This window comes from Burkholderia sp. Bp8986, assembly GCF_003854225.1.
Lineage (GTDB): Bacteria > Pseudomonadota > Gammaproteobacteria > Burkholderiales > Burkholderiaceae > Burkholderia.
On record NZ_QTQM01000048.1, the window covers coordinates 1 to 56335 of the forward strand.

At 64.5% G+C, this 56335-nt stretch carries 53 protein-coding genes and 3 pseudogenes (1 of these 56 cut by a window edge); 28 read left to right on the plus strand and 28 right to left on the minus strand.

Translation table 11 applies throughout. The features are described from left to right. The 3 genes and pseudogenes from DID99_RS30445 to DID99_RS30455 form a co-directional block, all read right to left on the minus strand. Nucleotides 1-659, minus strand: a pseudogene (locus DID99_RS30445) (hypothetical protein); the annotation flags it as partial. 18 nt (nucleotides 660-677) lie between these two features. Then, complete coding sequence (locus DID99_RS30450) at nucleotides 678-3446, minus strand: type VI secretion system Vgr family protein (protein WP_124489247.1); 2769 nt, start codon at nucleotides 3444-3446, stop codon at nucleotides 678-680. A 21-nt stretch (nucleotides 3447-3467) separates the two neighbouring features. Then, nucleotides 3468-4004 carry a hypothetical protein gene (locus DID99_RS30455; protein ID WP_124492241.1) on the minus strand — a complete coding sequence of 179 codons (537 nt, stop codon included), beginning with the start codon at nucleotides 4002-4004 and terminating at the stop codon, nucleotides 3468-3470. A 291-nt stretch (nucleotides 4005-4295) separates the two neighbouring features. On the opposite strand from DID99_RS30455, the gene DID99_RS30460 reads away from it, so the two are divergent. From DID99_RS30460 to DID99_RS30505, 10 genes are all read left to right on the plus strand, one after another. Further along, a complete protein-coding gene (locus DID99_RS30460; RefSeq protein ID WP_124489249.1) occupies nucleotides 4296-5546 on the plus strand; it encodes an MFS transporter in 1251 nt (416 codons plus the stop codon). A 131-nt stretch (nucleotides 5547-5677) separates the two neighbouring features. Continuing rightward, nucleotides 5678-6607: a LysR family transcriptional regulator gene (locus DID99_RS30465; protein WP_044848336.1), complete on the plus strand. Its 930-nt coding sequence runs from the start codon at nucleotides 5678-5680 to the stop codon at nucleotides 6605-6607. A 114-nt stretch (nucleotides 6608-6721) separates the two neighbouring features. After that, nucleotides 6722-7216 (plus strand): hydroxyquinol 1,2-dioxygenase, encoded by a 495-nt coding sequence (locus tag DID99_RS30470; protein WP_124523322.1) that lies wholly within the window; start codon nucleotides 6722-6724, stop codon nucleotides 7214-7216. Nucleotides 7217-7258: 42 nt separating this feature from the next. Then, complete coding sequence (locus DID99_RS30475) at nucleotides 7259-8278, plus strand: hydroxyquinol 1,2-dioxygenase (protein ID WP_124489251.1); 1020 nt, start codon at nucleotides 7259-7261, stop codon at nucleotides 8276-8278. A 40-nt stretch (nucleotides 8279-8318) separates the two neighbouring features. Then, nucleotides 8319-9785, plus strand: coding sequence for an aldehyde dehydrogenase family protein (locus DID99_RS30480; RefSeq protein WP_124489252.1), 1467 nt, complete (start codon nucleotides 8319-8321; stop codon nucleotides 9783-9785). Between the two features lie 7 nt (nucleotides 9786-9792). Then, complete coding sequence (locus DID99_RS30485) at nucleotides 9793-10860, plus strand: maleylacetate reductase (protein WP_044848340.1); 1068 nt, start codon at nucleotides 9793-9795, stop codon at nucleotides 10858-10860. A 29-nt stretch (nucleotides 10861-10889) separates the two neighbouring features. After that, the gene (locus DID99_RS30490) at nucleotides 10890-11765 is read left to right on the plus strand and encodes an intradiol ring-cleavage dioxygenase (protein ID WP_124489254.1); all 876 of its coding nucleotides are present in this window, start codon (nucleotides 10890-10892) and stop codon (nucleotides 11763-11765) included. Between the two features lie 5 nt (nucleotides 11766-11770). Continuing rightward, nucleotides 11771-12082, plus strand: coding sequence for a YciI family protein (locus tag DID99_RS30495; protein ID WP_044848341.1), 312 nt, complete (start codon nucleotides 11771-11773; stop codon nucleotides 12080-12082). A gap of 3 nt (nucleotides 12083-12085) precedes the next feature. After that, on the plus strand, nucleotides 12086-12421 hold the full coding sequence (locus DID99_RS30500) for a Rieske 2Fe-2S domain-containing protein (RefSeq protein WP_124571446.1): 336 nt from the start codon (nucleotides 12086-12088) through the stop codon (nucleotides 12419-12421). Between the two features lie 214 nt (nucleotides 12422-12635). Then, nucleotides 12636-13724: a porin gene (locus tag DID99_RS30505; RefSeq protein ID WP_124668176.1), complete on the plus strand. Its 1089-nt coding sequence runs from the start codon at nucleotides 12636-12638 to the stop codon at nucleotides 13722-13724. Between the two features lie 45 nt (nucleotides 13725-13769). Here DID99_RS30505 and DID99_RS30510 read toward each other — a convergent pair whose 3' ends face one another. After that, nucleotides 13770-14429, minus strand: coding sequence for a glutathione S-transferase family protein (locus DID99_RS30510; protein ID WP_124668177.1), 660 nt, complete (start codon nucleotides 14427-14429; stop codon nucleotides 13770-13772). 120 nt (nucleotides 14430-14549) lie between these two features. Here DID99_RS30510 and DID99_RS30515 point away from each other — a divergent pair, with 120 nt between their 5' ends. Next, nucleotides 14550-15365, plus strand: coding sequence for a helix-turn-helix domain-containing protein (locus DID99_RS30515; RefSeq protein ID WP_124523328.1), 816 nt, complete (start codon nucleotides 14550-14552; stop codon nucleotides 15363-15365). A gap of 158 nt (nucleotides 15366-15523) precedes the next feature. Then, a complete protein-coding gene (locus tag DID99_RS30520) occupies nucleotides 15524-16336 on the plus strand; it encodes a hypothetical protein (protein ID WP_124523329.1) in 813 nt (270 codons plus the stop codon). Between the two features lie 54 nt (nucleotides 16337-16390). On the opposite strand, the gene DID99_RS30525 is transcribed toward DID99_RS30520, so the two are convergent. The 4 genes from DID99_RS30525 to DID99_RS38035 all read right to left on the minus strand — a co-directional run bounded on the left by DID99_RS30525 (nucleotide 16391) and on the right by DID99_RS38035 (nucleotide 20533). Next, entirely contained in the window at nucleotides 16391-18838 is a 2448-nt protein-coding gene (locus DID99_RS30525) for a heavy metal translocating P-type ATPase (protein WP_260439283.1), read from the minus strand. A gap of 350 nt (nucleotides 18839-19188) precedes the next feature. Continuing rightward, nucleotides 19189-19845, minus strand: coding sequence for an isoprenylcysteine carboxylmethyltransferase family protein (locus DID99_RS30530; RefSeq protein WP_124523331.1), 657 nt, complete (start codon nucleotides 19843-19845; stop codon nucleotides 19189-19191). Then, on the minus strand, nucleotides 19829-20083 hold the full coding sequence (locus DID99_RS30535; RefSeq protein WP_124668178.1) for a DUF2933 domain-containing protein: 255 nt from the start codon (nucleotides 20081-20083) through the stop codon (nucleotides 19829-19831). The genes DID99_RS30530 and DID99_RS30535 overlap by 17 nt, the downstream gene beginning before the upstream one ends. A gap of 24 nt (nucleotides 20084-20107) precedes the next feature. Then, a complete protein-coding gene (locus DID99_RS38035; RefSeq protein WP_124668179.1) occupies nucleotides 20108-20533 on the minus strand; it encodes a hypothetical protein in 426 nt (141 codons plus the stop codon). A 297-nt stretch (nucleotides 20534-20830) separates the two neighbouring features. Between DID99_RS38035 and DID99_RS30545 the strand changes: the two genes are divergently transcribed. Genes DID99_RS30545 through DID99_RS30555 form a run of 3 tightly spaced genes read left to right on the plus strand, consistent with a single transcriptional unit; the run spans nucleotide 20831 to nucleotide 22829 of the window. After that, entirely contained in the window at nucleotides 20831-21478 is a 648-nt protein-coding gene (locus DID99_RS30545; RefSeq protein WP_409362715.1) for a LemA family protein, read from the plus strand. After that, nucleotides 21475-22329: a YgcG family protein gene (locus DID99_RS30550; protein WP_124668181.1), complete on the plus strand. Its 855-nt coding sequence runs from the start codon at nucleotides 21475-21477 to the stop codon at nucleotides 22327-22329. Before DID99_RS30545 ends, DID99_RS30550 begins: the two co-directional genes overlap by 4 nt. 2 nt (nucleotides 22330-22331) lie before the next feature. Then, the gene (locus DID99_RS30555; protein ID WP_124523338.1) at nucleotides 22332-22829 is read left to right on the plus strand and encodes a TPM domain-containing protein; all 498 of its coding nucleotides are present in this window, start codon (nucleotides 22332-22334) and stop codon (nucleotides 22827-22829) included. A 265-nt stretch (nucleotides 22830-23094) separates the two neighbouring features. Here DID99_RS30555 and glmS read toward each other — a convergent pair whose 3' ends face one another. Continuing rightward, nucleotides 23095-24924 carry a glutamine--fructose-6-phosphate transaminase (isomerizing) gene (glmS, locus tag DID99_RS30560; protein ID WP_124668182.1) on the minus strand — a complete coding sequence of 610 codons (1830 nt, stop codon included), beginning with the start codon at nucleotides 24922-24924 and terminating at the stop codon, nucleotides 23095-23097. Nucleotides 24925-25080: 156 nt separating this feature from the next. Here glmS and DID99_RS30565 point away from each other — a divergent pair, with 156 nt between their 5' ends. Further along, on the plus strand, nucleotides 25081-25572 hold the full coding sequence (locus DID99_RS30565) for an Lrp/AsnC family transcriptional regulator (protein WP_124668183.1): 492 nt from the start codon (nucleotides 25081-25083) through the stop codon (nucleotides 25570-25572). A 19-nt stretch (nucleotides 25573-25591) separates the two neighbouring features. On the opposite strand, the gene panB is transcribed toward DID99_RS30565, so the two are convergent. After that, nucleotides 25592-26443 (minus strand): 3-methyl-2-oxobutanoate hydroxymethyltransferase, encoded by an 852-nt coding sequence (gene panB, locus DID99_RS30570; protein WP_044848348.1) that lies wholly within the window; start codon nucleotides 26441-26443, stop codon nucleotides 25592-25594. A 77-nt stretch (nucleotides 26444-26520) separates the two neighbouring features. Between panB and DID99_RS30575 the strand changes: the two genes are divergently transcribed. Then, nucleotides 26521-27339 carry a helix-turn-helix domain-containing protein gene (locus DID99_RS30575; RefSeq protein WP_124668184.1) on the plus strand — a complete coding sequence of 273 codons (819 nt, stop codon included), beginning with the start codon at nucleotides 26521-26523 and terminating at the stop codon, nucleotides 27337-27339. A 28-nt stretch (nucleotides 27340-27367) separates the two neighbouring features. On the opposite strand, the gene DID99_RS30580 is transcribed toward DID99_RS30575, so the two are convergent. Beyond that, nucleotides 27368-27901, minus strand: coding sequence for a methylated-DNA--[protein]-cysteine S-methyltransferase (locus DID99_RS30580; RefSeq protein ID WP_124668185.1), 534 nt, complete (start codon nucleotides 27899-27901; stop codon nucleotides 27368-27370). Further along, a complete protein-coding gene (locus tag DID99_RS30585) occupies nucleotides 27898-29370 on the minus strand; it encodes a DNA-3-methyladenine glycosylase 2 family protein (protein WP_124668186.1) in 1473 nt (490 codons plus the stop codon). Before DID99_RS30585 ends, DID99_RS30580 begins: the two co-directional genes overlap by 4 nt. 342 nt (nucleotides 29371-29712) lie before the next feature. Here DID99_RS30585 and DID99_RS30590 point away from each other — a divergent pair, with 342 nt between their 5' ends. Continuing rightward, nucleotides 29713-31005 carry an MFS transporter gene (locus DID99_RS30590; protein WP_124668187.1) on the plus strand — a complete coding sequence of 431 codons (1293 nt, stop codon included), beginning with the start codon at nucleotides 29713-29715 and terminating at the stop codon, nucleotides 31003-31005. A 243-nt stretch (nucleotides 31006-31248) separates the two neighbouring features. On the opposite strand, the gene DID99_RS30600 is transcribed toward DID99_RS30590, so the two are convergent. Further along, a complete protein-coding gene (locus DID99_RS30600) occupies nucleotides 31249-32352 on the minus strand; it encodes a LacI family DNA-binding transcriptional regulator (protein ID WP_124668189.1) in 1104 nt (367 codons plus the stop codon). Nucleotides 32353-32465: 113 nt separating this feature from the next. On the opposite strand from DID99_RS30600, the gene DID99_RS30605 reads away from it, so the two are divergent. Further along, nucleotides 32466-33302, plus strand: a complete 837-nt coding sequence (locus tag DID99_RS30605; protein WP_124668190.1) for an NAD(P)-dependent oxidoreductase — start codon at nucleotides 32466-32468, stop codon at nucleotides 33300-33302. Nucleotides 33303-33326: 24 nt separating this feature from the next. Here DID99_RS30605 and DID99_RS30610 read toward each other — a convergent pair whose 3' ends face one another. Then, the gene (locus DID99_RS30610; RefSeq protein WP_124489268.1) at nucleotides 33327-33647 is read right to left on the minus strand and encodes a DUF1330 domain-containing protein; all 321 of its coding nucleotides are present in this window, start codon (nucleotides 33645-33647) and stop codon (nucleotides 33327-33329) included. 190 nt (nucleotides 33648-33837) lie between these two features. Then, a complete protein-coding gene (locus DID99_RS30615) occupies nucleotides 33838-34305 on the minus strand; it encodes a MerR family transcriptional regulator (RefSeq protein ID WP_124571429.1) in 468 nt (155 codons plus the stop codon). A 78-nt stretch (nucleotides 34306-34383) separates the two neighbouring features. Here DID99_RS30615 and DID99_RS30620 point away from each other — a divergent pair, with 78 nt between their 5' ends. Beyond that, nucleotides 34384-35619, plus strand: a complete 1236-nt coding sequence (locus DID99_RS30620) for an NADH:flavin oxidoreductase/NADH oxidase family protein (protein ID WP_124668191.1) — start codon at nucleotides 34384-34386, stop codon at nucleotides 35617-35619. A 36-nt stretch (nucleotides 35620-35655) separates the two neighbouring features. On the opposite strand, the gene DID99_RS30625 is transcribed toward DID99_RS30620, so the two are convergent. The 3 genes from DID99_RS30625 to DID99_RS30635 form a co-directional block, all read right to left on the minus strand. After that, entirely contained in the window at nucleotides 35656-35979 is a 324-nt protein-coding gene (locus DID99_RS30625; protein WP_124489271.1) for a DNA-binding protein, read from the minus strand. Nucleotides 35980-36493: 514 nt separating this feature from the next. Further along, nucleotides 36494-38122, minus strand: coding sequence for an NADP-dependent glyceraldehyde-3-phosphate dehydrogenase (locus DID99_RS30630; RefSeq protein ID WP_124489272.1), 1629 nt, complete (start codon nucleotides 38120-38122; stop codon nucleotides 36494-36496). A 463-nt stretch (nucleotides 38123-38585) separates the two neighbouring features. Beyond that, nucleotides 38586-39539 (minus strand): LysR family transcriptional regulator, encoded by a 954-nt coding sequence (locus DID99_RS30635; RefSeq protein WP_044848360.1) that lies wholly within the window; start codon nucleotides 39537-39539, stop codon nucleotides 38586-38588. Between the two features lie 227 nt (nucleotides 39540-39766). Between DID99_RS30635 and DID99_RS30640 the strand changes: the two genes are divergently transcribed. Beyond that, complete coding sequence (locus DID99_RS30640) at nucleotides 39767-40795, plus strand: DUF1338 domain-containing protein (RefSeq protein ID WP_124489273.1); 1029 nt, start codon at nucleotides 39767-39769, stop codon at nucleotides 40793-40795. 227 nt (nucleotides 40796-41022) lie between these two features. On the opposite strand, the gene DID99_RS30645 is transcribed toward DID99_RS30640, so the two are convergent. The 3 genes from DID99_RS30645 to DID99_RS37445 are packed head-to-tail and all read right to left on the minus strand — an operon-like array spanning nucleotide 41023 to nucleotide 41844. After that, on the minus strand, nucleotides 41023-41220 hold the full coding sequence (locus DID99_RS30645) for a CsbD family protein (protein ID WP_044849025.1): 198 nt from the start codon (nucleotides 41218-41220) through the stop codon (nucleotides 41023-41025). 55 nt (nucleotides 41221-41275) lie between these two features. Beyond that, nucleotides 41276-41620, minus strand: coding sequence for a BON domain-containing protein (locus DID99_RS30650; protein WP_124668192.1), 345 nt, complete (start codon nucleotides 41618-41620; stop codon nucleotides 41276-41278). Nucleotides 41621-41679: 59 nt separating this feature from the next. Further along, nucleotides 41680-41844, minus strand: coding sequence for a hypothetical protein (locus tag DID99_RS37445; protein WP_167357956.1), 165 nt, complete (start codon nucleotides 41842-41844; stop codon nucleotides 41680-41682). A 403-nt stretch (nucleotides 41845-42247) separates the two neighbouring features. Between DID99_RS37445 and DID99_RS30655 the strand changes: the two genes are divergently transcribed. The 4 genes from DID99_RS30655 (at nucleotide 42248) to DID99_RS30670 (ending at nucleotide 47092) form a co-directional block, all read left to right on the plus strand. After that, nucleotides 42248-43783: a helix-turn-helix transcriptional regulator gene (locus DID99_RS30655; RefSeq protein ID WP_124668193.1), complete on the plus strand. Its 1536-nt coding sequence runs from the start codon at nucleotides 42248-42250 to the stop codon at nucleotides 43781-43783. Nucleotides 43784-43938: 155 nt separating this feature from the next. Then, nucleotides 43939-44130: a CsbD family protein gene (locus DID99_RS30660; protein ID WP_124530190.1), complete on the plus strand. Its 192-nt coding sequence runs from the start codon at nucleotides 43939-43941 to the stop codon at nucleotides 44128-44130. A 429-nt stretch (nucleotides 44131-44559) separates the two neighbouring features. After that, on the plus strand, nucleotides 44560-45711 hold the full coding sequence (locus DID99_RS30665) for a branched-chain amino acid ABC transporter substrate-binding protein (protein WP_124668194.1): 1152 nt from the start codon (nucleotides 44560-44562) through the stop codon (nucleotides 45709-45711). Between the two features lie 208 nt (nucleotides 45712-45919). Then, nucleotides 45920-47092, plus strand: a complete 1173-nt coding sequence (locus tag DID99_RS30670; RefSeq protein ID WP_124668195.1) for an FAD-binding oxidoreductase — start codon at nucleotides 45920-45922, stop codon at nucleotides 47090-47092. A 116-nt stretch (nucleotides 47093-47208) separates the two neighbouring features. On the opposite strand, the pseudogene DID99_RS30675 reads toward DID99_RS30670, so the two are convergent. After that, nucleotides 47209-47518: pseudogene (locus DID99_RS30675) on the minus strand (transposase family protein); the annotation flags it as partial. A 926-nt stretch (nucleotides 47519-48444) separates the two neighbouring features. Here DID99_RS30675 and DID99_RS30680 point away from each other — a divergent pair. Then, entirely contained in the window at nucleotides 48445-48675 is a 231-nt protein-coding gene (locus tag DID99_RS30680; RefSeq protein ID WP_124668196.1) for a hypothetical protein, read from the plus strand. Between the two features lie 384 nt (nucleotides 48676-49059). Here DID99_RS30680 and DID99_RS30685 read toward each other — a convergent pair whose 3' ends face one another. The 6 genes and pseudogenes from DID99_RS30685 to DID99_RS30710 form a co-directional block, all read right to left on the minus strand. Continuing rightward, nucleotides 49060-49557, minus strand: a complete 498-nt coding sequence (locus DID99_RS30685) for a hypothetical protein (RefSeq protein WP_124668197.1) — start codon at nucleotides 49555-49557, stop codon at nucleotides 49060-49062. Nucleotides 49558-50215: 658 nt separating this feature from the next. Continuing rightward, nucleotides 50216-50512 carry a hypothetical protein gene (locus DID99_RS30690; protein WP_124668198.1) on the minus strand — a complete coding sequence of 99 codons (297 nt, stop codon included), beginning with the start codon at nucleotides 50510-50512 and terminating at the stop codon, nucleotides 50216-50218. A gap of 279 nt (nucleotides 50513-50791) precedes the next feature. Continuing rightward, on the minus strand, nucleotides 50792-51364 hold the full coding sequence (locus tag DID99_RS30695; protein WP_124668199.1) for a LuxR C-terminal-related transcriptional regulator: 573 nt from the start codon (nucleotides 51362-51364) through the stop codon (nucleotides 50792-50794). Between the two features lie 388 nt (nucleotides 51365-51752). Next, nucleotides 51753-51977 (minus strand): annotated as a pseudogene (locus tag DID99_RS38520) (DUF5943 domain-containing protein); the annotation flags it as partial. Nucleotides 51978-52009: 32 nt separating this feature from the next. Then, the gene (locus tag DID99_RS30705) at nucleotides 52010-52981 is read right to left on the minus strand and encodes a dipeptidase (protein WP_124489282.1); all 972 of its coding nucleotides are present in this window, start codon (nucleotides 52979-52981) and stop codon (nucleotides 52010-52012) included. A gap of 56 nt (nucleotides 52982-53037) precedes the next feature. Next, a complete protein-coding gene (locus DID99_RS30710) occupies nucleotides 53038-54384 on the minus strand; it encodes an MFS transporter (protein ID WP_044849019.1) in 1347 nt (448 codons plus the stop codon). Nucleotides 54385-54583: 199 nt separating this feature from the next. On the opposite strand from DID99_RS30710, the gene DID99_RS30715 reads away from it, so the two are divergent. Both DID99_RS30715 and DID99_RS30720 read left to right on the plus strand, forming a co-directional pair. After that, nucleotides 54584-54772: a hypothetical protein gene (locus DID99_RS30715; protein ID WP_059819600.1), complete on the plus strand. Its 189-nt coding sequence runs from the start codon at nucleotides 54584-54586 to the stop codon at nucleotides 54770-54772. A 701-nt stretch (nucleotides 54773-55473) separates the two neighbouring features. After that, nucleotides 55474-56335 carry the 5' portion of a PLP-dependent aminotransferase family protein gene (locus DID99_RS30720; protein WP_124489285.1) on the plus strand. Its footprint extends 338 nt past the window's final position, so only the first 862 of its 1200 coding nucleotides appear in the window; its start codon is at nucleotides 55474-55476; the stop codon falls past the right edge of the window.

Consider the following 56335-nt stretch of genomic DNA (forward strand, 5'->3'; position numbering starts at 1 on the left):
GGCGGCGCGCGGTACAGCGGCCGATTGGTCGGATTGATGCCTTGCACGGTCATCCAGCCCATCGTTCGATCATCCAGCCCGCCGTGCCAAAGATCGGGCAGACTGGCACAGCCGTTCGTGAACGGGCCGCCGCCCCAATAGTCTTTTTCGTTGAGAAAGATCTTGTCGCCGTACTCCTTCAATTCCGCAGCTGTCGCGCGATAGCCCCAGCGGAAATGAATGACGGGCGAGAACGACGGCTCGGGCTTGATGTAGTTTCCGGACCAGAGCTTCGGATTGAGAAACCCATCCGGCGTCACACTCTCCGTGTACTTCGCGGGCGTCAGTTGTCCGGCATCGATACCGTGATACATCATCTGATCGTCCAGACGTCCGAGCCTGCGATTCAGGCCTTTGCACAGCCCTTCCTCCGACGCCTCGAACCATTCGCCTTCGGAATTCACCCCATGCACGAAGATCACGATACCGGGCAAGGGCAATTGCTTGATGCAGATGAGCGGCGTGTTCTTCGCAAACATCGTCACGCCTTCGCCCCGGCCGACGACGATCGGCGGCGGTGCCGGCCGCGACACAGCTACGTCGTCAGCATTAACTTTCGCCGCAGGTTGGTCGCGATGAGCAGTCGCCATCAGCGGCGGGTCAAGAAATGAATCAGTCATGCAGTTTCCTTCGCGATCCTATGTATTGTTTTTGATGAACTGCACCGCCAGTCTCTCGAACTGGTCAGCATCGACAGCCGGAAGTTGGCCGGCCGCATCGCTCGACAAGTTCGATAGCGGTCCGGACGGCCTTTTGATCTCGCCCTCGAATCCCGCAGCCGCGTTGCCGTCGGTGGATCGGACCAGCTTCGGTACTCGGCCAAGCGTGTCCTGACCAAACTTCGGCATATCCGCACTCATGCTCGCAGGCCCGTCCCACACATGCCCCGCCGACTTCACCGTGAATGTCCCCGGACATCCCAGTTCGATATCCCCGCCGCGCAGCTTGAGATACGCGCCACCGGACGTGACGAACACGACTTCATCGCTCGCCGTGCCGACGAGGTTTCCGCCACTGGCCGTCAACTGAAGGTTCTTCGCCGAATCGACTTGCGTATCGTCGTGCTGCGATTGAATCGTGACCTTCCCTCGATTCGCGATCGCCGACACGCCGTCGCTGTGCGCGAACATCGCGACGCCACGACCGGCATGCAGCTTGATGCGCTCGCCGCTGCTGACCTGAACGTGTTGCTGCGCGATCTGATCGATGTTCTCGCCCGCATACATGACGTGCGTTCTGGGCGTGACGTTGAGCGACCCCGACTGCGCGCCGAACGCGATCAACGCGGGCGCATCGCCGGTCGCACCGGGCCGCGCACCGTCAGGCGTCCAGTTGCGGAACGCATCGGCGACGTTGCCCTGACCGGCGGTATCGGCCGACTGTCCGCCATGCTCGCCGGCATAGTCGCCGAGCGATTTGAACAGCGCCGTGCATTCGTCGAGCAGCCGAATCAGTTCGTCTCGATCGAGCTGACCGCCGGTGGCCCGTGTGCGCGCATAGGTCGACAACAGGATGCCCTGCGCCGCGCGCAGAGCCGCGGCGGCGTCGGTGCGCAGCTCGGCACCTTCGCCGCGATCTTTCCCGTGTCCGCTTTCGCGCGGCTGCGTCAGATAGCCGAGATTCAGTTGGGTATGCGCATGTTCGCTCGCCAGCTGCGCCGAGATTTGCGACGGCGTATCGTCGAGACGAAGCTGGTTGTATCGCCGGCCGTTGATTTCCTTGGTCTTGATGCCCGACAGGAAGCGGTTGCCGGGGAGCGCGCCCGTATGGGTGAACGTCACGGGCGGGTTCGCGCCGTTGCTCAGCACGCCGATGATGACGAGCCGGTCCGGATCGCCGGACAGACATCCCAGCAGCACTTCCATGCCGACGCGCGGCAGGAAGAGCGCGCCGAAGTTGCCGCCGGCGAGGCTTGTACCGACGCGAATCGGCGCACTGTCGCCGGCCCGGCCGTTCGTTCCGGCGCCTTGCGCGTGCGCGTGATCGGCCGGATCGTGCCCGTGGATCAGCACGCGCACGCGGCCGGCCCCGTCGCAAAACACTTCCTCGCCCTGCGCGCCGACGATCGTGCCGGTCAGCAGGTGCACCGGCGGTACGTCGACCTTCGGATCATAGGCGGGCTTGAGCGGCACGCCGCGGCGCACGCACGTGAAACGGTTTTCATAGCGCGTGTCGGTTTGCTCCGGCAGATCGACAGGTGCCGGCGCAGCCGTTTGCGCGAGGTTCCGGCTCGCCGCGAACAATGTGTGCGCGCGGCCCGCGAGCGGCTTCGGCAGGTTGTTCCAGATATCGTGCCGAACCGACGTGACGACGAACTGGCGACGATCGGCCGGCCGCATGTCCAGCTCCGGGTCGCCCGTCAGCGTGAACCAGTGGCCGACGGGCAGGTCGCGTACGCTGCTGATTCCGTCGTAACGCTCGGCTTCGAACTGATGCGCCAGTATCCGGTCGCGCGTGATGCGATCGTGATCGCGCCATGAGTCGCCGACGTGCGGGATGTCGATCGCGACGTCCGTCAGCAGGCGCGCAAGGTCGTTCCCGGCTTCGCCCTGGTCAAGGTCCGTGACAGCGGTGGAGTCATCTGCACGGGCTGGCTTGTAGTCCCAGGACGCGCGGCGGACCTGGCCGGGAGACACGCTCTGGCAGTGCGCAAAAAGCGTCACCGTGTCGCGTTGTTCGGTTCCGGCGTCGCGCGGGTGAAGCCGCAGCGTACCGGCCGGCGCTTCCTTCAGGCGATGCGGGTCGTCGCAGAACACGAGCGTATGAATCGGCCACGCGTCGTTCATGCCGCGCGCGCCTCCGGCCGGCTCGGCCTTCGCGAAGACCGTGATGCCTTCCCGGCGCAGCAGACGCCGGATGAAACGAGCGTCCGACTCGTTGACCTGCCGCGTGAGTTCGCGCACCGGATAGCGATCGGCCTGCAAGCCGGACAGGTCGAAATCGAATGCGCGCGCGAGTGCGTGGCTGCGCAGTTTCCACTCGTTCATCAGCGTCGCGAGAATCTCCGTCACGTGGCGCGATCGGAATACGCGGGCGTTGGTGCGACGGTCCATCAACGACAGCGCGTCACACACGTGCAATTGATAGACGGTCAGTTCGCCGTCGGATTGACCGGTTCGCACTTCACGCACGATCGCATTGATCGCGCGCGTACTGCCGCGGTCCGTCGTCAGCCGGACCGATACGGGCAGGCCGAGAAACAGCGTCGGCGACAGATGATCGTGGCTCGACACGCAGGTCAGCTCGCCGTCGATGCCGGACATCAGGCCTTCGCGGATATCGGCGTGATGGAGCGCAAGCAAGTGGCCGACCGCGCGCTGCGCCCGGCCGAAATGGAGATCGACGGGTCGCGAGTTCCCGTCGGTCAGACTGGACGCAAATTCCCGAAATGTTCTTGCTATCGACATCGCCATAATCTCATTGCTTTTTTATTGATTAGGATTTGTTTGAAATGTGGTCCTGTTTGAATTGAAAAAATCGGATCGAAAATTCGCGTCGAGAATATCAAGCTTGTCGGTCTCGATAAATGTATTTTTGTTTTTGTCTGGCTGGATGATTGGTTTGAAACGGTATTTTTCTTTTTCGGCGATTCGGATGATTTTGAAAGGTCTCTTATTGATCGGTAAAAAGGGCGGGCGCAAGGTGGTTCTGTCAGATTGTGTGGTTGTCGTGCAGGTCTTTTTATTTAAATAAAATCGATTTATGGATTTCGAAGATAGGATCCGTCTGATATCGAAGAAAATGGCGGCGTATTGCGCTGACGAAAAACGTGTGGACGGATTGCTTCGTGCCTGCTCGGAGCGCATCTGCCGGTTGCCGGTCTCGTCATTCGCCGCATCCTGATCGGCGCGCGGCCGGGCGGCGCGCCGAACCGCGTTCATCGGCCGCGCAAGCGGCGTCGCGTGCGGGCCTCGCTGATGTCTATGAGGGATTCCCCCGTAACCGAGGAAGGAGCGCTGCTTCAACGCTGCCGCCGTTCGCACAGCGCTTCTCCATCGACCTTTCCCGCCTGCCGCACCCGATTATTTGCGTTTCGCGAATGGCGCGTTCGCCGGTTGTTCCATACCCGATCCGCCTGCGCGCACCTATCGTTCGGGCGTCGGCTGATTGAATTCGACGCCTGCAACCGGAACGAAGCCGGACAGGCGGCCGCCACTTCCTCGCGACTCACGTCGCGTCGCACACCCAAGACAACGGACCTGGCCGATGCGCGGACGCCCCGGCGCGCGCAAGCGGACCAATCCACGGAGACAGACATGAAAGCAAACGAGTGGGATACCTCCTATGAGTGGAAGGCGGTGACGCTGCTGGCGCTCGGCTTCGGCCTGGTCGGCCTCGACCGCTGGCTCATCGCGCCGCTGTTCCCTTCGATCATGAAGGACCTGCACCTGAGCGCGCAGGACGTCGGCAACTGCATCGGCGTGCTCGGCCTGTCGTGGGGCATCTTCGCGGCGCTGATGGGCGGCATCTCCGACAAGGTCGGCCGCCGCAAGGTCCTGATCCCCGCCATCATCGCGTTCTCGCTGCTGTCCGGCTTCTCGGGCCTCGCGGGCGGCTTGCTCGGCCTGATCGCGATCCGCGGGCTGATGGGCGTCGCCGAAGGCTCGTTCTGCCCGACCAGCTTCGCGGCCACCGCCGACGCGTCGCACCCGCGGCGGCGCGGCCTGAACCTCGGGCTGCAGCAAAGCGGCTTCGCGCTATTCGGGCTGGCGCTGTCGCCGATCATCGCGACCCAACTGCTCAACGTCGTGTCGTGGCGCTGGGTGTTCGCGCTCGTGGCCATTCCCGGGCTGATCCTCGGCGCGATCATGTTCTTCGTGATCCGCGAACCGAAGCGCGCGAAGGAGGTCGTGTCGGAGCACGCGCCGGCGTCGCTCGGCCATGTGCTCAAGAGCCGCAACATCCTCGTCGCGATGGCCGCCCTGTGTTGCGCGATGACCGGCGTGTTCGTGCTCGGCGCGCTGCTGCCGCTGTACCTGACGGATTACCTTGCGCTCGGCACGCAGAAGATGGGCCTCGTGGTGTCGGCGATCGGCTTCGGCGGCTTTCTCGGGCAGTTCGGGCTGCCGGGGCTGTCCGACGTGGTGGGCCGCCGCCTCGCGAGCATCGCGGGCTTCGCCGGCACGGCGGTGATGCTCTACATCTTCCGCGGCCTCGGCCCGCAACCGGTCGTGCTGTTCGTTGTCCTGTTCGTCGCGTCGTTCTTCACGCTCGGGCTGGTGTCGCTGCTGTCGGGCCCCGTCGCGACCGAAGCCGCGCCCGTCGGCCTCGTGTCGACGTCGATCGGCGTGGTGGTCGGTTGCGGCGAGATCTTCGGCGGCGGCATCGCGCCGGCGATGGGCGGCTACGTCGCCGCGCACTTCGGGATCCAGAACATTCTGTGGCTGCCGATGGGGGCGGTGCTGCTCGGCATCGTGGTCAGCATGCTGCTGCGGGAGACGGCCCCGGCCGTGTTGCAGCGCCGCGTAGGCGTGCAGCCGGAGCTGTCGGCGGGCAAGCAGCCGTAACGTGCCCCGCGGTCATGCGCGCAGCCGGCGGGATTGACACCCGTCAGGTGACAGTGTGACGCGTTCGGCGTGACCCACCCGGCCGGCAGGTGCGGTTAGACTGCCGGTTTGGCTTTCGGGAAAGGTGCGGCATGGACCGGTTTCTGAGCATCGAGGCGTTCGTCAGGGTCGCGGAGGCGAGCAGCTTCGCGGAAGCGGCGCGGCAGCTTGGGGTCACCAGTTCGGTCGTGACGAACCGCATCCAGCAACTGGAGAAGTTCGTCAACGCGCCGCTGTTCCATCGCAGCACGCGCCACGTGCGGCTGTCCGAAGTGGGCGAGACCTTCTACCGCGAATGCGCGGAAGTCGTGGGGCGCGTCAACGAGCTGACCGACCAGATGCGCGAGCTGCGCGCGACGCCGACCGGGCGGCTGCGCATCCAGATGCTGCCCGGCTTCGCGCTCGATCACTTCGGCGTGCCGCTCGCCGAATTCAATCGCCGCTATCCGGGCATCCAGCTCGACATCATCGTCAATGACCGTGTCGTGGACCCTGTCGAAGAAGGGTTCGACATCGCGTTCCAGATCTTTCCGCCGATATCCGAGTCGCTGATCGAGCGGCGCCTGTTCGTGGTCCGACGCCTGTTCTGCGCGTCGCCGGCCTACCTCGACGCGCATGGTGCGCCACAACATCCGCGCGAATTGCTGCAGCACACCACGGCGCTGTATTCGGGTTATCCATCACGCAACCGCTGGACGCTGACACGCGGCGACGAGGTCGTCGAAATGGAGCTGCCGGGCATGATCCGGTCGAACTCCGTGCACCTGCTGCGCGAGTACGCGCTGACGGGCGGCGGCGTCGTGTGCCTGCCCACGCTGGTCGCGAGCGACGCGCTCGTCGCGGGCCGGCTGGTGCCCATCCTCACCGACTTCCAGATCGCGCCGCTGAGCTTCGCCGCCGTTTATCCCGCAACGCAGCGACAGGCGTTGAAGGTGAAGGCGCTGGTCGAATTCCTCGTCGAATACATCGGCGACGAGTCGCCGTGGGATCGCCCGCTGCTGGAGCGCGGCTGGGTTCGTTGAGCGAAGCGATTATTCGCGAAACGCAAATGCCGTAGTCGCGCTCCGTTACCTTGTTGACGGGCGTCGTCGCCCCTAAAGTTGAATCCAACAAGCGGTTCAACTCAGGAGACAGCAATGACCGACACGGCATTCCACACCGTCTTTGGCTCGCTCGACGGCTACACGAAGGGCGAGATCGAAATCACCAGCGGCAGCGCAAAACACTACGCGTTCTCGAACGTCTTCGAGATCGCATCGAAGTCGGCCCCCTACGAAAAGGTCGTCGCCGGCAAGAACCTCGAATACGTGATCGAAGTGCTGCGCACCGAAGGCCAGTCGCCGTGGTTCGCGTGCGCGCACGACGAGTTCGCGATCCAGATGGACGGCGAAGTCCGCATCGACTTCATCAAGCTCGACAACCCGCCCGCCACCGGCCGCGGCACCGTGAACGCCGGCACGCAGCCGGCGGGCCGCGAGATGGGCTACGTCGTGCTGCGCAAGGGCCACCAGGCACTGCTGCCGGCCGGCTGCGCGTATCGCTTCACCGCCAGCAAGCCGGGCGTCGCGCTCGTGCAGACCGTGCTCGGCGAGCTGTCCGTCGAGAAGTGGGCCGACATCTGCCTGCACTGATCGATTCGATCGCGAAGATTCAACTATTCCAGGAGACACGTTATGGCCACCCTCGAGACCCTCGATCTTTCCGCAGGCTTCGGCGCCGATCTGGTGCAGGCCACGCAAGCCGATGCCGTCACCGGTTACCGCCGCTTCCACCTCGGTGAATTCGCGTTCCAGCGCGACGAGTATTTCGTGAAAATCAGCTGGCCGGCGAAAGGCCAGACCCGCACGCACGCGATCCCCGCGGACGCATTCCTGCGCGCGATGATGCGCGACGTCGCGTGGGGCTTCTTCTACGGCTGGGTGAATTTCGATCACGTGTTCGGCACGCGCAATCACTACGGCAAGGTCGACGTCTATGCGGGCACGTTCAACGGTATCCTGAAGGAAGCCGGCGTCGACTACACCGAGACGTTCGAAACGCCGACGATCATGGCGACCTTCAAGGCGATGCTGCACGACTGGACCAACGAAGGCTTCGATCCGTTCGCGGCGCCGGAGGAAACCGGCACGGCGTTCGGGCGCAAGCACGGCGAGAACGGCTCCGCGATCGAACGCACGCGGATCGCGACGCGCCGCATGCCGGGCCTCGAAGGCGACTCGCCGCTGCGCGACGATCTGCCGGTCAACCGCGCGTTTCTCGACGTCGCTCAGGACGAGCCGGAAGTGCACGTGAAACCGGGCTTCGAAGGCGAGCTGCACGCGTTCAACCTGTTCAAGTATCTGTCGCGTTCGGACGTGACGTGGAATCCGTCGGTGACCTCCGTGTGCGGGCGCAGCCTGTTCTGCCCGACCACCGAGGAATTCATCCTGCCGGTATTCCACGGCAACGACCGCGTCGAATGGTTCCTGCAACTGTCCGACGAAATCGTGTGGGACATCGGCGACAAGAACACCGGCGCACCGCGCGCGCGCGTCACGATGCGGGCCGGCGACATCTGCGCGATGCCTGCCGACATCCGGCACCAGGGCTACTCGACGAAGCGCTCGATGCTGCTGGTCTGGGAAAACGCGACGCCGAACCTTCCGCAGCGATACGAGAGCGGCGAGCTGGCGCCGTATCCGATCGAGTTCTGAGCCGCGCCGGCTCGCACAAGCACACCATCGAGGACGATTCATGCAAACCCAACTCTTCATCGACGGCCGTTTCGTCGACGCCGTCGAGCGCGGCACGATCGACGTGCTCAATCCGCACGACGGCTCGCTGATCGCGAAGATCGCCGCCGCCACCGCGGCGGACGTGGACCTCGCGGTCGAAGCCGCGACCCGCGCATTCCCGAAGTGGTCGGCGATGCCGGCGGCCGAGCGCGGCCGGCTGCTGCTGCGCCTCGCCGACGCGATCGAAGCCAACGCGGAGGAACTCGCGCAGCTCGAATCGCTGGACACCGGCCACCCGATCCGCGATTCGCGCGCGCTCGACGTGCCGCGCACGGCCGGCTGCTTCCGCTACTTCGGCGGCATGGCCGACAAGCTGCAGGGCTCGGTGATTCCGGTCGAAACCGGCTTCCTGAACTATGTGCAGCGCGCGCCGATCGGCGTCGTCGGCCAGATCGTGCCGTGGAATTTCCCGCTGATGTTCACGAGCTGGAAGATGGGCCCGGCGCTGGCGGCAGGCAACACCGTCGTGCTCAAGCCGTCGGAGATCACGCCGCTGTCGACGCTGCGCATCGTCGAACTGATGGCCGAAGTCGGGTTTCCCGAAGGCGTCGTCAATATCGTTCCCGGCTACGGTCATACGGCCGGCCAGCGTCTCGCCGAACACCCCGGTGTCGGGAAGATCGCGTTCACCGGTTCGACGGCGACGGGCCGCCGGATCGTCGAGGCGTCGCAGGGCAACCTGAAGCGCGTGCAGCTGGAACTCGGCGGCAAGGGCGCGAACATCGTGTTCGACGACGCCAACCTCGACGCCGCCATCAACGGCGCCGCGTGGGCGATCTTCCACAACCAGGGGCAGGCGTGCATCGCCGGTTCGCGGCTCGTGCTGCATGAGCGCATCGCCGACGAATTCCTCGAGCGCTTCGTGTCGCTGGCGTCGTCGATCCGCGTCGGCAACCCGCTGGACCCGGACACCGAGATGGGCCCGCTGACGTCGAAGCAGCACCTCGACCGCGTGCTGTCGTTCGTCGACGTCGCGCGCGAGCAGGGCGGCCGCGTGCTCGCAGGCGGCAGCGTGCCGCAGGACGCGGCACTCGCGAACGGCTACTACGTGCGCCCGACCGTCATCGAGGCGAAGAGCGCCGCCGACCGCGTCGCGCAGGAGGAAGTGTTCGGCCCGTTCGTCACCGTGCTGCGCTTCGGCAGCGACGAGGAAGCGCTGGCGATCGCCAACGCGACCGAATACGGGCTCGGCAGCGGCCTCTGGACCAACGATCTCTCCCGCGCGCACAGGATGGCGTCGCGGATCGACGCGGGCATGTGCTGGATCAACTGCTACAAGCGCGTCAATCCGGGCAGCCCGTTCGGCGGCATCGGCAAGTCGGGCTACGGCCGCGAGATGGGTTTCGAGGCGATGCACGACTACACGGAGGCGCGCTCGGTGTGGGTCAACGTCGACGGCAAGGTGCCGCCGCACTTCAAGCGCTGAGGCCGAGATGGAGCGCTTCGTCTATCAGGGAACGCCGTCCCGCGTCGTGTTCGAATGGGGCGCGCTCGAACGGCTGCCGGACGAGTTGTCCGCGCTCGGCGCGCAGCGGGCGCTGATTCTGTCGACGCCCGAGCAGCAGCCGCTCGCCGAACGCGTCCGGGCCGTGCTCGGCGAGCGCGCGGCTGGCGTGTGCGCGCAGGCCGTGATGCACGTGCCGGTCGAGGTGGCGCGGGCCGCGCGCGAGATGGCCGCCGAGCTGGGCGCGGACTGCTGCATCGCGATCGGCGGCGGCTCGACGATCGGCCTTGGCAAGGCGATCGCGCTCGAGTCGTCGCTGCCGATCCTCGCCGTGCCGACGACTTACGCGGGCTCGGAGATGACGCCGATTTTCGGGCTCACGGAAGGCCGGCTCAAGCGCACCGGACGCGATGCGCGCGTGTTGCCGCGTACGGTGCTGTATGACCCGTCCCTGACGCTGTCGCTGCCGCCGGGGATTTCCGCGGCGTCGGGCGTCAATGCGATGGCGCATGCGGTCGAGGCGCTCTACGCTGAAGATGCGAACCCGGTGATCAGCCTGATGGCCGAGGAGTCGATTCGTGCGCTCGGCGAAGCGCTGCCGGCGATCGTGCGCGCGCCTGACGATCGCGAGATGCGCAGCCGCGCGCTGTACGGCGCATGGCTCGCCGGAACGTGCCTGGGTGCGGTCGGCATGGCGCTGCATCACAAGCTCTGTCATACGCTCGGCGGCACCTTCAACCTGCCGCACGCACAGACGCACGCCGCGATGCTGCCGCATACCGCGCACTACAACCATGCGGCGGCGCCCGACGCGCTGCGCCGCGTCGCGCGGGCGCTGGGCGGCACCGACGCGGCCGACGCCGGCCCGTTGCTGTTCCGGTTGAACCGGCAACTGGGCTTGTCGGCGGCGCTGGCCGACATCGGAATGCCGGAAGCGGGCCTCGACGAAGCCGCCGACCTCGCGTGCCGGAACCCGTACGCGAATCCGCGGCCGATCGAGCGCGCGCCGATCCGCGAGTTGCTTCAGCATGCGTGGGAAGGGCGCGAGCCGCAGTGAGCGGCCGGCTGCATACAAAGGAGACGAACGTGACGAATGATCATCATGATGACGGCGACACGCGGTTGACCGAGCAGGTCGTCGCCAGCTTCGACGGTACGCCGAACCCGCGCTTGCGCGTGCTGATGCAGAGCCTCGTGCGGCACCTGCATGCGTTCGTCCGCGAAACGGAGCTGACCGAGGCCGAGTGGATGGCCGCGATTCGCTTCCTGACCGAAACCGGGCAGATGTGCGACGACGTGGTGCGCCAGGAATTCATCCTGCTGTCGGACACGCTCGGCGTGTCGATGCTGGTCGATGCGATCAACCATCGCTTCGCCACCGGCGCGACGGAAACGACCGTGTTCGGCCCGTTCTACATCGAGGGCATGCCCGAGCGCGCGTATGGCGAGAACATGGCGTTCACGCCCGGCACGCCGGTCGTCGTGCATGGCCGCGTGCTCACTACCGACGGCGCGCCGGTTCAGGGCGCCGTGCTCGACGTCTGGCAGACCGCCGAGAACGGCATGTATTCCGGGCAGGATACGGCGCAGCCGCACGGCAACCTGCGCGGCCGCTACCGGACCGATGCCGAAGGTCGTTACGCGATCACGACGATCCTGCCGGTCAGCTATCCGATTCCGACCGACGGCCCGGTCGGGAAGATGCTCGATGCGACCGGCCGCCATCCGTGGCGGCCCGCGCACCTGCATTTCATGATCGACGCGCCGGGTTATCGCAAGCTCGTCACGCATCTGTTCGACGAGAATGACGCGTATCTGCAGTCGGATGCCGTCTTCGGCGTGAAGCCGTCGCTGATGGTCGCCTATCGCCCGCGTGCGGCGGGTGACGAGCTCGCGCGCCGGGTCGGCTTGAGCGGCCCGTATCGCGAGGCGACGTACGACTTCGTGCTCGACCGGAGCTGACCGACATGGCGCGATTCTTTGCGGTGTTTGCGACGGACCAGCCCGGGATGCGCGAGGTGCGCGACCGCGTGCGGGCGACGCATCGGACCTACCTACGTTCCGCCGCGCAGCACGGCGTGTATGTGCGGCTCGGCGGGCCGACGCTCGATCCGCAGGGCGATGCGATGAACGGCACGCTGCTCGTCGTCGAGGCGGACGACATCGATGCGGTGATGCAGTTCGTCGGAAACGATCCGTATGTGAAGGAAGGGCTGTTCTCGCGGGTCGAGGTGCGTCCGTGGGACTGGAGCCTCGGCAATCCCGAGCGGAGAGCGTGAGTCATGGGTGCCACGCAACTCTGTCGCTTCGCCGATGTGCCGGATGGTGGCGCGCGGGTCGTCGATGAGGCGCGCATCGGACGTCCCGTCATCGTCGTGCGGCGCGGGGAGCAGGTGTGGGCTTACGTGAATCGTTGCCCGCATTTCTCGGTTCCGCTCGATTTCGTGCCGGGCAGCGTTTCCTGTTATCGATCCCAGGTGCTGATGTGCGCGCATCACAGTGCGCTGTTCCGGTTCGACGACGGTGTGTGTATCGACGGGCCGTGCTCGGGTGCCGGGCTGGAAGCCGTGGCCGTCGAGGTGGATGCGGCGGCGTGGGTGATTTGCCGGAGCGCCTGAATCGGCGGACGGGCCGATTGCACCAGGCTGGATGAAATCGGAAGTGCGCGGGATTTCATTCGTTTCAGTCAATAAGTAAAGCTAAGTAAATCTCATTATGCCGGACCGGATGCAAGCCTGATCCGGCGGGAAGGTGTTGTTTCACGAAGCATGAGCGGATCGTTCGCGACGTGGCGGGCGACCGGCTCGAATTTCAAAAAAAGACGGAGACGCAATGAAGCTCAGGTTTGGAGTATTCGCGATGCTGGCCATCGCGCAGGGTGCGTACGCACAGAGCAGCGTGACCATGTTCGGTTTGATCGACAGCGGCATCTCGTACGTCAGCAACGAGGGCGGCGGGAAGAACGTCAAGTTCGACGACGGCATCTTCACGCCGAACCTGTTCGGCTTTCGCGGCACGGAAGATCTCAGCGGTGGATATCACGCGACGTTCGCGCTCGTGAACCAGTTCTCGATGGCGAACGGGAGCATCATCGGGACCGGGATCTTCGGACGTAATGCATACGTGGGCATCGAGAGCGACCGGTTCGGCAGCGTCAGGCTCGGGAATCAGTACGACTTCATGGTCGATTCGCTGTTTGCGAAGGGGAATGCGATCTCGATGGACATCTCGGGGCTGTACGGATTCAGGAATGGCCCGTTCCAGCGTCTCGCGCTACCCGGTAACCCGACCGGCGCGTTCGACTGGGATCGCACGGCAGGCAGCAAGCCAGTCGCGAACTCGGTCAAATACAGTTCGCCGACGATTGCAGGGTTGTCGGGCGGCGTGATGTATGCGTTCGGCGGCGTGGCCGGTTCCATCGGCGCGGACAATGCCGTGAGCGCGGGCTTGAACTACGAAGTCGGCGCGCTCGGCATCGGTGCCGCATATACGAACGAGAAGTACGGCCCGGCGCCCGGCACGCCGTCGACCAGCGTGCGCAACTGGGGTGTCGGGATGCACTACGACTTCGGTGCGGTGAGCGCGAAGGCACTCCTGACCACCGTGCACAATTCGTTCAACGACGCCGGCGTGTGGATGGCCGAGGCCGGCGGCGTGTGGCGCATCAGGCCGGACGTGTTTCTCGGCGCGAAGTACATGTACATGAAGGGCAACGAAGCCGTGAACGACAACCATGCGCATCAGGTCAGCGTCGCGCTTCAATACCTGTTCACGAAGCGGACGATGGTCTACGTGTCCGCCGATTATCAACGCGCGAACAGCGGCGCGAACGCGCAGATCAACGGCGTGCTCGATCCGAACGGGGCGTCGAGTTCAGCGAGTCAGGCGGTGGCGCGCGTCGGCCTGCATACGATGTTCTGATGGCGCGGCGGGCGGGACCGGCGTCGCGGTTCGCCCGCCAACCGGCTACCGCGCCGCTGCGGCCGCCTCCTTGGCCTTGTCCTGTTCCGCCGCCAGCGCCGCATCCGCCGCCTGCGCGCGCTGGATCGCCGGGCGCGCCAGCACGCAATCGATGTACGCGCGAATGCGCGGCGTTTCGGGTACCAGCTTGAACATCGTCGTCCAGTTCAGTGCCGAGCCCCACAGCACGTCGACCGCCGTAAAGCGCTCGCCCAGCAGGTAGGGCCCTTTCGCCAGTTGCGCATCGATCCGCATCATCACGGTATCGAAGTCGCCGTACGGCGACGTCGAGTAGGCCGCGGGCGGGCGATTCATCGAGCGGTCGACGATGGCCGGCTCGAGGCACGAACCATAGAACGTCATCCAGGTCAGATACGGCCCGCGCAGCGCATCGCCCGGCGCCGGCGACAGGCCGGCTTCCGGATACAACTCGGCCGCGTACATGTAGACGGCGGCCTGCTCGCTGACGATCACGTCGCCATGACGCAGTGCGGGAACCTTGCCCAGCGGGTTGATGCCGAGGTAGTCGGCTTCGTGATGTTTGCCGGTGGAGAGGTCGAACGCGTGCAGTTCATAGTCGGCGCTCAGTTCTTCCAGCAGCATCCGCGCGCCGGCCGAGCGGCTGCGCGGGGAGTGGAACAGGGTCAGGTGACGGTCTTGCTGCATCGCGGGCTCCGGTGTGCATTCGGGACAGGTCGACCAATATAGGACGGCCGCGCGGCTTCGTCTTGGAAAAATCCGCTGCGGCGGTGCATCATCACGCAGTCACCTCAACGGTTCGTCACCATGGCCGACTTGCGTCACGTGACCGACACGCCCAAAGGTGTCGTCGGCCCGAAAGCCTTCAATCAGCGCTTCCGCCTGAATCGCTATTACCCCTGTGCCGACCTGGCCGGGGTGCTGGATCACCACTGGATCGTCGAATGGGATCTGCGCGACCAGCCGGCGTATGTGCAGCGCACGCTGCCGTATCCGTGCGTGAATCTGGTGTTCGACCGGCGGCGGACGGGGATCTTCGGCGTGGTGTCGGGGGCGTTCGAGACGACGTTGGCCGGGGCCGGGCGGGTGATCGGCTTGCGGTTCCGGCCGGGCGCGTTTCGGGCGTTCTTCGGCAAGCCGGTGCATTTGTCGACCGACAAGGTGCTGCCGGTGTCGACGCTGCTCGATTGCGGCGACGCGCAAGCCGAAGACGCCGTGCTCGGTGCCGAGGATGACGCCGGGATGGTGGCGGTTGCCGAGGCGCTGCTGTTGCGGGTGCTGCCGCCGGCCGATCCGCAGGTCGAACGTATTCATGGCATCTTGCAGATGCTGCAGCAGGATATCGGGCTCACGCAGGTGCGCGATCTGGCTGAGCGCGCGGGGTTGAGCGAGCGCACGCTGCAGCAACTCTTTTCCGACTATGTGGGCGTGACGCCGAAGTGGGTGATCTGTCGTTATCGCCTGCATGAGGCGGCCGACAAACTCGCCGGCGGCGAGCCGGTCGATCTCGCGGAACTGGCGCAGGCGTTGGGGTATTTCGACCAGGCGCATTTCACGCGCGATTTTCGCAAGCTGGTCGGGAAGGCGCCGGCGGAGTATCGGCGGGAGGATCGGCAGGGTTGAGGTTGCGGATGAGGGGGCGTCGGCCTGCTTTCGGCTGACAATGAACCGGCGAAGGGGCGCTCAGGGCATCGGTGAATTTCAAACAATGGATGCGTTGCCTATCATTCCACCCTATAGTGCTCGTCGTTGACCGATCCGCAAGAAAATCAGGAGCCTTCGTGTTTCATCGGAAATCCAAGTTGGGGCGTTCGAGCTTCGCGTGCGTCGTCGCTTTGACGATGATCCTGGCGCCCGTCGCGGCGCATGCAGAGGCGGAGGCCGTCGACGGCACGACGCACGTCGCGCCTGCTGCCGATCACGACGCGTCGCCCGCACGACCGATCGTCGGCGACGACCCGGTTGCCATTCGGGATGCCCTGAAGAAGCTGCACATCAGCCCCGCGCCGCCTTCCTTGAGCGACCGGGTTCGCGGCCTGGTCTCCGACGCAACCGACCGGTATGCCCCGAATCCCGACCTGGCGGCCGTCGGCCTGGATCGCGACGTGACGTTCGTGGTGCCGGTGCAGTACGGGCTGAGGTACCGGTCGCAGCGGCACCTGTTGACGCTGGACATCGACCTGTTCGACGCGGAGCACGGCGACCGGACGGGCGTCCTGCTCCGGAAGGTCACGAAGGGGCCACGAGGGCGAGGGCTCGTGATCGCCCCCGAAGCGAAAGCGAAAGGGTACATCCAGCAGATCGACATCATCGAACTCGATTCCGGGCATGGGAAAAAGACCACGGTTCGCAGCCGGATGCGGATTTCGCCTGCCGTGTACGCTCAAGCGCATGGCGACTTCGCGCTCGTCTTTTCCGGGCGGCTGGTTCGGCCTTATCTGACCGAGCAAGTCGAGCATGCCGATCCGAGTATCGACGAGCCGACGGACATTACGACCCGGATCTCCAGGTTGCATATGGATATCAATGCGATCTCGCTGGTGAGTCCGTCGAGCGGGGTTGTGTTGGCGAAAAAGCTGAAGTTGTCGAAGTAGGGGTTTTCGTGCGCGGGGCGGGGATACTGACCGGCTTGCGGGGCGCACGCATGCTCAAATTTTGGCGTTGCGCAATCTCAGCGCGTTCGAGATGACCGAGGCTGAGCTCAGGCTCATCGCCAACGCCGCGATCATCGGCGACAGCAGCAGCCCCGTGAACGGGTAAAGTGCCCCGGCCGCCAACGGGACCCCGAGCGCGTTGTAAACGAACGCGAAGCCAAGATTCTGCTTCATGTTCGCGACGGTTGCCTCGGACAGCGCTCGAGCACGCGCGATACCGCGCAAGTCGCCCTTGACGAGCGTCACCTGAGCGCTGCTCATTGCCACATCCGTGCCTGTTCCCATGGCCACGCCAACATCGGCCTTGGCCAGCGCGGGGGCGTCGTTTATGCCGTCGCCAGCCATCGCGACGACATGCCGGGCTTGCTGAAGCCGTGTCACCAGATCGAGCTTGTCGGCAGGCTTCACCTCGCCATGGAATTCGTCGACGCCGAGCTTCCCGGCCACGGCCTTGGCAGTGACCACCCCGTCACCGGTCGCCATCACGACTCGGATACCGTTCTCCTTCAACGTCGAAAGCGCCTCTGGCGTGGTCGCCTTTATCGGGTCAGCGACCGCCAGCAGTCCGGCCAAACTGCCATCGACTGCCAAGTACATGACGCTCGCGCCTTGCGCACGCAGGCTATCCGCCTCCCTGGACAGCGATTCGACGGATACGGCGTCAGTCCGCATCAGCGCGGTGTTGCCAAGTGAAAGTCGCCTGCCAGCGACGACTCCTCTCACGCCGATACCCGTTGCGGATTCGAAATTTTCCGTGCGGTCCAAAGTCAGCTTCTTCTCGCGGGCTGCCGCAACGATGGCTGCAGCAAGCGGATGCTCGCTGCCTTGGTCGAGACTCGCCGCCAGACGAAGCACGTCGTCGGTCGTGTATCCGCTTGTGCCTACGGCCTGCTCGAACGCAGGACGCCCCTCGGTCAGCGTCCCCGTCTTGTCGACAATGAGCACGTCGACCTTGCGCAAATTTTCAATCGCAGCGGCATCGCGAAAGAGAATCCCGGTCGTGGCTCCTTTGCCGCTCGCGACCATGATGGACATGGGCGTCGCAAGGCCCAGCGCGCAGGGGCACGCAATGATGAGCACCGCCACCGCATTGATGAGACCGAATACCCAACTGGGCTCAGGCCCAAAGATGCCCCACACGAGGAAGGTCAGGAGAGCGATGCTGACGACCCCGACGACAAACACCCCGGCCACCTTGTCGGCCATGCGCTGCATGGGCGCACGGGAGCGCTGCGCCTGCGCGACCATCTGCACGATTTGCGACAGGACGGTCTGGGCGCCGACCTTTTCCGAGCGGATGACGAGACTGCCTGTCGCGTTCATCGTTGCGCCGATGACGTGGTCGCCAACGCGCTTCGTGACCGGAATGGGCTCGCCGGTAATCATGGACTCGTCGAGCGAACTCGTGCCGTCCGTCACCACGCCGTCCGCGGGGACTTTCTCGCCCGGCCGCACGCGAAGCAGGTCTCCCACATGAACATGGGACAACGGAATGTCTGCTTCGGAACCGTCCGGGTTGATGCGCCGCGCGGTCTTGGGTGCGAGCCCGAGGAGTGCCTTGATGGCGGCGGACGTTTGCGAGCGGGCCTTCAGTTCGAGCAACTGCCCGAGAAGCGTCAGCGAAATGATGACTGCCGCCGCCTCGAAATACACGCTGACCCGGCCGTGCGCGCTGTACGTTTCGGGAAACACGCCGGGGAAGAGGGTCGCGATGACACTGTAGATATAGGCCGCGCCTGTCCCGAGCCCGATGAGCGTCCACATGTTGGGGCTGCGGTTCATGAATGAGCGCACGCACCGCTCGAAAAACGGCAGGCCTGCCCACAGGACGACCGGCGTAGAGAGGATGAACTCAACCCAGCTTTCGGTGCCGGCGCCCATCAATCGTAGGCGATGGCCAAACATCGCCAGCACGAAAACGATGGCGGTCAGTGGCAACGTCCACCAGAAGCGGCGTCGGAAATCGACCAGTTCCGGATTCTCGCCTTCGTCGACGCTGGGCAGAATCGGTTCCAGCGTCATGCCGCACTTCGGGCATTGCCCGGGATGGTCCTGTCGAATTTCCGGGTGCATCGGGCACGTGTAAATGGTGCCCTCGGGTAGTGCTTGCGGCTGCTCGATGGTCGAAGGCTCAACGTACCTGGACGGCGCTGCCTCGAATTTCGTCAAGCAAGCCTGGCTGCAGAACGCGTACCACTTGCCATTGTGTTCGCGGCGCAAGCGTGACTCATCGGTCACCGTCATTCCGCAGACGGGGTCGCGAAGCGGATCCGTGGAGCGTACGTGTTTGTCCTGGCCATCATGGTGATGAGCAAGCTTGTCGTGTCCATGCCCGGCGAAAGGGGCGTGCTCGTCCGTCTCACGACCGTGACGTTCGTCCGATGACAAGTGCCCGGACATCCTTTGGTGATGAAGCTCGTCTTCGCCGGGTTGGCCGCTCATTTGACGCTCCTTTGCTCACCCGTTCCGTTTCCATTGAGGCTCGTCGCTCTGCGCGTTCGATATTGACGTGACGACCGTGCTGCGACGTGAGTTACCTGTATCGAGGCTAGCTGTTGCCTCGATCTTCTGATTCCCGAGACCGACACTGGCAACATGCAGTTCGGGAGAGAGGTATGGGCGTACGGAATTGCATTAGTTCGGTCCACTCAGGCGGTTGTATAACCACGCAAAGAACAGCACAACCGTGGCTGAAAGCGTCGCGCCAGTCTTGAAGGGTTTCATGGCAGCCCCTCATCCCGGAAGATTGCGATCGAGTTCGGGAGTGCCAGCTACGGGTGAGCCGCCTGAAATCAATGCACTTGAGCCGGGCGTTTCCCAAACAAGCTGGGTACGAAGCGCGGCGTGTGTGCCGCGTATTCACGCCACGCAGTGCCGAACCGCGCCTCCGAATCATGCTCCTCTTGTATGGCTAGTCGAACGTACATGAAAACGAGAATGGGGAACATGGCCAAAGTCACGAGCGTGGGCCATTGGAGCAGGAAACCCAGCATGATCACGACGAACCCGACGTACTGAGGATGCCTGATTTTCGCGTAGGGTCCGGTGGTGGCCAACGCCTTGCCACGCTGAGCTTCATACAGTACGTGCCACGCCGTGGACAGCAAGTAGAAGCCGCCCAGTATGAAGAAGAAGCTGAGGAGATGCGGAAGTCCGCCATGCGGGTCGCCGTGCCTGCCGGTCAAGGTCCACCACAGGTGCCCTGCATCGTGAGATAGCAAATTCGTGTGCGGAAATCGCGTCTGCAACCAGCCCGATAGCAAGTAGACGGTGAGCGGAAACCCGTACATTTCTGCGAATAGCGCGACGATGAAGGCCGAGAATCCACCGAACGTTCGCCAGTCCCGCTTTGTCGCTGGCTTGAAGAAGCTGAACGCGAAGATGATGAAGACGAGAGAATTGATGGCTACGAGGCTCCACAGGCCGTAACCGTCACCGATGCTGGTCATGACCGTCTCCCGAATGAGGGCGCCTGCCGGTCGTTTTCATTCCGTCGTGCCTGTGCCCGTGGTGCATGAACAGATGCATCAGCGGGCACGAGAGCAACAGCAGATATGGCAAGACGCCAAGGAAGTGGGCGCGGTGTTCGGAAAGCAGGAGGAATAGCGCTATTGCAGTGAATGCTACGAGTGCAATGGCTGACCGTGATTTCCAGAACGGCCGGGCACCATGCGAGCTGTCATCCATGGTTGTCTCCCGTTTCGCATCGTCTCACTTCTCGGCCGGATGCTCTTGCGCAGCCTGACGGTCCATCATTGCCTGCATCATCATTTGCATCATATCCATCCGCATTTCCATACTCTCGTGCCGCGACGACATCGGCATACCGGACGAGCGAGCACCCATCATCTCCATCATGCTCATGCCGTTTTGCATGACTTTCATTTGCTCGTCCATCAGGGCGGCGTGTTCTTGAGGCGTCTTCGTGTTCATCATCTTTACATGCATGGCGCGCATGGCCTGCATCTGGTCGTCCGCCTCGCGGTTTGACTTGTTCGGCGCTTTTGCGGCTGCCTTATTCGGATGATGGGCATCGTGAGCTGCATTGTCGGCAGCCACCGGCGTGCCGGCGATTGCAACGGCACTGATCATGCCGAGCGTCGCAATTGCGATTGCGAGTTTGTGCAGGAATGCCATCTTGTTCTCCAGGAGCATGGTTCTTCAGAGCCGGTCGAACCCTGAAACCACTCTATGCTGACGCTCCTTCGATGGCTTGACGTGGCTCAACGAATCACGCGCCGAATTCTTCATATGTAGCGCGGCCGTGGAGCCGACACGCGCCCGAGACGGTGCATCGCTCCGGGCGCGCTCGACAATGCAGCATTGACGTGCATCAACCCTGCGACCGCCGAGCTACTTACGATAGGCAGTGCACCGGTGAGCGGCGGAATGCCGGGAATACAAGGCAGAGGCGCGTCCATGTCGAAAAGTTCTATGGCAATGTCCGCACGGCGCCGTCTGGCCCGCGCACTTCTGACAGGCGCATTGGCGCTGAGCTTGCTGTCTCTCCCAGGGTGCGGCTATAACGCCATCCAGAGCCAGGACGAGCAGGTGAGGGCCAGCTGGTCGGAAGTTCTCAATCAGTATCAACGGCGTGCCGACCTGGTTCCCAACCTCGTCAACACAGTGAAGGGGTACGCGGACCAGGAAAAGGAAGTGCTGGTCCGTGTGACGGAGGCGCGGGCGAAAGTGGGTGAGATTCGCGCCACACCGGAACTCATTGCTGACCCGCAGGCGCTCGCAAAATTCGAAGCCGCGCAAGGACAGCTCACGTCGTCTCTATCACGGCTGCTCGTGGTTTCGGAAAACTATCCGCAATTGAAGTCGGACGCGAATTTCCGGGACCTGCAGGCGCAGCTCGAGGGTACGGAAAATCGTATCGCGGTAGCCCGAAACCGATACATTCGCTCCGTTCAGACGTACAACACGACGATACGTTCGTTCCCGAACAATTTGACTGCAAAGGCCTTCGGCTATCTGGAGCGCCCCAACTTCTCCGTAAGCAACGAAGCTGAAATTTCCAGACCGCCGCGGGTCGACTTCGGCTCGCCGCCGGCCTCTGCAGGCGGGACATCCAATTGAACGTGCTCCGACTGGCGCTGGCCGTCGTTCTAACCTCGTTTCTCCTGGGCGGAGCCGGTGCGCTCGCGGACGTCCCCGTCCCGCCGTTGACGTCGAGAGTCACCGATGAAACTGGAACCCTGACCAGCGACCAGTCGGCCAGCCTCGAGCAGACGTTGAGAGAGTTTGAGGCGAAACGAGGAACGCAGTTTTCAGTTCTCATCGTTCCGACCACGGAGCCCGAAACCATCGAACAGTATTCGATGCGAGTCGTCGAGCAATGGAAGCTCGGCCGCAAGAATGTGGACGACGGCGCGCTCCTGATTGTCGCGAAAAACGACCGAGCGCTTCGAATCGAGGTCGGGTACGGCCTCGAAGGCGTGCTCACCGATGCAGCGAGCAATCGCATCATCAACGAGGCGATCGTTCCGCGGTTCCGAAACGGGGACTTCTACGGTGGCATCACCGCCGGCGTCGACGGCATGATACGCGTCGCCAGCGGCGAGGCGTTGCCGCCACCGCGGCGATTACCTCGGGCAAGCGACGGCGCCGGACGGTTGCTTCCCGTTCTCTTCCTCCTGACGGTCATGGCCGGTGGCCTGCTGCGCGCCATGTTCGGGCGACTGCCCGGCGCCGTCGTGACCGGCGGTGTCGTCGGGGCAATCGCGTGGATCTTATCGCAGGCGCTTTTTGTCGCCATCGCGGCGGGAATGATGGCGCTGCTCTTCACGTTGCTGGGGGGCGGTATGAGAGCCGCTGACGGGCGCTTCATCGATGGTCGCGGCGGGCGTTTCGGCCGTGATTCGAATCGCGACATCTTTCGCGGCGGCGGTGGGGGCTTCGGCGGCGGTGGCGCATCGGGACGGTGGTGAGCATGGACCTGAAACGTCTCTTCCGACATCTTTTCGCGACCCGCTGGCGGGTCGACAAGGCATTTTCACGGCGGACGCTGATCTCGATCGAAGAGGCTGTACGTGCCAGTCATCGCGTGCACGTGGGTCAGGTCAGGTTTGCTGTGGAAGGGGCGCTGCATATCGGCGCGTTGCTGAAGGGCACCTCTGCGAGGGACCGTGCCATCGAGGTTTTCTCGGACCTCCGGGTTTGGGACACGGAGCACAACAACGGCATTCTCATCTATCTGCTCCTTGCGGACCGGGACGTCGAAATTGTCGTGGACCGAGGCATACACGCCAGAGTGGACCAACGCGAATGGGAGGCGATTTGCGAAGCCATGGAGGCTCATTTCCAGCAGGGCGACTATCGGTCAGGTGTTCTGCGAGGTATCGAGCAAGTTACGGAGCTGCTGAAAAAACACTTTCCGATTCACGGTCCGTGGCTCGATGATCTTTCGAGTGCGCCCGTTGTGATATGAGTTCCGAAGCTCGACATCGGTCCTCTTGAACCTGTCCACACCGAGAAAATGTCGACTCCAAAACGCCCCGATTTCGAGGAGCAGATGGCCACCCGAAAAAAGGGGCACTGAAAAAAGCTCCAGCGCCCCTTTTGGCTTTGATGCTGGTTTGCGCTCGTCAGGTAAGGCGCAGCCGGCAGGTAAGCGTCCCGTAACCCAAACCACAACAAGGCCCGTAACCGAAACTAATGGAACTCGGCACAGCCCGGCCCTCCACGATATGCCCTCACTCCACCGTCACCGACTTGGCCAGATTCCTCGGCTTATCAATATCCGTCCCCCGTGCCAACGCCGCGTGATAAGCGAGCAACTGCATCGGCACCGTATGCAGGATCGGCGACAGCGGCCCGTAGTACTCATTGAGTCGAATCACCTCGATCCCCTCACTCGGAACCAACCCGCAGTCCACATCCGCGAACACGAAAAGCCTGCCGTTCCGCGCGCTGACTTCATGCATGTTCGACCTGAGCTTTTCGAGCAGCACGTCATTCGGCGCCACCGCAATCACGGGCATTTCATTACTGACCAACGCCAGCGGCCCATGCTTCAACTCCCCGGCGGGATAAGCCTCCGCGTGGATATACGAAATCTCCTTCATCTTCAGCGCGCCTTCGAGCGCGATCGGATAATGCATCCCGCGGCCGAGAAACAGCATGTTGTCGCGTCGCGCGAGCAACTCCGACCAGCCCATGATCTGCGGCTCCAGCGCGAGCACCTTCGACATCGCATCGGGCAGATGCCGGAGCGCACGCAGATGCGCCTTCTCCTCGTCGTCGCTCAACCGCCCGCGCACCTGCGCCAGTGACAACGTCAGCAAGAACAACGCCACGAGCTGCGTCGTAAAAGCCTTCGTCGACGCCACCCCGATCTCGATCCCCGCACGTGTGACGAACTGCAGCGCGCATTCGCGCAGCAGCGCACTCGTCGCGACGTTGCAGATCGCGAGCGTGTGCAGCATCCCGCGCTGCTTCGCGACATGCACGGCCCCGAGCACGTCAGCCGTCTCGCCGCTCTGCGACACCGCGACGACCAGCGTGCGCGGATTCGGCACGCTGTCGCGATACCGGAACTCGCTCGCGATCTCGACACTCGCCGGCAGCTTCGCGATGCTCTCGATCCAGTACTTCGCGGTCAGCGCTGCGTGATAGCTGCCGCCGCACGCGAGCAGCAACACCGAATCGACGTCGTTGAACGCGCGCCACGCGCCGTCGCCGAACAGCTCCGGCATGATCGACCCGACATCGAGCAGCGTATCGGCCACCGCCTGCGGCTGCTCGAAGATCTCCTTCTGCATGTAATAGCGATGCGATCCGAGATCGGCCGCGCCGCTATGCGCGGCCACCCGCTGCACCGCACGCTCGACGCGCTGGCCGGCCGCATCGACGATCCAGTAGCGATGCAGCTGGATATCGGCAACGTCACCGTTCTCGAGGTAAGCGATCCGATCGGTGATGCCCGACAACGCGATCGCATCCGACGCCAGGAAATTCTCGCCATCCCCGACACCGACGACGAGCGGCATCCCGTCGCGCGCGCCGACGATCCGGTGCGGCTCGTCGCGGCACATCACCGCGATCGCGTAGCTGCCGCGTAGTCGCGCGACCGCGCGGCGCACCGCGTCGAACAGGTCGCCGTCGTACAGGTGATCGATCAGGTGCGCGATTGCCTCGCTGTCGGTCTGGCTCGCGAACACATAACCATGCGCCTGCAGTTCCGCGCGCAGTTGATCGCAGTTCTCGATGATCCCGTTGTGCGACAGCGCGATGCGCGCGTTGTCGTCGCTCGGCGAGAAGTGCGGATGCGCATTGAGCGTGACGGGCGCGCCATGCGTCGCCCAGCGCGTATGCGCAATGCCGGTGTAGCCCGACAGCGCATGCCCGGCGATCTCGCGCTGCAGGTTGGCGACGCGGTCGACGCTGCGCGCGCGGGCCAGCGCGCGATCGCGATAGACCACGACGCCGCACGAGTCGTAGCCGCGGTATTCGAGCCGCTTCAGCCCGTCGACGAGGTTCGGCAGGATGTCCCGCTGGGCAACCGCCCCGACAATTCCACACATAGCGCGCTCCGTAAATGTCCTGTCTGGACCCGTGACAGCGATGGTAGAGGCGCACGAATGGAATTAAATTTCAAAATACATCAACAGATGAAACAAGCGCGCGATCGTCTATCATGTTGAAATTAAATTTCACACCCTGACCGGAAGGAGCCGTCCATGGCCGGCATCACGCTCGACGATCTCGACCTGCGCATTCTCGCGATCCTGCAGGACGACGCATCGGTGTCGAACCTGCAACTCGCCGAGCGCGCGCTGTCGTCGCCGCCGACCTGCATGCGTCGCGTGCGGCGGCTGACGGAAGCGGGCGTGATCCGCCGCCAGTTCGCGGTGCTCGATCCGGTCGCGATCGGCACGCCGGTCACGGCGTTGATCGAGATCAGCCTCGACCGGCAGACGGCCGAAGACTACGACGCGTTCGAGGCCTACGTGTGCGCGGAGCCGGCAGTCACGCAGTGCTACCGCGTGTCGCCGGGGCCGGATTTCGTGGTGGTGGCCGATCTGGCCGACGTCGCCGAATACGACGCGTTCGCGCGGCGGCTGTTCACCGGCGCGTCGAACGTGCGCAACGTGCGGACGTTCTTCTCGACGCATCGCGCGAAGTTCGAGGCGAACGCGCGGGTCGCGCATGCGATGCGCAAGCGTGCGTAGTCGTGCGTAAGCGCAGCCGTCACGCCGCGGCGGCCGCCGCGAGTTGCAGCGGCTTGCCGTACCCGAAGCAGTGCGCCGGCTCGGGAAACACGCGCTGCCGCACGTCGTGCGCGTACTGGCGGATCGCGTCGCGCATCACCGCGTTCGCATCGGCGTAGCGCTTCACGAAGCGCGGCGTGTACGCGTCGAATGCGCCGATCATGTCCTCGGTCACGAGCACCTGCCCGTCGCATGCGGGCGATGCGCCGATGCCGATGGTCGGGATCGACAGTGTTTCGGTCAGATGGCGCGCGAGCGCTTCCGCGGTGCCCTCGACGACGACGCTGAACGCGCCGGCCCGCTCGGCCGCGCACGCGGCGTCGAACACCTGCGCGGCCGAGCGCGGGTCCATCCCCTGCGCGCGGAAGCCGCCGGTCGCATTGGCCTGCTGCGGCATGAGGCCGACGTGCGCCATCACCGGAATGCCGCGCTCCGTCAGGAAGCGGATCGTGTCGGCCATCTCGCTGCCGCCTTCGAGCTTGACGCCTTGCGCGCCGGTTTCGGCGAGCAGCCGCGCGGCGGAGCGATACGCTTGCGCGGGCGATTCCTGATACGTCGAAAACGGCAGATCGACGACGACGCACGCCTGCGCGGTGCCACGCACGACTGCCGCGCCGTGCGCGCTCATCATGTCGAGCGTGACGCGCAGCGTATCGGGCATGCCGTACAGCACCATGCCGACGGAGTCGCCGACGATGATCACGTCGGCCACTTCGTCGACGAGCTTCGCCATCGGTGCGGAATAGGCGGTGAGCGAGACGAGGCTGCCGATGCCTTTCGTCGCGCGGATCGCGGTGACGGTCTTGCGGGTGGTGCGGGTATGCGCGCTCATGAACGGAAGCCGTGAGAAAGAAGAGTCGTTACGGTAGCATCGCGATCGTGCATGCAATGACCTTCGGAGGACGTCTTATGTCGCTGGCGGGACAATCGGGTGATCCGTACGCGGTGCCGCCGATGGCGCGCCTGCCGAGGCCGCTGTTCGTGCGCGCGTTCGGGATTCCCGGCAACGCGAGCGTCGACGCGCATAGTCACCCGTGGGCCCAGCTGATGTATGCGACGAGCGGCGTGCTGGAGGTATCGACGCCGTCGGGCCGGCACCTGCTGCCGCCGCACTATGCGATGTGGATTCCGCCGCACGTGCCGCACGCGGTGTCGACGCGCGATTGCGTCGCGTTCCACAGCCTGTATCTCGACGATGCGATCGCGCGCGACGATGCCGCCGACGATTGCATGATCCTCTGCATGACGCCACTGTTGCGCGAGCTGGTGATCGCGACCGGCGAGTTGCCGGTGGACTACGACGAGTCGGGGCCGGACGGTGCGCTCGTGTGCCTGATCGCCGACCGGATCGCGCGGATGCGGCCCGCGCCGCTGACGGTGCCGCTGCCGCACGATTCGCGTCTGCTCAAAATCGCGCGTGCCTTGCATGCGCATCCGGGCGACACGCGCAGTCTGGACGAATGGGGCCGTCAGGTCGGTGCGACACGGCGCACGCTGTCGCGTCTGTTCCGGCAGGACACGGGGCTGTCGTTCACCGAGTGGCGGCAGGCCGTGCGGCTGCTCGCGGCGCTGCCGCTTCTCGATGCGGGCGAGCCGATCGGCGCGGTGGCCGCGCAGCTGGGCTACGACTCGACGTCGTCGTTCATCGCGCTGTTTCAGGCGAAGTTCAACGTGACGCCGGGCGCGTATGCGAAGCGTGAAGCGCGCCGGCCGGCGTTGAGCGCATGACGCGGCAACGCGCGCCGCGGATCTTGATTCAGAACGCCAGCGACTGCTGCATCGGATGACGTTCCCCGCGCGCGAACCCGGCGCCTTCGAGCGACAACAACGCGCGTTTGCGTTCGATGCCGCCTGCATAACCGGTCAGGCTGCCCGACGTGCCGATCACGCGATGGCACGGCACCATGATCGACACAGGGTTGCGGCCAACCGCGCCGCCGACGGCACGCGCCGCGCTCATCGGCAGCCCGACGCGTTCGGTGATGTCGCCGTACGACACGAGTTCGCCGAACGGAATCGCAAGCAGTTCCTTCCACACGCTGCGCTGAAACGCGGTGCCGCGCAGATGAATCGGCACCGAGAAGGTTTCGCGCGTGCCGGTGAAATATTCGGCGACTTCGTCGGCCACCTTGCGCGCGAGCGGCGACGCGCCGCGTACGTCCGCGTCCGGCGCGATCGCCAGCGACGGATAGTATTTCTGGCCGACGAAAAAAAGGCCTGTGAGCGCATCGTCCTCGATACGGATGGCGATGTCGCCCAGCGGGCTCGGAATCAGATGAGCGTGCGTCATCGCGAAGCTTCTCCATGAAGGCGCCACACATGCAGTGCGGCATACGCGCGCCACGGCGCCCAGTGCGCCGCGTGCGGCGCGGATGATGCGATGTGCAAACGCTCGGCGGCGGCGCGCGGAGCAAGCCACGCGTCGTCGGCGGGAAACGCGTTCGGCCAGGCCATCGCACGCATCGCGACGTACTGCACCGCGCATTCGTCGAAGCCGGGTAGCGCGCGCAACGCGCGGAGCGTCGCATCGAGCGGCGCCATCGGTTCGAGCGCGAGCGTGCCGTCGGCGACCGCACGTGCCAGCGCCACGATCGCCTGCGCCGCATCACGCGTCACGCCGGTTGCTTCGAGCGCCGCCGGCGGCACACTCGCCAGCGTTACTGCCAAAGGCAATGCATGCGTGAGCCCCGGCGGCGCGTGGTCCACCTGCGTGCCGAAGCGTTCGGCCACACGCGCCAGCACCTCACCAGCCTGCGTCGCCGCAAGTCGTTCGCCCGCGATCGCACGGATCGCGATCTCGAGCCCGTCGAACGCGCCGGGCACGCGCAAGCCGGGCGAGCCGCTCGCGAGTGCGCCGAGATGCGCGTCGATCACGTCGGGGCGGCTGTCGAGATCGAACAGCCGCCGCACGCGCGCGAGCACGGCCGGTACGACGGGCGTCAACGCGGGCGATACGGTCACCGCGAGCGCGAAGCGCTGCGGCACGTGCGTGACGGACAGCCAGCCCGTCAGATGCGTGTCGCCGTTGCCGTTCGGCAGCGCGACGACGCGCGCATAGCCGTGCGCGTCGATCCGCTCGACGCCGCCGATCCGCCGCTGCGCGAGAAATTGCATCAGCTCGGGCCACGCGAACGGCGGCCGGTACGGCAGCGGAAAGGTCATGTCGCCATCGGCGGATGGGCCGGCGCCCTTGCGCAAGCGCAGCGGATTGAGGCCGTAGCGTTGGCGGAACAAATCGTTGAAGCGTCGCACGCTGCCGAATCCGGCGGTCGAGGCAACGACCGCCACCGGCAGCGCGGTATCGGTCAGGAGACGCTTGGCCATCAAGAGCCGGTGCGTCTGCCCGAACTCGACCGGCGACACGCCGAACTGCGCGGCGAAGATCCGGCGCAGATGGCGCTCGGTCACGCCGACCCGCCGCGCGAGCGCGTCGACGGAATGCTCGTTCAGGAAACCGTCCTCGATCAGCGTGGCGGCCGCGTCGGCGAGATTGCCGGACAGGTCGAGCAGCCCGTGGCCGGGCGCGAGCTCGGGCCGGCAGCGCATGCACGGGCGAAAGCCGGCCTTCTCGGCGGCCGCGGCGGTCGCGTAATAACTGCAGTTCTGCGCCTTCGGCGGTTTCACCGGGCAAACGGGGCGGCAATACACGCCGGTCGTCGACACGCCGACGAAGAACCAGCCGTCGAAGCGGCGGTTCCGCGCGAGCAGGGCGTCGTAGCAGGTGTCGGGATCGAGGCGCATGCGACGACTGTAAACCATCCGCGCCGTCGATTCTGGCTGGAATCGGACATGTGTATCGACGCGCCATCCCGCGTCGCGGCCCCGTTTCGCACGCGGGAGAATCCCGGAAAAACGGTTAATGCCACTCTGCGAAACAGTCATCTCTTTTTGCGCGGCCAATTTTGAGATGACTCATCGAAATCCCCGACTGACACGGCACCGGGCCACGCCCTATCCTTTGAAAAACGTTTTCCAGAACTCGACGGACGAGCGGCCGCGCCACGCAAGGGGCGTGGCCGCCGCCCGCCCCGGCGCCCGTCGCCGGTCACGGACAGCACAATCCAGCGGCGCGACGGGCGCGACCGCGTATCGGAGACATTCATGCAATCCGCCGTCGTCGGTGCCGTGCGCACCGCGGCCAGCCGCTACCGCTGGACCGTTTGTGCGCTGCTGTTCTTCGCGACCGTCATCAACTACATGGATCGACAGATCCTCGGCCTGCTCGCGCCGATGCTGCAGCACGACATCGGCTGGAGCCAGGTGCAGTACGGCCGCATCGTGATGGCGTTTTCCGCGTTCTATGCGATCGGCCTGCTCGGCTTCGGGCGCATCGTCGACTGGCTCGGCACGCGCATCTCGTATGCGGTCGCGATGCTGGTGTGGAGCATCGCGGCGATGCTGCACGCGGCGGTCGGCTCCGTGACGGGCTTCGCGGCGGTGCGCGCGCTGCTCGGGATCGGCGAGGGCGGCAACTTCCCGGCCGCGATCAAGACGACGGCCGAATGGTTTCCGCGCCGCGAACGCGCGCTCGCCACCGGCATCTTCAACTCGGGCGCGAACATCGGCGCGGTGTTCGCGCCGGCGATCATCCCCGCGATCGCGGTGGCCTACGGGTGGCGCGCGGCGTTCGTGATCATCGGCGCGATCGGCATCGTATGGCTCGCGGTGTGGCTGCTGATGTATCGCACGGCCGACACGCGCGCGCTCGCCGCGGAATACGACGAGCCGCGCGATGAAGCCGAAGCGCTCGACGCGGCGAACGCGGATGCCGGCGCGCCGCGCTGGGGCGAACTGATCCGCAAGCGCGAGACGTGGGCGTTCCTGATCGGCAAGTTCCTGACCGACCCGGTGTGGTGGTTCTATCTGTTCTGGCTGCCGAAGTGGCTCAACGAGTCGCGCGGGATGGACATGCAGCATATCGGCCTGCCGCTCGTGTGCATCTATGCGCTGACGACGGTCGGCAGCATCGGCGGCGGCTGGCTGTCCTCGGCGCTGCTGCGCGCGGGCTGGAGCGTAAACGGCGCGCGCAAGACGGCGATGCTGTTCTGCGCGTGCTGCGTGCTGCCGATCGCGTTCGTGTCGCAGGTGCAGAGCCTGTGGATCGCGGTGCTGATCGTCGGTCTCGCGGCCGCCGCGCACCAGGGCTGGTCGGCGAACCTGTTCACGACGGCGTCCGACCTGTTCCCGCGCCGCGCGGTCGCGTCGGTGGTCGGCATCGGCGGGATGGCCGGCTCGATCGGCGGCGTGCTGTTCTCGGAAGTGATCGGCCAGGTGCTGCAACGCACGGGCCACTACTGGGTGCTGTTCGCGATCGGCGCGCTGGCCTACCTGCTCGCGCTGGCGATCATGCACATGCTCACGCCGAAGATGAAGCCCGCGAAGCTCGACGCGTGATCGCGTGACGGCAAGCGAACGCGCCGCCCGGAGGCGGCGCGTTTTTGTTTGCGAAGCGACGAAGCGACGAAGCGACGAAGCGACGAAGCGACGAAGCGACGAAGCGACGAAGCGACGAAGCGACGAAGCGACGAAGCGACGATACGGCGATACGGCGATACGGCGATACGGCGATACGGCGATACGGCGATACGGCGATACGGCGATACGGCGATACAGCGGATATCGAACGCGATGCGCGCTTCAACCCACCGCGGCCGTCGACGCGCGCATGATCAGCCGCGGCTCGAACGTCGAATAGCTCGCCTCGGTACGCCCGGCGAGCGCGTCGATCAGCTTCTGCATCGCGAGCTCGCCCATGTTTTCGCTCTGGATGTCGATGGTGGTCAGCGCGGGCGCCGCGTATGCGCCGTACGGCACGTTGTCGACGCCGGCAACCGACACGTCCTGCGGCAGCCGGAACCCGAGCGACGCCGCTTCCTTCATGAAGCCGAGCGCGATCAGGTCGTTGTAGCAGATCACGGCCTGCGGACGCTGCGGCCCGAGCATCACGCGCGAGCATGCGCGCTCGCCGGCTTCGGCGGTCGGCGCGTGCGCGTCGTGCACGTCGAGCGTGAGCCCCGCTTCCGCGAGACAGTCGCGCGCGCCCTGGATCCGTTCGTCGTTCACGCGCGCGGGCCCGAAGCCGAGGTACGCGATGCGCGTATGGCCGAGATTGAGCAGGTGACGCGCAAGCATGTAGGTGGCGAGCCGGTTGTCGATGCCGACGCTCGGAATCGGCAGGCCGGGGCTGCGCCGCAGCAGCACGAGCGGCTTGTGCAGGTCGAGCATCCAGCCGGCCTGGTCGTCGGGCATCCGCGTGCTGACGATCAGCCCGTCGACGCGCTGCGCGAGCGCCTCGATCAGCGAGCGTTCGCGCGCCTGGTTCTCCTCGGTATCGACGAGCAGCAGCGTGTAGTCGTGCTGGAGCGCGACGCGGTTCGCGCCCTTGACGACGTTCGTGAAGTGCGGGTTGCTGATGTCGAGGATCACGAGGCCGATGGTGCGCGTGCGCCCGGTGATCATCGAGCGCGCGAGCGGGTTCGAACGGTAGCCGAGCCGTTCGATCGCTTCCTTGAGCCGCGCTTCGACGGTCGGCGAAAAGCGCTGCGTGCCGTTCACGTACTTGGAGACCGTCGCGACCGACACGCCGGCTTCCGCGGCCACGTCGCGGATCGTCGGGGAAACTTTTTTCATCGGAAGGGTAACGTTTTCGTTCGATTGCACCGGATTGTGGCAGAAAAAGCCGGCGTCCGGCCGCCGGACGATATCGGGAAAGTGCGGATGGGTGCGAACAGCTTCAACCATTGACGTTCGGCTTTTTCCCCGCGTATAGTTGGAAAACGTTTTCCGATCGTTTGCCGGCTCCGTCGGTTTCGGGCAACGTCCAGGACACCTCAGAACAGATTCAAGGAGATTCGATGAACGCCACATCCACCGGCGCACGCAAGCCGTTCGGGCGCCTGCTGCTGACCGGCGCGGCCGGCAATCTCGGCCGTCAGGTGCGCGGCGCGCTGGCGAACTGGGCCGACGTCGTGCGCGTGAGCGACATCGCCGCGCTGGGCGACGCCGCCCCGCACGAAGAAATCCGGGTCGTCGACCTGGCCGACCGGCCGGCTGTGATGGAACTCGTCGACGGCGTCGACGCGATCGTCCACCTCGGCGGCATTTCGGTCGACGCGCCGTTCGACGATCTCGTCGATGCGAACATCACCGGCACGTACAACCTGTACGAAGCCGCGCGCAAGCACGGCGTGAAGCGCGTCGTGTTCGCGAGCTCGAATCATGCGATCGGGTTCCATCCGGTCACGGAAGTGCTCGATGCCGATTCGCCGCAGCGTCCGGACAGCCTGTATGGCGTGACGAAGTGCTTCGGCGAGTCGCTGTCGCGCTACTACTTCGACCGCTTCGGGATCGAGACGGTGTGCCTGCGGATCGGCTCGTCGTTCGAAGTGCCGAAGAACCCGCGCATGCTCGTGACGTTCCTCAGCTATCGCGACTTCATCGAGCTCGTGCGCTGCTCGCTGCTGACGAACCGCGTCGGCCACGCGATCGTCTACGGCGTGTCGGACAACCCGGTGAAGTGGTGGGACAACACGAAGGCCGGCTTCCTCGGCTTCCGGCCGCAGGACAGTTCCGAGCAGTTCGCCGGGCTGTTCCCGGTGACGGCGCCGAGCGCCGAGTACGACGATCCCGCGCAACGCTTCCAGGGCGGCGGGTTCGTCGTCGGCGAGCCGATGGAGCGCAACGCGAAGTAAGCGAGGCGGGCTCGCGCACGTCGATCAGCGCAGGATGTCCGTCGCCTTGTGCCGCTCGTCCACGCCGTCGATCAGGATCAACGGGCCGCTCGCGTGCCGCGCGCGCAGCGGCTGGATCTGCCGGTACGCGTCCGATTCGTACCACGCGCGCGCCGTATCGAGATCGGGAAACGCGATCGCGATCAGGTCGCCGCGCCACTCGCCTTCGCGCACGTCGGGCCGCGCGCCGTGAATGACGAAACGGCCGTCGAACGGCGCGAGCGTGCCGTCGATGCGTTCGAGGTATTCGACGATGTCGTCGCACATGTGAACGTCGTGCAGGTGGGCGATGGCGTAGGCGGTCATGGCAGGCTCCGGGGTGTCGATGCGATGCGTCGATCGTCGATCGTTCGTCGTTGATCGGTGAAGCCATGATCCATGCGCACGCGGCGCGCGTCGATTACCTGCGACGTAAGCAAATCCGCGCAGCCGTGCGCGCGGGCCGCCCCGCGTGAACCACACCGCAAGACCCGGCGCACGCGTGCGCTCGCCGCGCCTACGCGCGCTTGCGCATCGGCCGAGCGTGCGCCATCGGCGCAGGCGCCGGCACCGACTCGGCTTCCTCCTTGCACAGCTTGTCGAGCATGCGTTGTGCGGCGCCCGCGCAATCCTCGCCGGCGGGCTTGTTCGCGATCTCGTCGATCAGCGTCTGCAGGTTGCGCCGGTTCTGCGCGAGCCGCTGCTCGAGCAGCGCGATTTCGTCGACCTTGTGCCGCAACGCCGCCAGCAGTTCGTCGCGCGGCCACGCGCCGAGATCGGGCGGCAGCACCGCGCGGATCTCGTCGAGCGCAAAGCCCGCGCGCTGCGCGCGGTCGATGATCGCGAGCCGCGTCAGCGCTTCCGGCCCGTATTCGCGATAGCCGTTCGCCTGCCGGCGCGCCGGTTCGAGCAGGCCGCTCGCTTCGTAGAACCGGATGCGCGACGCCGCGATGCCGCTGGTGCGCGCCAGCTCGCCGATTTTCATGCTCGTGCTCCAGAGGGGCTTGACCTTGAAGCTGACTTTAAAGTTATGGTTGGGCATCGTCAATCGAGGAAGTCCACCATGAACCTGTTTGTGCCCCTCACGCTGCCCAATGGCGCGGTGATCCCGAACCGGCTCGCCAAGGCCGCGATGGAAGAGAACATGGCCGATGCGGATCACGCGCCGTCCGACGCGTTGCTGCGCCTGTACCAGGCGTGGGCCGACGGCCGGGCGGGCCTGATCCTGACCGGCAACGTGATGGTGGACGGCCGCGCGATGACGGGGCCGAACGGCGTCGTGCTCGACAGCGACGCGCATCTCGACCGCTTCCGGCGATGGGCGCAGGTCGCGCGCTCCGGCGGCGCGCACGTGTGGATGCAGATCAACCATCCGGGGCGCCAGATGCAGGCGGCGCTCGGCCAGACGACGCTCGCGCCGTCGGCCGTGCCGCTCGCGCTCGGCGCGCTGTCGAAGCAGTTTCCGGTGCCTAAGGAGATGACGGAAGCCGACATCGCCGACGTGCAGCAGCGCTTCGTGCGCGCCGCGCAGCTTGCCGAGCAAAGCGGCTTCACCGGCGTGCAGATCCACGCGGCGCACGGTTACCTGCTGAGCCAGTTCCTTTCGCCGCTGACGAACCGCCGGCAGGATGCGTGGGGCGGCAGCATCGAGCACCGCGCGCGGCTGCTGCTCGACATCGTGCGCGCGGTGCGTGCGACGGTATCGCCGGCGTTCGTCGTGTCGGTCAAGCTGAATTCGGCCGATTTCCAGCGCGGCGGCTTCAGTGCGGACGATGCGAAGCGCGTCGTCGAACTGCTGAATCCGCTGGGCGTCGATCTCGTCGAACTGTCAGGCGGCAGCTACGAAGTGCCGGCGATGCAGGGCGAGGCGCGCGACGGACGCACGCTGGCCCGCGAAGCGTATTTCCTCGAATTCGCACGGGACATCACGGCGGTCGCGGCGATGCCGCTGATGGTCACGGGCGGGATCCGGCGTCGCGCGGTGGCCGAGCAGGTGGTCGCGAGCGGCGTGGCGATGGTCGGCATCGCGACCGCGCTGTCGATCGAGCCGAACCTGCCGCGCGACTGGCAGGCCGGCAAGGACAGCGCGCCGGCGCTGCAGCCGATCCGATGGAAGAACAAGGCGCTGGGCGCGCTGGCGAACATGGCCGTCGTGAAGTTCCAGCTCGCACGGTTGAGCGTCGGGCGGCGTACGCATCCGGGCGTGTCGCCGCTGCGCGCGCTGGTGTCGCAGCAACTCGCCGCGCAGTGCCAGACGCGGCGGTACCGCAAGTGGATGGCGGGGCGGGCGGCGCGCTAGCCGCGCACGCGGCGCGTCGGGCTGCCCGAGGCTCGCTCACACCGGATACGCGTCGTCGACCTTCAGGTTCGCGAGCCGGAACAGCGTGCGCAGCGTCTGCGGATGAATGTCGCGGTGCGCGGCGAGCGACGTCAGCATGAAGTCGAGGACCTTCGCGTAGCGCAGCAGTACGAGGCAGTGCGCGAGATCCGCGCTGCCGCCGCGCATGGCTTCCGCGTAGCTGACCATCCGGGTCGACAGCGTGCGCGCCATCTCGAGTTCCATCTGCTGCTTTTCCGTCCATTCGGGCTGCGGCTGTTCGAGCAGTTTCGCGAGGAAGATCTGGAACGACGTATCGGACGAATTGGGCAGCGCATCCATGATGTGCCTCGCAGCTTGCGTGGATCGTTCGGGCGTATCCGGGGGACGTCCCGATCCGGGTTCGTGTTCGCGCCGATCGTCGGCGCGGCTGTCACTGCAATGCGAATGCAGGTTCCGTACCAGCCCTCGATCCGATTGTTGAGCACTGTTGACGCGGGGCGCGGCAACGGTCATCGCGTCCCGCCGGGACTGGCTTGCACGGAAAATCGGGCAGGGCGCCCATCCGCCGCGCGCGATCGCGGTCGGCCGCGCGACAGGGGCCGGACGGACGAAATGCTTCAGCGATGTAACGTAACGCCGGGTTGAAAACGGTCGAGTGTGTCGATCGACGAAGCGCTGCAAGGTCGCGGAGCATGGGCGTCGGCGGCGTCCCCGCGGCCTCGGGACGGTCTCGTGCGGCGAGCCGCGACGCCACCCGCCGCGCGTTGAAGGCGCGCGCCGCATGCGCCGGATGTTTCATATCCGAGACGTTTTTTTCGCGGCCCGCCGGACGCGCCGTCCCGGCTTCAGCGCTTCAGAAGATGAAGCCGGTGTTGATGAACTTCGAGTAGTGGTCGGACACGATCGAATCGAGCAGCTGCTTGCTGCCGTCGGTCTGCTTCGCCGCGACCATCGAGCGGATCGAGAACGCGCGCAGCGCGTCGCTCACCGACAGCGTGCCTTCCGCCGAATCCTTGCGCCCGGCGAACGGGAACACGTCCGGCCCGCGCTGGCACTGGCAGTTGATGTTCACGCGGCACACCTGGTTCACGAGCGGATCGACGAGCGCGCCGATCTGCGCCGGATCGGAACCGAAGATGCTGACCTGCTGGCCGTGCTCCGAGGTCGTCACGTAATCGAGCGCGGTTTCCACGTCGTCGAACGTCGCGACCGGAATGATCGGCCCGAACTGCTCCTCGCGATACAGCTTCATCCCTTCGGACACCGGATACACGACGGCCGGGTAGAACAGCGTCTTGCTGAACTCGCCGCCCGAGTGGTTGACGACCTGCGCGCCCTTGGCCTTCGCGTCGTCGATCGCGTCGGTCATGTACGCGGTGCGATGCATGCCCGGCAGCGGCGTGATGCTCACGCCTTTCTCCCACGGCATGCCGATCTTCAGCTGTTCGAGCGCGGCGGTGAAGCGTTTCAGGAATTCGTCGACGATCGAGCGGTGCACGAGCAGCATCTTCAGCGCGGTACAGCGCTGGCCGTTGAACGACAGCGCGCCGAGCAGGCACTCCTTCACGGTGAGGTCGAGATCGGCGTCGGGCAGCACGATCGCCGCGTTCTTCGCGTCGAGGCCGAGGATCGCGCGCAGCCGGTGCGACTTCGGGTGCTGCTTCTTCAGGTGATCGGCGACCTTGCTCGAACCGATCAGCGCGAGCACGTTGATCTTGCCCGACGCGAGCATGTGCGGCACGACCACCGCGCCCGGCGCGTAGATCGTGTTGATCACGCCTTTCGGGAACGCGTCGCGGAACGCCTCGAGCAGCGGCTCGAACAGCAGCGTGCCGTACTGCGGCGGCTTGAACACCACGGTGTTGCCCATCAGCAGCGCGGGGATCAGCGTCGCGAAGGTCTCGTTCAGCGGATAGTTGTACGGGCCCATGCACAGCACGACGCCGAGCGGCGTGCGGCGGATCTGGCCGATCGTGCCTTCCGCGATCACGAAGCGCGAGTTCGCGTTGTCGAGCTCCTTCAGCGCGTCGATCGTCTGCGTCATGTACGTGACGGTGCGGTCGAACTCCTTCTGCGAATCGGCGAGGCTCTTGCCGATCTCCCACATGATCAGGTTCACGACCAGCTCGCGCTGCGCGACCATCCGCTTGATGAAGTCCTGCATGCAGGCGATGCGCTGCTCGACCTTCATCGTCGGCCACTCGCCGCGGCCCGAGTCGTACGCGCGCACCGCGGCGTCGAGCGCCGCGTCGCTTTCCGTCTCGCCCATCACCGGATAGCTGCCGATCTCCATCTGCGCGACGCTGCCGTCCGGCTGGCGCACGCACACGGGCGACAGCACGGTCTTGGTCGTGCCGTCCCACGGACGCAGCTCGCCGTCGACCAGCGACACGCGCTGGTGGATCGGTGCTGCGAGCCGGAACTCGGCGGGGATGTCCTGATAGGCGGGAAACAGCTGCTGCAGGGAAGCGGAATCGGGCATGACGGTCTCGTTTGACGGGGGTGTCCGGTAAGGACGGGCGATGCGGAATCCTGAGCTGAACGATCCTCGATCCTGAATCGGCATGATGACGCGCGGACGAAGGGACGTCACGCGTCGGCATGGCCGAAACGCGGAATGGAACCAGTTCCATTAAAAAGGAACGCCGAGCTGATTGCAAGATTTGCCGAATGCTGTCGCACCACGCGTAAACAATTTGAAGGATTGTGTCCGAATGGCGGGTATAAGCCGCTCGGTGCATACGCAAACGTTTCACTTCGGCCGCATTGAGCGGATAATGACCCGGCGCGACGAAGAAAAAATTGCCCGGAACCTGAGAGAAAACAGACGCAGTGAAGAAAAGAGAGAAGGTCCGCCGCGTTGCCGAAGCGAGGTCGGCTGCCCGGAGCGCCGGGTCGGGGTTGCCCGGCTCGGCGCGCACCGGACCTCCGGTGACGCGACGCGATCACTCGACGTCTTCGTCGTCCTCCGCATCCATGTCATCGTCCTCCCTGTCCCGCCCCGGCGCCGCATACGCGCTCGCCTGTTCCAGCAGCCACGCCCGAAACGATTCCAGCGGCTTGCTGTGGCTGAACTCCGTCGGATACACGAGGTAGTACGCCGAATCGCCGACCGTCGCTGCGTCGCACGGCACGACGAGGCCGAGCTGCTGCAACTGTTCCTCGACGAAGAACTTCGGCACCAGCGCGACGCCGAGCCCGGCCGCGGCCGCGCTGATCAGCATCGTGTGCAGCTCGTAGCGCACGCCCTGCATCGTGCGGATGTCCTCGACGCCGTGCGTCTCGAACCACTGCGCCCACGCGCCGGGACGCGTGGTCGAGTGCAGCAGCGGATACGCGAGCAGGTCCTCCACGCGTTCGACCGGCCCGTCGAGCAGCGCCGGCGAGCAGATCGGCACGACTTCCTCGCCGAACAGGTAGTCGGACGACGTGCCGGGCCAGGTCGGCTTGCCGTAGTGGATCGCGGCCTCGAAGTGCGTGTCCTCGAACGAGAACAGGTCGGTGCGGCTGCCCATGTTCACGCGCACGTCCGGCGTGCGGTCGTAGAAGCTCTTGATGCGCGGAATCAGCCAGTGCGACGCGAAGGTCGGCAGCACCGCGAGTTCCAGGTAGCCGCCGCCGCTGCCGTGCGCGATGATCGACAGCGTGTCGCGGTCGAGCGCCTCCAGCGCGCGCCGCACCTGCGTGCCGTACAGCTTGCCGGCGCGCGTCAGGACGACGCGCTGCTTCACGCGCGCGAACAGTCGCACGCCGAGGCTCGCCTCGAGCGTCGCGATCTGCCGCGATACCGCGCTTTCGGTCAGGAACAGCTCCTTGGCCGCGTGCGTGAAGCTCTCGTGGCGCGCCGCGGCTTCGAAAGCCACGAGCGCACCCATGTTGGGGATCTTGAATTTGCGCATGATGCTCGTTTTGTCTGACGAACGGACCGGCCCGCGGCGGGCCGTCGGACGCGTGTGGGGACCACGAATAATTCCAAAAACTCATCACGTGTCAATTTAATCTCGCTTTACGCCCCGCTGCAACCCTTTGAATAATGCATCCCACGCAAGGCCAGGCGCCCGCTGGGCGGCCGGCCAATCGAGTTGCCGGCACGTTTGCCGGCGGTCCCCCGAACACGAGAATCCTGATGCGCAATCCGAATATCGAGAGCTTGCTGACGAAGCTGCTGGGACAGGCGAAGACCGACGCCCTGTTCGCGACCCTGAACATGCCGGCCATCCTCGACGAATGGGAAACCGACGTCGTCACGCGCGCGGAAATCGCGCAGGCGATGAACATGGCGCTGTTCGAAGGGCTGCTCGAACGTTCGGCGAACGGCCGCGCATATACGGCCGATGCCATCGAAAACGGCGGCTCGGTCTACTTCGACCACGGCGCGCTGCGCACGGTGCGCTGGCCGCACACGGGCGCGCTGCCGCCGGGCGAAGCCGCGTTCACGCGCATCCTGCGTCCGCTCGGCTTCCGCCTGAACGGCCGCTATCCGCTCGACAAGCTCGGCATGACCGGCCGCGCGTATGCGCACGAAGACGCGCCGGACGAGATCGCGCAGTTCTTCGTCAGCGAACTGCATCCGGAGCGCTTCTCGAAGGAATTCCAGCAGGCCGTGACGAACGTCGTGAGTTCGTCGCGCGATCCGCTGTCGCCGGCGGCCGTCGCGCTCCTGTGGGAGATCGAGCGCGAAGGCTGGCTGTCGCTCGACGCCGCGCATGCGCTGCTGCCCGAGATCGTCGGTGCGTTCGCGCGCCAGCACGACCTGCCGAACGAACTCGACTACGAAACGCTGCTGCTCGAATCGGCCGAGATGGCGTGGATCGCGACCGAAGGCAACGCGTTCAACCATGCGACCGATCGCGTGGCCGACGTGTTCAAGCTGTCCGACGACGAGAAGGCGAAGGGGCGGCCGATGAAGCCGGAAGTCGAGCGCTCGCGTTCGGGCCGTGTGTTCCAGACCGCGTATCGCGCGGACATCGTCGAGCGCGAGTTCCGCACGCGCGACGGCGGCACGGTGAAGCGCAACGTGCCGGGCTCGTTCTACGAGTTCATCACGCGCCGTCGCACGTTCGACCAGGCGGCGCGCCGCTGGGTGACCGACCTGCGTTTCGATGCGGGCAACGCGCAGGGCATCTTCAAGATGACGGCGAACGCGGCGAAGTAAGCGCGACGCCGCGCGAAAAAAACGGGCCGGTGGCTGAGCATAGCCACCGGCCCGTTTGCGTTGAATGGGCGCCGCGATCGTCAGAACAGGTGCGTCACCAGATAGAACAGCAGCAGCACGCCGATCGGTACGCCGAGCAGCCAGGCGATCAGATACTTGCCCATGTCGTTGTCCTCTTCATGGCCGCGACGCGGGATGCGCCGCGGCGGGGTGAGACGACCGGCGCGTTACAGCTCGCGATCGAATTCCTTCAACTGCTTCTCGGCTTCGTCGCGCGCAATCCCGTAACGCTCCTGGATCCTGCCGGAGAGGTAGTCGCGGTTGCCTTCGGCGACCTTCAGGTCATCGTCGGTCAGCTTGCCCCACTTCGCCTTCATCTTGCCGGTCAGCTGCTTCCATTGACCCTTGATCTTGTCCTCGTTCATGATGCGCTCCTGTCATAAGGGGAGAAAAAAGTGCGGCACGCGGCCGCGTGATAGCTCAGGCCTTCGCCTTCAGGCCGGCTGCGTCGACGTGCTTCACGCCCTTGATCGAGCGCGTCGCGGCGATGGCCTTCTTCACCGCGACCCGCGACGGCAGTACGCCCGTCAGCGTGACGACGCCGTCGACCGTCTTCACGCTGATGTGCGTACTCTTCACGCCCTCGGTGGTCGCGAGTTCGCTCTTCACCTTGGTCGTGATCCACGTGTCAGTCACGGGCTGGTTCGATTCCGTCTTCACGCCGTCGTCGGACGACGACGCCTGTGCGTTCGTGAGCGGGGCGGCGCAAAGCAGGAACGCCGCGCTGACGGCGAGCAACGCCGACAGGTTCGAGGTCTTGTTCATGGGATGTGCTCCTTCGATTGACGTGATGGATGGGCGAGTCGGTGCAGGCGCGCCGCGCGTCATCGCGCGATCGGCGTGTCGTAGCCGGGCTCGCGCGGCGGCATGTCCGGGCGCGGCACGTCGGGCGGCAGCGGCACCGGCGGATCGGTGCCGGGCGACGGTTCGGGCGGATTGTCCGGAGCCGGCTCGGGCCGCGTCGGATCGGGTGTCTGATGCAGCTTCATCAGTTGGTCCTCCTCTGCGGTATGGAAGGGCAGCGCGTGAGCGCCGATGCAGTACCAGCGTACCGGCGCGAACGCACGCGGGCATCGCGCAAATTCACCGGATCGGCTAGTGCGTTTGCACGGGGACGGAACGGGGAAGCGGGAACGGGAAATGCGTCGTGACACGCGCGATGCGGGACGACAGACGCGGGAGGCGCGCCGCGCGCCGCTTGGCGGGACGGCGCACGCAGGCGGCGCGGCATGCGAATGTACTATTGCGCAGGGTACATCCGTGCCTCTCGACCGCGTCGACCGCGTCGACCGCACGCGATCATCGCGGCGCGCGCCGGCCGCACATGTCGGCGCTTATCGGCGCGGCGGCGACCCGCCCGGCAACAATATCGACCACGTGGACCACCGATCAATGGACGAACGAGTCAACGAACAGGTGCTCAAGTCGCATACCGACCGGCGCCAGCTGCATCAGATCATCGCGGGGCTCACCGAGGGCGTGATCCTCATCGAACCCGACCAGCGCATCGTATGGGCGAACGAGGCCGCGCTCGCGATGCACGGCGTGACCGAGCTCGACGCGCTCGGCGCGGACGTCACCGAGTATCGCGAGCGCTTCCGGCTGCGCTACCGGAACAACCGTCCGGTGCGCGACGGCCACTATCCGATGGACCGCGTGATCGCGGGCGAAGAGTTCAGCGACGTGACGGTCGAAGTCGAATCGGCGGCCGACGAGAACGTGAGCTGGGTTCACCGGATCCGCAGCCTCGTGCTGACGAACGCGGCCGGCGAGCCCGACTGTCTCGCGCTCGTGCTGCACGATGCGACCGAATGGGCGAGCGCCGAGGACCGCTTCGAGCGCACGTTCAACGCGAACCCGGCGCCGGCCGTGATCTGCCGGCTCGACGACCTGCGCTACGTGAAGGTCAATCAAGGCTTCCTCGAGATGACGGGCCATGCGCGCGACGACGTGCTCGGCCGCTCCGTCTACGAACTCGACGTGCTCGAACAGGCCGAGCGGCGCGAACTCGCGATCGAGCGGCTGGGCGAGGGCGCGACGATCCCGCAGATGGAGGCCGTGCTCAAGCGCGCGGACGGCGGCACGAAGGCGGTGGTGGTCGCCGGGCAGCCGATCGACATGAACGGCGAGCCGTGCATGCTGTTCACGTTCATGGATCTCGAGCCGCGCAAGCAGGCCGAGCTCGCGCTGCGGCAGAGCGAGGAGCGCTTCGCGAAGGCGTTCCGGATGGCGCCGGTCGCGACCGCGATCGTCACGGCCGACGGTTTCGTGCTGCTCGACGTGAACGATGCGTTCGTCGGGATGGCCGGCCATGCGCGCGACGACCTGCTCGGCAAGTCCGCGGACGAGATCGGCCTGTGGGCCGAACGCGGCGCACGGCAGTGCATCGACACGCAACTCGCGCGCGACGGCAACGTGCGCAATGCAGATGTGCAGATCCGGACGCGCGACGGCGACGTGCGCGATTGCGTCGTGTCGGCCGAGCCGGTCGCGATTCACGGGCAGGATTGCCTGCTGATCGCGCTGCTCGACATCAGCGATCGCAAGCGCACCGAGATGGAACTCGTCTATGCGATCGAGACCGCGATGCAGGATGCGTCGTGGTTCAGCCGCACGCTGATCGAAAAACTGGCGAACGTGCGGCGCGCGAATGCGCCGGACGCGGGCGCGCAGCTGTCGGACCTTACCGCGCGCGAGCGCGACGTGTTCGACCTGCTGTGTCACGGCCTCGCCGACAAGGAGATCGCCGGCCGTCTCGGGCTCGCGCCGAACACGGTCCGCAATCACGTCGCGACGATCTACGCGAAGCTCGACGTGCATAGCCGCGGCGAGGCGATCGTGTGGGCGCGCGAGCGCGGGATTGTCGGCACGTCCGACACGAACGGTGCGCGAGGCGAGAAAGCTGCCGACAAGGACGGCAAGAACTGACGCCGGCCGTCGGGCCATCGGTGCGAATGCACCATGCAGGCTGGTGCATCCGCATCTGCCGCGCGCGGCGCGCGGCTGCGATCCTGTCCACTCGGCGGTGCGGCGCGGGCTGCCGTGCCGCTGTCTCTCTCCCCAACTCATCGCAGGAGACGACCATGGACAGGAATCGCATCGAAGGCAAGCTCAAACAGGTGAAGGGTTCGGTCAAGGAAGCGCTCGGCAAGGTGACGGGCGACCGCGAGACGGAAGCGGAAGGCGTGGCGGAGCAGCAGGCCGGCAAGCGTCAGGAGCAGGCCGGCGAGGCGGCCGATGCGGTGCGCAAGCAGACGGGCACCGACCGGCATTGAGCGGCACCGGGCGCCATTGATCGAATCGCGCGAGGTGCGCTGCGTTGCCGCCGTGCGGCACGGCGATGATTCTCCATCGGCATGACCCGGCGCGGCCTTGGGGCAACGGTACGTGCGCCCATTCCGCTCGATGCGTTCGCTTCCAGGCCGCCGTCGCGTGGGCCGCGGATCGGTGGCACGGGCACTTGATGACAATTCCTCACAACATAGTTCCGATATTTCGTTTGCTGCACGCGTATTGGCTACCCACAATCGGTTCACCTCTTTCGCGCTGACAGGTTCCCCGGAGACGGAACCGCGGTGATCGACCGGCAGGCGATGCGCCATGAGCGATGCCCCCGGCGACAGAAAAAATCACCGGCACGCGGGAGGTCGCCGGCGCGCGATGGTCGCGCGTCGCATCCCGACCCACAGAAGAAGGATTGGCCGATGACGTTCCGCATTCGTTCGCTTTCCGGCATTGCATTGACCGCTGCGATTCTCGCGTTCCAGACGGGCGCGGCCCATGCGCAGGAAACCGTCGTCAAGGTCGGCGTTGCCGTGCCGCTGACCGGCGGCGGCGCCGCGTACGGCAAGGACATCGAGAACGGCGTGCGCATGGCCGTCGACGAGGCGAACGCCGCGCACCCGACGATCGGCGGCAAGCCGGTGAAATTCGTCGTCGCGTCGCAGGACGACCAGAGCGATCCTCGCATCGGCGTGCAGGCCGCGCAGCAGCTGACCGACGCGCAGGTGGCCGTCGTCATCGGCCACTTCAACTCGGGCACGACGCTGCCCGCGTCGAAGATCTACGCGAAGGCCGGCATTCCGATGATCACGCCGTCGGCGACCAATCCCGACATCACGCGCGCCGGGCTCGGCACCGTGTACCGCGTGATCGCGACCGACGCGCAGAACGCCGGCAATGCCGGTGCGTATGCGGCGAGCGTGACCAAGGCGAAGCGCATCGCGATCATCGACGACCGCACCGCGTTCGGACAGGGCGAAGCCGACGAATTCGAGAAGGCCGCGAAGTCGAACGGCGGCACGATCGTCGCACGCGAATTCACGAACGACAAGGCCGTCGACTTCAGCGCGCAGCTCACGAAGATCAAGAGCACGAATGCCGACCTGGTGTTCTTCGGCGGCCTCGACGCGCAGTCCGCGATGCTGGTCAAGCGCATGCGCCAGCTCGGCATCCGCGCGCAGTTCCTGGCCGGCGGCGGCGTGATGAACGCGAACTTCATCAGGCTCGCGGGCAATGCGGCCGAAGGCGCGTCGGTGTGGGAGTACGGACAGCCGCTGTCGCGTCTCGCGAAGGGCAAGCAGTTCGAAACGAAATTCAAGCAGAAGTACGGCGTCGACATGCTCGCGTATGCGCCGTTCGCGTACGACGCGACGTGGATCGCGATCAACGCGATGCAGAAGGCGAACTCGACGAAGCCGGCCGATTTCAACGGCGCGCTGAAGGGCACGCGGTACGACGGCATCACCGGCACGATCGCGTTCACGAACACGGGTGACCTGAAGAACCCGAGCTCGACGCTGTATGAAGTGAAGAACGCCGCATGGCAGCCCGTCACCACGCAAACGGCGGACTGAGTACCCGAATTACCCGAATGCGCGCGGACTTTCGCGGCGAGCCCGGACGTGCTGAAATAGCCACAGCGATCGGATCCGATCGCGGCGCATGTCGGGGCGACTCGCCGGGGGCACGGTCTGCCGCGCACGGCGCCGCGCGCGACGCGGCACGAACAACCTTCGGGCGCGGCCGGCCGGCCGCGCCTTTCACGTGCAACTGGAGTCAGTCGTGAGTTCTCAAGTCGTCATCGTCGGCGGTGGTGTGATCGGCAGCTCGATCGCCTATTTCCTGCGCGCTACCGATCCGACGGTGTCCGTCACCGTCATCGAACGCGATCCCACCTATGCGAAATCGTCGTCGGCGCTGTCGGCCGCGTCGATTCGCCAGCAGTTCTCGACGCCGCTGTCGATCGAGATGTCGCTGTTCGGGATCGACTTCCTGCGCACGATCGGCGAGCGGCTCGAAGTCGACGGCACGCGGCCGTCGATCGATCTGCATGAAGGCGGCTACCTGTTTCTCGCGACGCCGGCTGGTGACGCGACGCTGCGCGAGAACCACGCGCTGCAGACGAAGCTCGGCGCCGATATCCGGTTGATGGATTGCGACGCGCTGCGCGCGAAGTTTCCCTGGCTGAACGTCGACGATCTCGTGTCGGGCGCCTATGGCGCGAGCGGCGAAGGGTGGTTCGACGGGTACGGGCTCGTGCAGGCGCTGCGCAAGAAGGCGCAGGCGCTCGGCGCGCGGTATGTGCCGGCCGATGTGACCGGCGTCGTGCGCGATGGTCGCAAGATCACGCACGTGGTGACGAACGACGGCGAGCGCTACGCATGCGACACGCTCGTCAACGCGGCCGGTGCGTGGACGCGCACGCTGTCGTCGATGATGGGCATCGACATTCCCGTGTACGCGCGGCGTCGCAGCATCTTCAACGTGTCGTCGCCGGCGAAGCTCACCGATTGCCCGCTGCTGATCGATCCGACCGGTGTGTATTTCCGGCCGGAAGGACGCACGTACATCTGCGGGACGTCGCCGAGCCCCGATCGCGACCCCGACGACCTGCCGCTCGACGAGGTCGATCACGACCTGTTCGACGAGGTGATCTGGCCGACGCTCGCGAATCGCGTGCCGGCGTTCGAGGCGCTGCGCGTGGAGAACTGCTGGTCCGGGTACTACGAGTACAACGTGTTCGATCACAACGCGATCATCGGGTATCACCCCGAGCTCGACAACGTCGTGTTCGCGAACGGGTATAGCGGGCACGGGCTGCAGCAAGGGCCCGCGACCGGGCGTGGAGTGAGCGAGCTGATCCTGGGCGGGCGATACGAATCGCTCGACCTGTCGTCGCTCGGCTGGGAGCGTGTGCTCGAAAACCGGCCGATCGTCGAAAAGAACGTCGTGTAGCGCGGCGTGACCGCCCGGTGTGTGGTGGGCGGGATTCTCCTTGTGTCTCAATCTGATTGGCCCGGCTTTGCCGGGCTTTTTTTGGGTTCATCGCAGAGCAAGCGGCCACCGTGCTCTGTCACCCGCTGGTAGCGGCCCGGCCAGTCAAGCTTCTCCAGCGTCGGCCACCGCAGCGTTCGCACCAGACCCGGCGTCGGGGCACGTGCAGCACCACCCGGTACTCGAACAACGGCAGATCACGTACCCGCCGTACGGTCGTTTCATGAATCTGCTGGTAATGTGCACCCGACTGCTCGCAGTACATGACCTTGCTGACCGGCTTCAGGTAGAGCGACAGCGTGCGGCTATCGCCTTGCGGCCACTCCACTCGATATAGCCGATAGCTGTCCAGCAGCCCAGTGCTTGCAGTGCCTTGCGATCGAGCAATTCTTCCTCCGACTTCCTCAAAATCAGGTGTCAGATTATGCAATCGCTCGAAAACCCTCCACGGTTTCCTGCGATGAACCAAATATAAGCACCTCAGCAAGTCACCTCGCTTGCCGCGAGACACGAACACGTGTCTAGAGATTAGAACTTTCTCCAGCACCGTCTGCACTGTAGCCGATGAGTTGAAATCCCCATCGCATACGCCCAAACGCGCGGTATCGCTGCGCCAATCACGCTGAACGCAGACCCGCTGATCTCACGCGTGACCGCGTCGGCCGCGAGCGCGTCGTCATCAGCAGCGGCGGCGGCAGGCTATCACGAGACGTATGACGCCGCTTGAATGGCCAGTAGAGCATGGTGAAACGACAGCCGGTCGGAAAGGCTTGTAAATCAATGCAAAATCACGGATCGAAGGCTTGCCTATCTGACGCTGCTCGTGCAGTCTCATTTTAGTAATCTGTTGTACTGCACGATGCCCGTCCACTTATAAGCGGCGAGCTAGCTCAAAGACTATTCTTGCGGGATCCCCAATGTATAAAGCGATTGCACGAAGCACCGTACGCGCGATACCCTGCGCTTTGCTTCTGAGCGCGTGCGCCTACGTAATACCGCCGCATCACAACGTCGATACGGAAAATCCCACGTACGATCCCGCAACGTCGGCGAGAATGAGGGTCCTCTCGGCGAACGGCCCGGAAAAGAGTGTTACGTTCTGGCAAGGAGACTGCGACGAACCCTCATCCGATCAGGGCGCGGTGAAAGCCAATGACGGTTTCGTATCGTCGTGGAACTATTCGTCGCGTAGCGTCGTAATTGGGATGCCCCCGAGCCCCCGCAAGGGAATGCGCGTTGAAAGTCTCTTTGGCCGGGACCAAATTCGGGAGTATGTCGTACCCGCTGATAGGCCAATTACGTTGGCACTGGCGATGAGTATCTACACGGGTCAGTATGGTGGAACGATTGGCTGCAAAGTGCCGCCGGTAACATTTACGCCGGTTGCCGGGCAGGACTATGACGTGTTTCTGGACACTGAGCGTCGTGCTTGCTCGACGGTCATCCGTCGAATCGACAAGGATGGATTGGATCAGCAGGTTCCTGCGATAACTGCCAAGAAATGTTCGGCTAGTATGCAGCCGAATTCCGCGGCCGCCAAGTAACGCATGATGCATGTGCGTTTAGCATCAGACTTGTCTTGATGCGGACAGGCATTTCCCTGCGACGGCTTTGCAGTAATGCGAACTTACCCGCGTGAGCGAACAGTTCCATGTTGCTTCCCGCCGTCGCTTTGGTCGCGTTGTACGCGGCCAACCCTTTCAATTTCGCGGTTCCATTCGTCGGAATTGTGGGCGACGGAGTGCTGGTTCCGATGGCGTTGCATTTGATGATCCGATGTCTTCCGATCAGCTACAACATCTACACCACAGATGAGGCATAAAACCGGTCAGTCGGCATCTGGCTATCGTCAACAATCGGCAGGCCTCATCAGATTTCCTCTGTCGCCCTTTGTTTGGTGGAGATTTTTAGACCATCGTTAATGGATTTTAATTCCACCAATGAGTAACAATGCCTTTATTGCTAAAGTCAATGAACAACTGGCGCGCATATCCATTTTCTTTCGCTGCCTTCCCATCCTGAGCGGAAGTCGCGATCGTTTTGGCACCGTTAACCCTTCTATTTGCGCCATTAACTTGATCACTAACGGCGCCCACTGTATTTTGAGCCGTAGATAAACCCATTTGAGATAAACCGGAAGTAATTCCACTAAGCATCCCTCCCATGCGTTCCATTACATTTGGAGTCGATGCGGTACTTTCATTGTAATACCAAGTTTCCCTGCCATCATCTTTCGTTTGCTTGGAATTTGAATCTCCATATAGCGCAACCACATCGGCCTTCGTGGTTTTTCCTACAACAATGTGTTGCCTGACATAGCTCGGTGAAAATTTATCCATTTGATTACCGCTGCTTGACGGCATTTGCGTACAGGCTGTGGTGCTTGCCAGAATTGAAATTGCAAAAAGCGAAATCAACGTTTTCATATATTTGACCCTGAATGGTTCATTCAACCATCATAATGGAAGTGAAATTTGTCTTGCACCAGACGGTTGCATGAAAATACGAACGACAATTTGATCGAACGTCGGGGTATTAGACCCCTGGATAGTATCGGCCCCAGCCATTTTGCATGTGGACTCCCATAATTATTATTCTCGATCGACGAATCGTCGACCGACATCAACTTCATCGCCGGTACGACAGATCTAACGCCATGGCAGTAAGAAAGAAATTGTCCGCCCCCAATTCGAATTAAGAAGTTGTTATTTCTAAAATGAAAGAGGGTAATTCGCGGCACCCTCTCTTTGATAAGGTATAGCACTACGTAAGATAGGTGCAATGAAATCGACGGGTACTTTGCAATCCTTGACATTTCACAATAGCTCCCTCGTCGAGCACAAGCTCAATCGATTTCGACGTTGATACACGCTGCAATGCCGCGCTGGTACATATGAAAAGGTGAAGGACTGCGGTTCTGCAACCAGCCACGTAGGGCCAATGGCCCGGACGCTGATGACTATCGGCCTTCGTCCATCTATGCCCATGGCTACCGGCTTGAGCGAGTCTGAAAGTGAGGTCGCGCTATTCAGCAACGGCGATCGGAGAGGCGCTGCCGAGCTTAATGACGTGTGTCAGCCGCGATCATGCGTCGACCAATCGGGATTTCGCTAAGGCCGCCATTTGTGCATCGTGCTCGATCACAACCCGCTCAAGCGCGATCCGCTCATGCTCGCTCGGTTGCCCACATTCCCCCCTTTGCATGCGAGCGACGATGGCGTTCAGAACATCTCCTGCTTCACGATAGCGAGACAGATCGACGTCGTCTGGATCTCGAGGAAAGAAGGCGAGATACACCACATTCAATAACGTCGCTATCGAATCGACGCCGGTACGACGCGTTAGGAGCGTAGCTAGTGCCCGGTGATGCTTGAGCGACAAGCGCTGCACATCCCGAGTCGGTAGCGGGAGAAGTTGTGCTTTCGTCAGGCGTCGACGTACAGCGCGTGGCTTCGTCGCGTTCATTCGTTTGGTGTGGTGACCTGCTCCCCGCGTTTAGTACGGTGACGGTGTAGAGTTCGTTCCAGCCACTGACGCAAGTCGGCAACGATCTTGGCATTTTGTGCGGGCGACACCTGTATGCAAGGCGACACGGTTTCCTGCGATGAACCTTTTTTTATCGGAGCGGGAGGCCGGAGGCGTGGTTCCGGCGCGAGCGGCTCAGGCCAGCAAGCAGGCGATCAGATCGTGCGTCGTGCGCACCTCGTACTTCCGCAGCAAGCTCGCACGATGAATATCGACCGTGCGCGGGCTGATGTTCAGCTCCTTGCCGATTTCCTTGCTGGTGAGCCCGTGAACCAGGAATGCCGCGACGTCGCGCTCGCGTTCGGTCAACGTGCTGGCGACGTCGGGATGCTTCGCGTCGGCCGACAGGTCGGTGAAGGTCCAGACGGCCAGCTCGAAAGGCCGCTTCGGGTTGTAGCCGAAGCCACACACGGTGACCCAGAAATGGCTGCCGTCGACGCGGCGCATGATGCGATCGTCGCTGAACCCCGCACGCTTCGCGAGCAGCGGCGCGAGGCGACGGCCGGTCGTCGCGAAGTCCTTCTGCTGCGGATACAGCTTCGCGAACGACTGGTCGATGATGTCGTCGCGGGTCGCCCTGAACAGTTGCAGCGCCTTCTCGTTGCAGTCGATCATGATGCGCTCTTTCGCCACGATCGCGGCGACGGGAAGATGCCTGAAGAGATCTTCGTAGTCGAGGCTTGGCATCGTGTCGGTCATGTTCGGCATCGGGTCGGCGGGTCCGAACCGTGGTCGGACCCAGGCTATCGGGCAGGTTCGCTCCTGTCGGATTGTAGCCGTAGCGCTTGCAGCACATTCAACCGACGTGAAAGACGCAGCAGTCGTGCCCTTCGCCCGCGCACCGGAGTTCGGCCGAATGCGCACGCGGGCCCCTGCTCGCCGTGTCGGGCGCGGTGTCGTTGACCCAGTCCATTGCGCCGGCGAACCAGCCCGCGAACATGTAGCAGAGCTTGCCGTGCTTGTCGGGCTGGGCCAGCACGAAGGACGAGTGATGCAGATGGATGCGCGCGTGCGACGTCGCCGGATCGGCTTCGGCAATGCTGAACACGCCCCAGCCGCGCTGCGACAGCCGCTTCAGATAATGTTCGAACACGGCCATGCCGGCGATGCCGTGCTGCTTCGCCTCCTTGTCGCACCAGTGATAGGCCGACTTGTAGCCGGCCTTGTAGAGAATCGACGCGTAGGCTTCGCGGCCGAGCGCCTCTTCCACGGCGACATGATTGTTCGTGAAGAAATGGCGCGGCACGTACAGCATCGGCAGCGCGTCGGTGGTCCAGACACCGGTGTCCGGATCGACGTCGATCGGCAATTGTGGCTGCATGGCGGGTGCGTGGTGGGTTCGTGTCGTGTGATTCAACCGTTCCAGACTTCGCCGAACACCCGCAGCCAGTTCTCGCCCATCACCTTCCTGATGCGCGACTCGCTCCAGCCGGCGCGTTGCATCGCGGCCGTCAGGTTCGGGAATTCGCCGATCGTGCGGATGCCTTCCGGATTGACGACCTTGCCGAAGTCCGTCAGGCGGCGATAGCGGCCCTTGTCGTGCGTGATCCAGTCGAAGAACTCGGTGCTGTAGCCCTGCGTGAAGTCCGTGCCGATTCCGACCTTGTCCTCGCCGATCACGTCGATCACGTATTCGATCGCTTCGAGATAATCGTCGATGGTTGCATCGGCGCCGCGTCGCAGGAACGGCATGAACATCGTGACGCCCACGAAGCCGTTCGCTTCCGCGATCTCGCGCAGTTGCTCGTCCGTCTTGTTGCGCGGATGTTCCTTCAGCGCGGACGGGCAGCAGTGCGAGTACGTGACCGGCTTCTTCGAACAGGCGATCGCGTCGGACGAGGTTTTCGCGCCGACGTGCGAGAGATCCACCATGATGCCGACGCGGTTCATCTCCTGGATCACTTCGCGGCCGTAGCCGGACAACCCGCCATCCGGTTCATAGGAACCCGTGCCGACGAGGTTCTGCGTGTTGTAGCAGAGCTGCACCACATTCACGCCGAGTTCCTTGAACACTTCGATATAGCCGAGGTTGTCCTCGAACGCATATGAGTTCTGGAAGCCGAGGATGATGCCGGTCTTGTTCTCCTTCTTCGCGCGCAGGATGTCGTCCGTCGTGCGCACCAGCGTGAGGATTTCACTGTATTCGCGGATCTGCTGCTTCATCTCCGCGATGTTGTCGATCGTCTTCTGGAAGTCTTCCCACACGGAGACCGTGCAGTTGACGGCCGTGACGCCGCCCTTGCGCATGTCTTCGAACACCGATCGCTCGAAGCGGGAGATGTTCAGGCCGTCAATGATGATGCTGGCGTCGTGAAGGCTCGTCATGGTGTTTCTCCATGCGTTGGTTTAGTCGGCCCCGTTTGCACGAGCGGGGCGTGTACTCAAACCGCGCCTTCGACGCCGCGCTTGGCGGACTGGCCGGTTCTCGCGGTTGCCGGACCTGCGTCTTCGAGCGCCGTCTTCGACGTTTCCGGCAGGGACAGGCCGCCGATCATCGCCAGGATCGACACGGCGATCAGGTAATAAGCGGGCGACAGGTTGGTCCCGGTCGCCGAGATCAGCCACGTGGCGACGAGCGGCGCCGTGCCGCCGAAGATCGTGTACGCGAGGTTGTACGTGATCGCCGATGCGGTATAGCGCGTTTTCGTCGCGAACACTTCCGACATCAGCGGTGCCGTCACGACGCCCGAGAACACCGCGCCGATGGCCAGCAGTGCGACGCCGGCCAGCGATTGCGACAGCACGCCCGAGCCGCCCAGCGAGAACGCCGGATACACCGACACGATGATGAAGAGGCCGGTCGTGGCGATCGTCGCGCGGCGGCCGACGAGGTCGGAGAAGAAGCCGGCGACCGGGCACAGGGCCGCGGCGAAGAAGAGGGCGAGCACCGTCACCAGGAGCGACGTGCCGCGAGACAGGTGCCCGGCCACTTGGAGGTAGGTCGCGAAATACGTCGTGAACGTGTAGAACGACAGCGCCGTCACGGACACGAACGCGCCGAGCTTCAGGATATTCAGCGACTGCGAACGCAGCGTTTCCATCAGCGGCGCATGCGCGATGTCGTGCTTGCCTTCGAGTGCCTGGAACGCGGGCGTTTCATTCAGGTTCACGCGCAGGTACACGCCGATGAGGCCGACCGGTGCCGCGATCAGGAACGGCACGCGCCAACCCCATTCGACCATTGCCTGCGACGACAGCGACGATTCGAGCAGATAGGCGACCACGGCCGCGCAGGCGAACGACGAGAAGGTCGACACCGGCACGAAGCTGCCGAAGAACGCGCGGCGGCGGCGCGGTGCGTGTTCCATCACGTACGCGCATGCGCCGGCGTATTCGCCGCCTGCCGAGAACCCCTGGACGCAGCGGATGATCGTGAGCAGCAACGGCGCCCAGTAACCGATGCTCGCGTAGGTCGGGAGCAGGCCGATCAATGTGGTCGAGCCGGCCATCATCAGGATCGTCAGCGCAAGCGTGCGCTTGCGGCCGATCCGGTCGCCGATGACGCCGAAGACCAGGCCGCCCAGCGGGCGGAATGCGAAGGCCACCGCGAAGACGGCGAACGTCTTCAGGAGACCGACCGTGGGGTCGCCGCTCGGAAAGAATTCGCGCGTCAGGATGGTGGCGAGAAAGCCGTATGCGGCGAAATCGAACCACTCGACGAAATTGCCGATCGAGGCTGCGGCGATCACGCGTCGTAGCGTGCTGGTATCGACGTCCTGGGTGGTCATGGTCGTGTCCTCTTCGTAGGTGTGGTTCGGTTCGCGTCGAAAACATCGTAGGGACGCCAATTACCTAGGTCCATACGTGTCAATTACCTAGGTAATCGGGGGCGGGGCGGGGGGCGGCTGCCGGCCGGCGTTGCCGGAGTTGAATAAGGGAGCGTGGAGGCTAGACTGGAAGTTCCCCATGCACACCATGGAGGGAGACATGACGACCATCTATGTCGTGAAGACCGGGCTTCAGTTCCTCTGTACCGGCGAGGACGGCGACATCGGCATGGCACCGGAGATCGAGGAAGCGATGTCCTTTCTTTCGTATGAAGAAGCGAAAAAGGTGGCAAGCGAGAACGCCGATCCGGGATATGAGATTCTGGCGGTCGATATTGTGTGCCGCTGATGGGGGAGTTTCGCGGCGAGGGGCTCGATGACGGAAGATGCCTCGGGGGCGCGCGCATCTTGGGGCTAGGTGCGGCGTCGCTTCCGTGCGGCCATCAACGCATGTAGCGGCACACCTGTAGTCACCTGTGACAACTGCCACGGCCGCGAACCGCCGTGAAGCGCCAACACGTACCGGTCGAAAACCGTCGAACGTACTCTATTTGTGCGCGCGGCACGGCCGCATCACGTCCCTCAATCGATGATCAAACCGCAAGACATGATGCATATGGGTATCGGTTGTCGATATCGATCGCTTTGAGCAATCTTGTAGCCATTGGGCTACATCGGTGCCTGTTTCATCAATTTTTGTATCCCAGGGGATACAAAATCGCGGATGGCAATTTGTGCCTCGGGGATCGGTGATTGAAGCCGCCGGCTTCTCGGATACGGGCACGGCCGACAATGGAAGAGAAGTGATCGGGCGCTCGGAATTGCCTGGAGAGCGCGGGAAAGGGAGTTGATGCGGGCCACCGAGCAACACGGCGAGCGCCGCCCATTTGATGACCAAACCGCAAGACCTAGTGCATAGATATCGTTTGCCGCAGCGTTAATGACTATCGACAATCGTGGCTCGAATTCCCGCCGTTGGCGCCAGAAGCGCCTTGGCGGGCGGCACCCGTCGGCTATCCCGGCCGTCGCTGCCATCCAGCTCACGACGACATGTACGCGTTCACGCCCTCATTCCAGAATCCTGCCGGTTCGCCGATCCGCGAGCTGTTCAAATACCTCTCCGAGCCGGGGATGATTTCGTTCGCCGGCGGTTACCCGGCCAGCGACCTGTTCGACGTCGACGGCCTGAACGCCGCCGCCGAACGCGCATACGCCCAGCCGGTCCGCTGCCTGCAATACGGCCCGACCGACGGCCTCGCCGAACTGAAGCAGCAACTGATCGCGTTGATGGCGCGCCGCAACGTGACGTGCACGCCCGCCGAACTGCTCGTCACGACCGGCTCGCAGCAGGGCCTCGATCTGCTATTGCGCGTGATGGTCGGCCCCGGCGACGTCGTGCTGACCGAACAGCCGGCGTACCCGGCGACGCTGTCGGCGATGCGTCTGCAGCAGGCGCGCATCGTCACGATCCCCGTCGACGGCGAAGGGCTCGACGTCGACCGCCTCGCGTCGCAACTCGCATCCGGCGCGATCGCGCAGCCGAAGCTGCTCTACACGGTCCCGACCTTCGCGAACCCGACCGGCGCGACGCTCACGCGCGAACGCCGGCTGAAGTTGCTGCGCCTCGCGGTGCAATACCGTTTCCTGATCGTCGAGGACGATCCCTACGGCGACCTGCGTTTCGCGGGCGAACCGGTGCCGTCGATGCTTGCACTCGCGAACGACGTCGAAGGCGCGCGCGACTGGATCGTGCATTTCGCGAGCCTGTCGAAAATCGTCGCGCCGGGGCTGCGCGTGGGCTGGACGATCGCGCCGGCCGAAATCGCGCGGCGCTGCGTGATCGCGAAGCAGACGGTCGACCTGTGCAGCACGCCGTGGACGCAAGCCACCGCCGCCGAGTATCTCGCCGACG

Coding starts and splice junctions, on each gene's coding strand:
- DID99_RS30480 (WP_124489252.1), top strand. CDS start 8,319: ATGCAAACCCAACTCTTCATCGACGGCCGTTTCGTCGACGCCGTCGAG.
- DID99_RS30475 (WP_124489251.1), top strand. CDS start 7,259: ATGGCCACCCTCGAGACCCTCGATCTTTCCGCAGGCTTCGGCGCCGAT.
- DID99_RS30600 (WP_124668189.1), bottom strand. CDS start 32,352: ATGGTTGAAGCTGTTCGCACCCATCCGCACTTTCCCGATATCGTCCGG.
- DID99_RS30715 (WP_059819600.1), top strand. CDS start 54,584: ATGACGACCATCTATGTCGTGAAGACCGGGCTTCAGTTCCTCTGTACC.
- DID99_RS30650 (WP_124668192.1), bottom strand. CDS start 41,620: ATGAACAAGACCTCGAACCTGTCGGCGTTGCTCGCCGTCAGCGCGGCG.
- DID99_RS30585 (WP_124668186.1), bottom strand. CDS start 29,370: ATGGTTTACAGTCGTCGCATGCGCCTCGATCCCGACACCTGCTACGAC.
- DID99_RS30710 (WP_044849019.1), bottom strand. CDS start 54,384: ATGACCACCCAGGACGTCGATACCAGCACGCTACGACGCGTGATCGCC.
- DID99_RS30565 (WP_124668183.1), top strand. CDS start 25,081: ATGGCCGGCATCACGCTCGACGATCTCGACCTGCGCATTCTCGCGATC.
- DID99_RS30660 (WP_124530190.1), top strand. CDS start 43,939: ATGGACAGGAATCGCATCGAAGGCAAGCTCAAACAGGTGAAGGGTTCG.
- DID99_RS30610 (WP_124489268.1), bottom strand. CDS start 33,647: ATGACCGCCTACGCCATCGCCCACCTGCACGACGTTCACATGTGCGAC.
- DID99_RS30625 (WP_124489271.1), bottom strand. CDS start 35,979: ATGGATGCGCTGCCCAATTCGTCCGATACGTCGTTCCAGATCTTCCTC.
- DID99_RS37445 (WP_167357956.1), bottom strand. CDS start 41,844: ATGAAGCTGCATCAGACACCCGATCCGACGCGGCCCGAGCCGGCTCCG.
- DID99_RS30640 (WP_124489273.1), top strand. CDS start 39,767: ATGCGCAATCCGAATATCGAGAGCTTGCTGACGAAGCTGCTGGGACAG.
- DID99_RS30630 (WP_124489272.1), bottom strand. CDS start 38,122: ATGCCCGATTCCGCTTCCCTGCAGCAGCTGTTTCCCGCCTATCAGGAC.
- DID99_RS30680 (WP_124668196.1), top strand. CDS start 48,445: ATGAGTATCTACACGGGTCAGTATGGTGGAACGATTGGCTGCAAAGTG.
- DID99_RS30635 (WP_044848360.1), bottom strand. CDS start 39,539: ATGCGCAAATTCAAGATCCCCAACATGGGTGCGCTCGTGGCTTTCGAA.
- DID99_RS30505 (WP_124668176.1), top strand. CDS start 12,636: ATGAAGCTCAGGTTTGGAGTATTCGCGATGCTGGCCATCGCGCAGGGT.
- DID99_RS30525 (WP_260439283.1), bottom strand. CDS start 18,838: ATGAGCGGCCAACCCGGCGAAGACGAGCTTCATCACCAAAGGATGTCC.
- DID99_RS30580 (WP_124668185.1), bottom strand. CDS start 27,901: ATGACGCACGCTCATCTGATTCCGAGCCCGCTGGGCGACATCGCCATC.
- DID99_RS30615 (WP_124571429.1), bottom strand. CDS start 34,305: ATGAAAATCGGCGAGCTGGCGCGCACCAGCGGCATCGCGGCGTCGCGC.
- DID99_RS30590 (WP_124668187.1), top strand. CDS start 29,713: ATGCAATCCGCCGTCGTCGGTGCCGTGCGCACCGCGGCCAGCCGCTAC.
- DID99_RS30695 (WP_124668199.1), bottom strand. CDS start 51,364: ATGCCGAACATGACCGACACGATGCCAAGCCTCGACTACGAAGATCTC.
- DID99_RS30510 (WP_124668177.1), bottom strand. CDS start 14,429: ATGCAGCAAGACCGTCACCTGACCCTGTTCCACTCCCCGCGCAGCCGC.
- DID99_RS30685 (WP_124668197.1), bottom strand. CDS start 49,557: ATGAAAACGTTGATTTCGCTTTTTGCAATTTCAATTCTGGCAAGCACC.
- DID99_RS30555 (WP_124523338.1), top strand. CDS start 22,332: ATGGACCTGAAACGTCTCTTCCGACATCTTTTCGCGACCCGCTGGCGG.
- DID99_RS30485 (WP_044848340.1), top strand. CDS start 9,793: ATGGAGCGCTTCGTCTATCAGGGAACGCCGTCCCGCGTCGTGTTCGAA.
- DID99_RS38035 (WP_124668179.1), bottom strand. CDS start 20,533: ATGGCATTCCTGCACAAACTCGCAATCGCAATTGCGACGCTCGGCATG.
- glmS (WP_124668182.1), bottom strand. CDS start 24,924: ATGTGTGGAATTGTCGGGGCGGTTGCCCAGCGGGACATCCTGCCGAAC.
- DID99_RS30545 (WP_409362715.1), top strand. CDS start 20,831: ATGGCAATGTCCGCACGGCGCCGTCTGGCCCGCGCACTTCTGACAGGC.
- DID99_RS30465 (WP_044848336.1), top strand. CDS start 5,678: ATGGACCGGTTTCTGAGCATCGAGGCGTTCGTCAGGGTCGCGGAGGCG.
- DID99_RS30535 (WP_124668178.1), bottom strand. CDS start 20,083: ATGGATGACAGCTCGCATGGTGCCCGGCCGTTCTGGAAATCACGGTCA.
- DID99_RS30530 (WP_124523331.1), bottom strand. CDS start 19,845: ATGACCAGCATCGGTGACGGTTACGGCCTGTGGAGCCTCGTAGCCATC.
- DID99_RS30500 (WP_124571446.1), top strand. CDS start 12,086: ATGGGTGCCACGCAACTCTGTCGCTTCGCCGATGTGCCGGATGGTGGC.
- DID99_RS30460 (WP_124489249.1), top strand. CDS start 4,296: ATGAAAGCAAACGAGTGGGATACCTCCTATGAGTGGAAGGCGGTGACG.
- DID99_RS30605 (WP_124668190.1), top strand. CDS start 32,466: ATGAACGCCACATCCACCGGCGCACGCAAGCCGTTCGGGCGCCTGCTG.
- DID99_RS30665 (WP_124668194.1), top strand. CDS start 44,560: ATGACGTTCCGCATTCGTTCGCTTTCCGGCATTGCATTGACCGCTGCG.
- DID99_RS30655 (WP_124668193.1), top strand. CDS start 42,248: ATGGACGAACGAGTCAACGAACAGGTGCTCAAGTCGCATACCGACCGG.
- DID99_RS30645 (WP_044849025.1), bottom strand. CDS start 41,220: ATGAACGAGGACAAGATCAAGGGTCAATGGAAGCAGCTGACCGGCAAG.
- DID99_RS30620 (WP_124668191.1), top strand. CDS start 34,384: ATGAACCTGTTTGTGCCCCTCACGCTGCCCAATGGCGCGGTGATCCCG.
- panB (WP_044848348.1), bottom strand. CDS start 26,443: ATGAGCGCGCATACCCGCACCACCCGCAAGACCGTCACCGCGATCCGC.
- DID99_RS30515 (WP_124523328.1), top strand. CDS start 14,550: ATGGCCGACTTGCGTCACGTGACCGACACGCCCAAAGGTGTCGTCGGC.
- DID99_RS30450 (WP_124489247.1), bottom strand. CDS start 3,446: ATGTCGATAGCAAGAACATTTCGGGAATTTGCGTCCAGTCTGACCGAC.
- DID99_RS30495 (WP_044848341.1), top strand. CDS start 11,771: ATGGCGCGATTCTTTGCGGTGTTTGCGACGGACCAGCCCGGGATGCGC.
- DID99_RS30575 (WP_124668184.1), top strand. CDS start 26,521: ATGTCGCTGGCGGGACAATCGGGTGATCCGTACGCGGTGCCGCCGATG.
- DID99_RS30705 (WP_124489282.1), bottom strand. CDS start 52,981: ATGACGAGCCTTCACGACGCCAGCATCATCATTGACGGCCTGAACATC.
- DID99_RS30470 (WP_124523322.1), top strand. CDS start 6,722: ATGACCGACACGGCATTCCACACCGTCTTTGGCTCGCTCGACGGCTAC.